This is a genomic window from Roseicyclus mahoneyensis, from assembly GCF_003148775.1.
Taxonomy (GTDB): Bacteria; Pseudomonadota; Alphaproteobacteria; order Rhodobacterales; family Rhodobacteraceae; genus Roseicyclus; species Roseicyclus mahoneyensis.
Map to the genome: position 1 here is coordinate 1 of NZ_QGGW01000009.1, position 57,671 is coordinate 57,671.

Consider the following 57,671-nt stretch of genomic DNA (forward strand, 5'->3'; position numbering starts at 1 on the left):
ATAGCCGCCGTCAGCGTCGTCTTGCCGTGGTCAACGTGCCCAATCGTGCCGATGTTCACATGCGGCTTCGTACGCTCAAACTTTGCCTTTGCCATGATGGCCTCCTTGAAAGATGCGCTGCGCCTTGTAGGCCCAGCTTACGGGTTGGGACGGGCGGTCGGACCGCCCCGCCGTTATGCGTATTTCGACTGGATCTCTTCCGAAATGTTCTGCGGAACCGGCTCGTAATGGTCGAACAGCATCGTGAACTGCGCACGACCCGAGGTCATGGACCGCAGAGTGTTGATGTAGCCGAACATGTTGGCCAACGGCACAAAGGCGCTGATGACATTCGCGTTGCCACGGCCTTCCTGCCCCGTCACCTGACCGCGACGCGAGGTCAGGTCACCGATCACACCGCCGGTGTAATCCTCGGGCGTCACCACCTCGACCTTCATGATCGGCTCCAGCAGCTTTGCGCCGGCCTTCTTCATGCCCTCGCGCATGCCCATGCGGGCTGCGATCTCGAAGGCGAGAACCGAAGAGTCCACGTCGTGGAACTTGCCGTCGATCAGCGCGACCTTGAAGTCGATCACCGGGAAGCCTGCCAAGGGGCCCGAGTCCATGACGGACTTGATGCCCTTTTCGACGCCGGGGATGTATTCCTTGGGCACCGTGCCGCCGACGATGCGGGACTCGAAGGAATAGCCTTCGCCCGGCTCGGTCGGCGAGATTTCCAGCTTGACCTCGGCGAACTGACCAGACCCACCCGATTGCTTCTTGTGGGTGTAGGTATGTTCGATCGAGCGGCTGATCGTCTCACGGTAGGCCACCTGCGGCGCGCCGATATTTGCCTCAACCTTGAATTCGCGCTTGAGGCGGTCGACGAGGATGTCGAGGTGCAGTTCGCCCATGCCGCGCATGATGGTCTGGCCCGACTCGATGTCGGTCTCGACGCGGAAGGACGGGTCTTCGGCGGCAAGCCGCTGCAGGCCCATCGACATCTTTTCCTGGTCGGCCTTGGTCTTGGGCTCGATGGCGATCTCGATCACCGGATCGGGGAAGGTCATCGTTTCCAGAACCACCGGGTGCGCAGGATCACAGAGCGTGTCGCCCGTGGTGGTGTCCTTGAGGCCCGCCAGCGCAATGATGTCGCCCGCGAAAGCCTCGGCGATTTCTTCTTGCTTGTTGGCGTGCATCATCACCATGCGGCCGATGCGTTCCTTCTTGCCCTTGGTCGAGTTCATGAGCTGGTCACCCTTCTTCATCTGGCCCGAATAAATCCGGGTGAAGGTGAGGGTGCCCATGAAGGGGTCGTTCATGATCTTGAACGCAAGGCCCGCGAAGGGCTGGCTGTCTTCGGCCGAGCGCGGAATGTTGCGGGTTTCGGTCTCGTCGTCGGGGGCAAAGCCCATGTAGGCGGGCACGTCGAGCGGACCGGGCAGGTAATCGACCACGGCGTTGAGCAGGGGCTGCACGCCCTTGTTCTTGAAGGCCGAGCCGCCCAGCACGGGCACGAAGGTCATCGACAGGCAGCCCTTGCGGATCAGCTTGCGCAGGGTCGGCACGTCGGGCTCCTGCCCTTCGAGATAGGCCTCCATCGCGGCGTCGTCCATTTCGACGGCAGCCTCGACCAGAGTGGAGCGCCATTCGTCGGCCAGATCCTTGAGCTCGTCGCGGATCGGTTGGCGCACCCAGGACGCGCCCAGATCTTCACCTTCCCAGACCCATTCTTCCATCGTTACCAGATCGACGATGCCTTCCAGCTGATCCTCTGCCCCGATGGGGAAGTTGACCGGAATGGCCGTCGCGCCGGTCCGGTCCTTGATCATCTTGACGCATTTGAAGAAATCGGCGCCGATCTTGTCCATCTTGTTGACGAAGACCATGCGCGGCACCTTGTAGCGGTCAGCCTGACGCCACACGGTTTCGGTCTGCGGCTCCACACCGGCGTTCGCATCGAGCAGCGCGATCGCGCCGTCGAGAACGGCCAGTGAACGCTCGACCTCGATGGTGAAGTCGACGTGGCCGGGAGTGTCGATGATGTTGAAACGCACCTTGGTGTCCGAGGTGCCCTCGGCGGTCGGATCTTCCTGCCACTGCCAGAAGGTCGTGGTGGCGGCCGAGGTGATGGTGATCCCGCGTTCCTGTTCCTGCTCCATCCAGTCCATGGTGGCGGCGCCATCATGCACTTCGCCGATCTTGTGGGACCGGCCGGTGTAATAAAGGATACGCTCGGTCGTCGTCGTCTTGCCGGCGTCGATATGCGCCATGATGCCGAAGTTGCGGTAGCGCGTGAGCGGGTAGTCGCGTGCCATGGGGGAGGTCCTCAGGCTTGGGTTACATGTCGAAAGAGCGGCCCCCGGACGGGACCGCCCGGTCGCTTACCAGCGGTAATGGCTGAACGCGCGGTTGGCGTCGGCCATCTTGTGGGTGTCTTCGCGCTTTTTCACCGCGGAACCGCGGGAATTGGCGGCGTCGATCAGTTCACCGGCCAGACGCTCTTCCATCGTGTTCTCGTTGCGGGCGCGGCTGGCGTTGATCAGCCAACGGATCGCCAGCGCCTCGCGACGCTCGGGGCGGACCTCGACGGGAACCTGGTAGGTGGCACCGCCGACGCGGCGCGAGCGCACCTCGACCGAGGGCTTCACATTGTCGAGCGCTTCGTGGAACACGTCCACCGGGGCGCGCTTGAGCTTGGCCTCGACCCGCTCGAAGGCGTTGTAGACGATGCGTTCTGCGACCGACTTCTTGCCGTCGATCATCAGATTGTTCATGAATTTGGTCAGGACCGTATCGCCGAATTTGGCATCGGGCAGGACCTGGCGCTTCTCAGCGGCGTGACGACGCGACATCGTTGTATCCTCTTACTTGGGGCGCTTCGTGCCGTATTTCGAACGACGCTGGCGACGATCCTTGACGCCCTGCGTGTCGAGAACACCGCGAAGAATATGGTAACGCACGCCGGGAAGGTCTTTCACCCGTCCGCCACGGATCAGGACCACGGAGTGTTCCTGAAGGTTGTGGCTTTCACCCGGAATGTAGCTGATCACCTCGAAACCGTTGGTCAGGCGCACCTTGGCGACTTTCCGCATGGCCGAGTTCGGCTTTTTCGGCGTGGTGGTGTAGACGCGCGTGCATACGCCGCGTTTCTGCGGGCAGGACTCCAGGTGCTGGGACTTGGAGCGTTTCACTTTGGGCTGCCGCGGCTTGCGGATCAGCTGTTGAATCGTCGGCATTCGGTTCCCCGTCTTGCTCTCTCATGTCTGCGGCGCGCCCGTGCGATGCACGAAAACACCAAAACCGCACGCATCCCTTCCCTACCTGGAGGACGCTGCGGTGGAAGTTCCAGAGGATCGGGGCACCTCAAACGGCCCGGATCATGACCACTACAATTCTATGTTGGGCACGGCGCGCACCTTGCGGTCCGCTGGCCAAGTGTCGCGCCGTATAGGGGGAGTCGTCGGGGGTGTCAACCGCGCCACGGGTCCGGCGCGCGGTTGTCGCAGCGCCGGCACGTTGACCGCCCTGACCTGCCGCCCGCAGACCCTCACAGAAAGCCGAAATGATCCTCGGTGAGGTCTTCGAGATCAGTGTCGAGCAGCGCCAGGGACCCCACGCCATAGTTGATGATCACGGCGCTCTTCTCCTGGCTGAGGAAGATGTCGTCGAAGGTGAGATCCGCGAACAAGATCTCTATCCGGTCATCCTCGGGGTTGAAATCATGGATGGGCTCGCGCCAGGCCTGATCGCCGTCATTGATGCGGAACAGGTCGCGCCCGGCCCCGCCCCAGAACATGTCGTGGTTCGCCCCGCCGATCAGCGTGTCATCGCCATCCCCGCCATACAGCCGGTCCCGCAGGGCACCGCCGTCGAGAAGGTCATCGCCGCGACCTCCCTCCAGAACGTCGCTGCCTGCGCCGCCACGCAAGGTATCGTCGCCGTCACCGCCCAGAAGCGTGTCATTGCCGCCATTTCCGCGGATCAGATCGTCATGCAGGCCGCCATCCAGCCGCTCGGAGGCGCGGGACCCCAAGATGATGTCCTCGCCGTTGCCGGTCTCGATCACGGTCTGGACACCATCGCCCACGATCTTGTCCGTCCCGGCATTGAGCGACACCACCGCAACCTCCCATGGGTCGAGGGTCAGCCGCAGGACGCCATCCGCCACGGCCCGGGAAAACGGCACTTCTTCGATGAAGGTCCGCACATTGGGATCGCGCGGGTCCTGACCGTCGAAGGCAGTCAGGATCTGGACCCAGCCGCTGTCGACCGGACCGGTCAACCCCGACAGGTCGATCTCGAGCGTTTGCGTTTCGCCCAGACGCGAGTTGATGAACATCACCTGCCGGTTCGGGTCGGCAAAGGCGTGCAGGTCGAAATCCCGGCTGGGACGGTCCAGTTCGATGGCCTGCATCCCCTGCACGTTGCGCGACAGGATGCCGAAGATCTCACCGCCGGCGCGCAGCCCGGTTGTGGTCCCTTCGCGCAGGGCAAAGGACACGTCGTTCTGGTGCTGCACCGCCCAGAAGGCCGCAAGCTCGACATTCTGGACCGCCATTTCGTGAAACATGGCGACAACGGCGCCCGCATGTTTCAGTCCGGTATCAATATTTGCACGCTCGGCCTCCGTGGCGGTGGCCCAGCGAAATACACCGCCCTGCATGGAGCTGATGTTCCATTCCGTCACGATCAGTTCGAGGTCGCGTCCGGCAAGGGCTTCGGCCTGCTCGGTGCGCAACCACGGCATCTGGAAATTGTCGATCGAGTCGTAATGCCCGCTGACATAGCGGTGGATCGTGATCGCATCGACATTGGCCAGCGCTTCGGGGGTCAGTTGCTCGAACCGCTCCTGCAGCGATTCCTCGAAGGTCGCGATGCCGTCGCCATTGGTATCGGCGGTGAAGAAATAGGGCGTGGTGACGAGGCTGAGCATCGGGGAGATATAGCCGTCAGGCAGATTGGCCACCGCCTCGAAATCCTCGATGGCGTCATGCACGACAAGCGCCATCTCGTTGACGATCTTGCCGTAGTCGGCGTCGTTCACGCCGCACAAACAAGGTTCATTGCCAATTTCAATGGCGTGGATGGGCACGCCGCTTTGCAGCACGGTGGTGATGTAGCCGCGGATCGCCTGCTCATCCTCGGCGGTCAGGATGTTGGGGCGTGCACCATCCGCTGCGCGCCAGGCATTCAGGTAAGGTTGCACCGGCACAACGATGATCGCACCCAGATCATCCTCGAGCGCATATTCGAGGAAATCGCTGAGCGGCACGAGGTCGAGCGTAATCGTCTGCCCGAGGTCGTTGACGAAGGTGACGCTGTCGGCATCGGGATTGGCCGGGTCAAAGAACGCCTCGGTCGTATGGCCACCGGGAAAACGGATGATTTCCAGACCGGCGTCGGCAGCCCGCGTAGGGAAAGTGCCGTCAATCTTGTCCTGGCTGAATACGAAATTGCCGCCGAAAAGCCGCTCGCCGATTTCGTCGCCGCGCAAATACGGATTGGAAAGGGTAATCATGTTCTTTTTCCCCGCTGATCAGAAGGGAGGGAGGAACTTTCGGAAATCGTGAAAGGCCGTACGAACCAGGTGGCCAGGTCACTCACGCACAGACGCAAAGAGACGGAAACAGACGCACCAACTTGAGGCGATGCTGCGATTTGCAGATCGTCTCAATTGCAACGATAGTGAATTATCATGTCTTGTTCAAGGCTTTCCGGGCCACCACTGGTGCGACATGATAGGTGCCGTACCGCAATGTCAGACCTTACCAAGCCCGGAAGCTTCTGAGGCTTTGCGGGCGCGTTCCCGAAACAATGTATAGAGCCCGGCCGTGATTACGATGGAAACACCGCACAAAGCGAGAGTATTGGGAAATTCATTGAAAATGACAAATCCGAGAATCAGCGCAAAAACAAGCGACGTGTAGCGAAACGGCGAGACGAACCCGACTTCACCGATTCGCATGACCATTATGCCGAAGACATAACCGCCGATGATAAAGACCGACGCCGCAAGCGTCAGCGCCACCTCGTAGGCACCCATGGCGGTCCATGGCGTGAACACGGACGCCACGCCCCCAAAGATGCAGACCGCCGCGGCCGTCAGGACCGCCACGGTCATCGAGGGCACCGACGGGCTGAAGGCGCGGGTCAGCAGGTCGCGCCCGGTGATCATGAGAACGGACAAGAGCGCGAGCAGGGACCAGCCGTTGAACCCCTCGGCGCCCGGCTGCACGATCAGCATCACGCCAAAGAACCCGACCCCGATGGCCGTCCAGCGGCGCCAGCCGACCGGATCGCCAAAGATCAGCGCCGCCCCCATGGTCACGAAGAGCGGCAACGCGGACAGGATCGCCGTCGCATTGGCGATGGGCATGTTGGTCAGCGCCAGCAAAAAGGCTACCATCGTCGCCACTTCGGCCACGGTGCGCCAGGCCACCAGCGGCCGGTCGCGGCGCGGGATGGACAGGCGAAGACCCATGGTCATCTGCACCGTGACCGCCAGCAAGATCGTGGTGACCAACCCGCGCAGGAACACGATCTGGAACAGGGGTACGGTTTCGGCCACCAGCTTGACGCAAGCGTCATTCAGGGTGAAGGCGCCCATCGACACCGTCATGTAGAGCGCCCCCTTGAGGTTGGGGCTCAGCGGCGCTCTCATGTTTCGTCGTCCATCAATTGCTGGATCATGGGCAGCAGTTTCCGCGGCGACAGGCCAAAGCGGTCGCGGAAGACCTTTCGCGCCTGCCATGCGGGGATCGCGCGCGCGTCGGGCGGGATAGACCGGTCAGAGTCGTTGTGGCCGTGCAGGGTGCGCACGAACATGTAGTCGATGGGATCGATCCAGCAGCGCACCTGACTGGCCAGCCGACGATGGTTCCAACGGTAAATGTTCGACATGCCCTCGGGCGTGGTGATCATCGCCGAGGCAAGGCCCAAGGGTTCCTTTTCCGAAAAATCCCAGAACTGGTCCTCTTCATCACGGACCATGTCCCAATAGATGCCACGGTGAAAGCAGATCGCGGCGGGCGTGTCCTGATCGGCCCAGCCAAGCGTCAGCAACTGGTCGGCGATGGCGCGGGTTTTTGCGATGTAATCGACCGCCACCGCGTCATCGTCATCGATGCGAAACCCGGTAATATAGGGCGAGCGTTCGTTCCAGCCGCGGCGGAACGCGCGCCGGGTTGAGTTGAGCGGACCCGCCGCCTCCAGCGTGCAGACCTCGAGGAAAGGGTATTGCTCCATCAGTCCCTTGAGACGCTTGCGCCAGCGAAAGGGCATCGTGTCGCCGATCAGCGCCACAAGCTTGAAATCGGGGTCTGTCTGGGCGGCCAGCGAGGGCAGGCAGATATTCTCGAAATAGGCGAAGCGGCGCAGCATCCGGGGGATGGCGTAGAGGATCTCGGCCGCCTTCTCGAAATCCTGTTGCTGCGTCACGAACCCCCCTTCCCCGAGGTAGGAGAAGCGGCAGACGCCGATGATCTGGTTATCGTCCCGCGTGGTCATGGCGTCGCTGTTCTGCCCGATTTTGCCGGAGCCTAGGCGAAAGCCCGAGGGAACGGAACAGGGAAGCGATAGGCGGCAACTGCCGGATCACGAAACGGGTCTGACATCGGCAGGGACGGACCCGGAGCCGAATGAAAGCGGGGCGCCGACGGTCGGGGCCGACTGAAGGCAAACGCCCCGCCGAACCGGCGGGGCGTTTTCTTAATCTTGCGTCAGAGGCAGGCGGGGTTATTCCGCCGGGCCGCCCTCGGTCGCCATGACCTCTTTGGGCGCAGCCTCCACGACCGGAGCGGCCAGAGCGGCGGCCGCTTCGGCCTCGGCGCGGGCGGCCTCGATCACCGTCATGTCGCGCGCCTTGGCGATGCGCTCGACGTTCTGGGTCGCGCCGCCGGTGCCCGCCGGGATCAGGCGGCCGACGATGACGTTTTCCTTCAGGCCCACCAGCTTGTCGCGCTTGCCCTGAACCGAAGCCTCGGTCAGCACGCGGGTGGTTTCCTGGAAGGATGCCGCCGAGATGAAGCTGCGGGTCTGCAACGACGCCTTGGTGATGCCCAGAAGGATCGGCTGCGCATCGGCCGGACGGCGGCCATCGGCCTCCGCCTTGGCGTTCATCGCCTCCAGTTCCGCCTTATCGACGTGTTCGCCCTTGAGCAGCGTGGTTTCCCCGCTGTCGAGGATCTCCCACTTTTGCAGCATCTGACGCACGATCACCTCGATGTGCTTGTCGTTGATCTTCACGCCCTGCAGACGGTAGACCTCCTGCACCTCGTTGATCATGTAGACCGCCAGCGCCTCGACACCCATGATCGCAAGGATGTCATGCGGCGCAGGGTTGCCGTCCATGATGTAATCGCCCTTCTGGACGAAATCGCCCTCGGCCACCGGGATATGCTTGCCCTTGGGCACCATGTATTCCACGGGCTCGAGGCTTTCGTCTGCGGGCACGATGGTGATCCGGCGCTTGTTCTTGAAGTCGCGGCCGAATTTCACATAGCCATCGAGCTCGGCGATGATCGCGTGATCCTTTGGACGACGGGCCTCGAACAATTCCGCCACGCGGGGAAGGCCACCGGTGATGTCCTTGGTCTTGGCACCTTCGCGCGGGATCCGCGCCACGACTTCACCGGCCTGGATGGTCTGGCCATCCTCGACCGACAAGATCGCATCCACCGACATGGGATAGGTGACCGGGTTGCCCGCGTCGTTGCGGACCGGCTCGCCATCCTCGCCCACGATGATGATCTCGGGCTTGAGCTCGTTACCCTTGGGCGCGGCGCGCCAGTCGGACACGATCTTTTGCGTCATGCCGGTGGCGTCGTCCGTCTCCTCGCGCACGGCGAGGCCGTTGACGAGGTCGACATATTTCACCGTCCCGGCCTTTTCCGCGATGATCGGCAGGGTGTAGGGGTCCCATTCGAAGAGGCGATCGCCGCGGCTGACCATCTGGCCTTCCTCGACATGGACCTTGGTGCCATAGCCCAGCTTGAAGCTGGCGCGCTCGGCGCCCTGATCATCGGTCAGGACCAGCTGCATGTTGCGGCCCATCACGACCAGTTCGCCCGCCGGGTTCTTCAGCAGGTTCGGGTTGGCAAACGACACCTTGCCGCCGACATTCGCCTCCTGGAAGGACTGCTGGCCGCCCTGCGCCACGCCGCCGATGTGGAAGGTCCGCATCGTCAGCTGGGTGCCGGGTTCCCCGATCGACTGCGCCGCGATGATGCCGACCGCTTCGCCGGTGTTCACCTTGGTGCCGCGGGCAAGGTCACGCCCGTAGCAGGTCGCGCAGACGCCTTCTTCGGCCTCGCAGGTCAGGGGCGAGCGGATCAGCGTCGATTGCACGCCCGCCGCCTCGACCGCATCGGCGCGACGTTCGTCGATCAGCTCACCCTTGGCGACGATCACCTCGTCGGTGCCGGGCACGCAGATATCCTCGCCCGCGGTGCGGCCCAAGATGCGCTCGGCGAGCGACGCGACCACTTCACCGTCGTTCACGGCCGCCTCGGCGGTGATCGTGTTCTCGGTTCCGCAATCGTCAAGACGCACGATGCAATCCTGCGCCACGTCGACCAGACGGCGGGTCAGGTAACCCGAGTTCGCCGTCTTGAGCGCGGTGTCCGACAGACCCTTGCGGGCGCCGTGGGTGGAGTTGAAGTATTCAAGAACGGTCAGACCTTCCTTGAAGTTCGAGATGATCGGCGTTTCGATGATCTCGCCCGAAGGCTTGGCCATCAGGCCGCGCATGCCGCCCAGCTGCTTCATCTGGGTGACCGAGCCACGGGCGCCCGAGTGGGCCATCATGTAGACCGAGTTCGGTTCCTTTTCGGCGCCCGTCTCGTCGAACTTCTTGGCCGAAATCGTGCCCATCATGGCATCGGTGACCTTGTCGTTCGCCTTGGACCAGGCGTCGATGACCTTGTTGTACTTTTCGCCCTGGGTGATCAGGCCGTCCATGTACTGCTGTTCGAATTCCTTGACCTGATCGCGGGTCTCTTCGACCAGCTCCCACTTGGTGTCGGGCACGACCATGTCGTCCTTGCCGAAGGAAATGCCGGCCTTGAACGCCTCGCGGAAGCCCATGGTCATGATCTGGTCGCAGAAGATCACGGATTCCTTCTGACCGCAGTAGCGGTAGACGTTGTCGATGACCTGCTGCACCTCTTTCTTGCGCAAGAGGCGGTTGACCAGCTCGAAGGGCGCCTTGGCGTTGAGCGGCAACAGATCGCCCAGAAGCACGCGCCCCGGCGTGGTGTCATAGCGCTTCCAGACCTCGTTGCCTTCCTCGTCGATCTGCTTGACCCGCGACTTGACGGTGGCATGCAGATGGACCTCGCCCGCGTCGAGGGCATGCCGCACCTCGTCCACGTTCGAGAAGACCATGCCTTCGCCCTTCATGCCCTCACGCTCCAGCGTGACGTAATAAAGGCCAAGCACCATGTCCTGCGACGGAACGATGATCGGCGCGCCGTTGGCGGGCGAGAGGACGTTGTTGGTCGACATCATCAAGACGCGCGCTTCCAGCTGGGCCTCGAGGCTCAGGGGGACGTGCACGGCCATCTGGTCGCCGTCGAAGTCGGCGTTGAAGGCCGAGCAGACCAGCGGGTGAAGCTGGATCGCCTTGCCCTCGATCAGCACGGGCTCGAACGCCTGAATGCCAAGACGGTGCAGTGTGGGTGCGCGGTTCAGCAGCACCGGGTGTTCGCGGATCACCTCGTCGAGGATATCCCACACCTCGGGGCGTTCCTTTTCCACCAGCTTCTTCGCCTGCTTGACCGTGGAGGACAGGCCCTTGGCCTCAAGCCGCGAGTAGATGAACGGCTTGAACAGCTCGAGCGCCATCTTCTTGGGCAGGCCGCACTGGTGCAGTTTGAGTTCCGGCCCTGTCACGATGACCGAACGGCCCGAGAAGTCGACGCGCTTGCCCAGAAGGTTCTGACGGAAACGGCCCTGCTTGCCCTTGAGCATGTCCGACAGCGATTTCAGCGGGCGCTTGTTGGCCCCCGTGATCACGCGGCCGCGGCGACCGTTGTCGAACAGCGCATCGACCGATTCCTGCAGCATCCGCTTTTCGTTGCGGATGATGATGTCGGGCGCGCGCAATTCGATCAGCCGCTTGAGGCGGTTGTTGCGGTTGATGACGCGACGGTAAAGGTCGTTGAGGTCAGAGGTGGCGAACCGGCCACCATCGAGCGGCACCAGCGGACGCAGTTCCGGCGGGATCACGGGGATCACCGTCAGGACCATCCACTCGGGGCGGTTGCCGGATTCAAGGAAATGCTCGACGATCTTGAGCCGCTTGATGATCTTTTTCGGCTTCAGCTCGCCGGTGGCTTCCTTGAGGTCGGCGCGCAGGGTCGCGGCCTCGGCCTCGAGGTCGATGTTGGCCAGCATCTCGCGGATGGCCTCGGCACCGATGTTGGCGCTGAAGGCGTCGGAGCCATAGGCGTCCTGCGCGTCGAGGAATTCCTCCTCGGTCATCAGCTGGCCATAGCTGAGGTCAGTCAGGCCCGGCTCGATCACGACGTAGTTTTCGAAATAGAGGATGCGTTCCAGATCACGCAGCGTCATGTCGAGCATCAGGCCGATGCGCGACGGCAGCGATTTCAGAAACCAGATGTGGGCGACGGGCGAGGCCAGTTCGATGTGGCCCATGCGCTCGCGGCGGACCTTTTGCAGGGTCACTTCCACGCCGCATTTCTCGCAGACGACGCCGCGATACTTCATCCGCTTGTACTTGCCGCACAGGCACTCGTAATCCTTGATCGGGCCAAAGATGCGCGCGCAGAACAGGCCGTCGCGCTCGGGCTTGAAGGTGCGGTAGTTGATCGTTTCGGGCTTCTTGATCTCGCCGAAGGACCAGCTGAGGATCCGCTCCGGCGAGGCGAGCGAGACCTTGATCTCGTCGAAGGCCTTGGGGGGCGTCAGCGGGTTGAACGGGTTGTTGGTCAGTTCCTGGTTCATCTTGATACCTCGATCTGTGCGGAAAGGATGGGGCCGGCCGGGCGTTTCGCGCCGGCCAACCCGTCAAGCCGAAGGGCGGGGGCTACCCCGCCGGTTGGCTCACTCCTCATCCTCCGCATCCAGGAGTTCCATGTTGAGGCCCAGACCGCGGACCTCCTTGACGAGAACGTTGAACGATTCCGGGACACCGGCCTCGAAATTGTCCTCGCCCTTGACGATCGACTCGTAGACCTTGGTCCGGCCCGCCACGTCGTCCGACTTGACCGTGAGCATTTCCTGCAAGGTGTAGGCGGCGCCGTAAGCTTCAAGCGCCCAGACCTCCATCTCGCCGAAACGCTGGCCCCCGAACTGCGCCTTGCCGCCCAGCGGCTGCTGGGTGACGAGGCTGTACGGCCCGGTCGAACGGGCGTGGATCTTGTCGTCGACAAGGTGGTGCAGCTTGAGCAGGTATTTCACACCCACCGTCACCTGCCGGGCGAATTTCTCGCCCGTCCGCCCGTCGAACAGGTCCGACTGCCCCGAGGTGTCAAAGCCTGCGCGGGTCAGCGCATCGTTAACGTCGGCCTCTTTCGCACCGTCGAAGACCGGCGTCGCGATCGGAACGCCCTTGGTGACGTTGCCCGCCGCTTCCAGCATCTGGTCCTGATCCATGTCGCCGAACGCATCTTCATACGTGTCGTCGCCATAGGCGATCTTGAGCGCATCGCGCACCGGCGTCATGTCGCCCGAGCGGCGATATTCGTCCAGTGCCTCGTCGATCTTGATGCCCAGACCACGCGCAGCCCAGCCCATGTGGGTCTCGAGGATCTGCCCGACGTTCATGCGCGAGGGCACGCCCAGCGGGTTCAGGACGAAATCGACCGGGGTACCATCGGCGAGGAAGGGCATATCCTCCATCGGAACGACCTTGGAGATCACGCCCTTGTTGCCGTGACGGCCGGCCATCTTGTCGCCCGGCTGCAGCTTGCGCTTCACCGCGATGAAGACCTTGACCATCTTCATCACGCCCGGAGGCAGGTCGTCGCCGCGACGCACCTTTTCGACCTTGTCCTCGAACCGGTGGTCGAGCGCGCGCTTTTGCGCCTCGAATTGCTGGTTCAGGGCCTCGACCTCGGCCGCGTCCTTTTCGTCACCCAAGGCAAGCTGCCACCACTGGCCACGCGACAGCGTGTCGAGCAGTTCCTCGGTGATCTCGGAGCCGGACTTGATGCCCTTTGGCCCCTTAACCGCGGATTTGCCCAGGATCATGGTCTTGAGACGCGCGTAGATGTTGCGCTCGAGGATGGTGAGCTCGTCGTCCCGGTCACGGGCAAGACGCTCCACTTCCTCGCGCTCGATCTGCAGCGCGCGCTCGTCCTTTTCGACGCCATGACGGTTGAACACCCGCACCTCGACGACCGTGCCGAAATCGCCCGGCGGCAGGCGCAGCGACGTGTCGCGCACGTCGGAGGCCTTTTCGCCGAAGATCGCGCGCAGCAGCTTTTCCTCGGGCGTCATCGGGCTTTCGCCCTTGGGGGTGATCTTGCCCACAAGGATGTCGCCCGGTCCGACCTCGGCCCCGATATAGACGATGCCCGCCTCGTCGAGGTTGCGCAAAGCTTCCTCGCCGACGTTGGGGATGTCGCGCGTGATCTCTTCCGGCCCCAGCTTGGTGTCGCGGGCCGCAACCTCGAATTCCTCGATGTGGATCGAGGTGAAGACGTCGTCGCGCACGATGCGCTCGGAAATCAGGATCGAGTCTTCGTAGTTGTAGCCGTTCCACGGCATGAAGGCGACGACGACGTTCCGGCCCACGGCCAGTTCGCCCATGTCGGTGCAGGGGCCATCGGCGATAACCTCGCCCTTGGTCACCTTGTCACCCACCTTCACCAGCGGACGCTGGTTGATGCAGGTGTTCTGGTTCGACCGCTGGAACTTGCGCAGGCGGTAGATGTCGACGCCCGCATCGCCAAGCTCAAGGTCTTCGGTCGCCCGGATCACGATCCGCTGCGCGTCGACCTGGTCGATGATGCCGGTGCGGCGGGCCTGGATGGCGGCGCCGCTGTCGATCGCCACCTTGCTTTCCATGCCGGTGCCGACGAAAGGCGCATCCGCCTGCAACAGCGGCACAGCCTGACGCTGCATGTTCGAGCCCATCAGCGCCCGGTTCGCGTCGTCATTTTCGAGGAAGGGGATGAGCGAGGCCGCAACCGAGACCAGCTGCTTGGGCGAGACGTCGATCAGATCGACCTGCTCACGCGGGGCGAGCGTGTATTCGCCCGACTGGCGGGTGTTGACCATCTCGTTGAGGAACTGACCACCTTCGCTGAGGTTGGCGTTGGCCTGCGCCACGGTGTGTCGCATTTCCTCGGTCGCGGACATGTAGACGACCTCGTCGGTCACCTGCGAGTCTTTGACCTTGCGGTAGGGTGTTTCGATGAAGCCGTATTTGTTCACCCGCGCGAAGGTGGCGAGCGAGTTGATCAGGCCGATGTTCGGCCCTTCCGGCGTCTCGATGGGGCACATGCGGCCGTAGTGGGTCGGGTGCACGTCGCGCACCTCGAAACCTGCGCGCTCGCGGGTCAGACCGCCCGGCCCAAGCGCCGACAGACGCCGCTTGTGCGTCACTTCGGACAGCGGGTTGGTCTGGTCCATGAACTGCGACAACTGGCTGGAGCCGAAGAATTCGCGCACCGAGGCAGCCGCCGGTTTGGCGTTGATCAGATCTTGCGGCATCACCGTGTCGATCTCGACCGAGGACATGCGTTCCTTGATCGCGCGCTCCATCCGCAGCAGGCCGACGCGATACTGGTTCTCCATCAACTCGCCCACGGACCGCACGCGACGGTTGCCGAGGTGGTCGATGTCGTCGATGTCGCCCTTGCCGTCGCGCAATTCCGTCAGCGCCTTGATGCAGGCGATGATGTCTTCGCGGCGCAGCGTGCGCTGCGTGTCCTCGGCATCGAGGTCAAGACGCATGTTCATCTTGACCCGGCCGACGGCCGACAGGTCATAGCGCTCGCTGTCGAAAAAGAGCTGGTTGAACAGCGTCGAGGCGGCCTCGACGGTGGGCGGCTCGCCGGGGCGCATGACGCGGTAGATGTCCATCAGCGCGCCATCGCGGCCGATGTTCTTGTCCACCGCCATGGTGTTGCGGATGTAGGCGCCGACATTGATGTTGTCGATGTCGAGCACCGGGATGTCGGTGATGCCGGCATCCAGCAGCTCCTTGAGGGAGCCGCCCGACACTTCGCCGTCCTTGCCGATGTCCCAAGTCAGTTCATCACCGGCCTCGACATAGATCGCGCCGGTTTCCTCGTCGATGATGTCCTTGGCGACATAGCGACCGATGATCTGGTCGAAGGGCATCAGCAGATTATGAACATTGCCCGCGTCGATCAGTTTCTTGACCGTGCGCGGCGTCACCTTTTCGCCCGCCTTGGCGATCACTTCGCCGGTGTCGGCATCGACAAGATCGTAGGTCGGGCGCGTGCCGCGCACACGCTCGGGGAAGAACTTGGTGACCCAGCCGCGGTTCTTTTCCAGCTTGAAGCTGACGGTGTTGTAATAGGCATCCATGATGCCTTCCTGGTCCAGCCCCAGCGCATAGAGCAGGGTCGTAACCGGCAGCTTGCGGCGGCGGTCGATGCGGGCGAACACGATGTCCTTGGCGTCGAATTCGAAATCGAGCCACGACCCGCGGTACGGAATGATCCGGCACGCGAACAGAAGACGGCCCGAGGAATGGGTCTTGCCCTTGTCATGGTCGAAGAACACGCCGGGCGAGCGGTGCATCTGGGACACGATCACGCGCTCGGTGCCGTTCACGATGAACGTGCCGTTCGGAGTCATCAGCGGCATGTCGCCCATGAACACGTCTTGTTCCTTGATGTCCTTGACCGACTTGGCCCCGGTATCCTCGTCGACATCGAACACGATCAGACGCAGGGTGACCTTGAGCGGCGCGGCATAGGTAAGGTCGCGCTGCTGGCACTCTTCCACGTCGAACTTGGGCTGTTCGAGCTCGTATTTCACGAACTCCAGAACGGCGGTCTCGTTGAAATCCTTGATGGGGAACACCGACTGGAAGACACCCATGATGCCGTCGCCGTCCGAGGGCTTGGGGCCATCGCCGGATTTCAGGAACAGGTCATAGGAAGACTTCTGCACCTCGATCAGGTTCGGCATCTCCAGCACTTCGCGGATCTTGCCGTAGAATTTGCGGATACGTTTCTGGCCTGCGTAGGTCTGAGCCATGCTCTCGCGCACCTTTCGATGTGTTTCGCTGTGCCGCCCTCACCGCCGGGGCCTCGGGGGAGCAGCACCATGAAACAAGACGTGACGGATCAATCTGCTTGCCGTCCCACCGGCAAATCCCGATCCCGTTGCCACCGCCTTGGGAAATGCCCCGTGGGGCCCTTTCCAAGACGCGCATGGCTGGACCCGGAGAAGCTCCGGGCCCAGCCTTTCTTGGGTCCCGCCCGGCCACATGGACCGGGGGGATATCTGTTGGCCTCAGGCCAGATCGACCTCGGCGCCAGCTGCGACCAGCTTTGCCTTGATGTCTTCGGCTTCGGCCTTGGAGACCGCTTCTTTGACCTTGCCGCCAGCTTCCACCAGATCCTTGGCTTCTTTCAGGCCCAGACCGGTGATCGCGCGCACTTCCTTGATCACGTTGATCTTCTGTGCGCCGGCGTTCTTGAGAACGACGTCGAATTCGGTCTTTTCCTCTTCGGCGGCAGCTGCCTCGACGGGGCCGGCCATCATGACCGCGCCACCGGCTGCGGGCTCGATGCCGTATTCGTCCTTGAGGATGGTTTTCAGTTCCTGAGCCTGCAGCAGGGTCAGGTTGACGATCTCTTCTGCGAGTTTCTTCAGATCAGCCATTTTTCACATTCCGTATGTATGTATGGGGTTCCAACGCCGCAAGCGACGGGTCTCGATCGGTTGCTTACGCGGCCTTTTCCTCGATGGTCGTGAGGATGGACGCGATATTCGAAGCAGGTGCGCCAATGGCACCGGCGATGTTCGAAGCGGGCGCGCCGATGCAAGACACGATCTGAGCGATAAGCTCCTCACGCGACGGCATCTTCGCGACGGCCTTCACACCGTCGGCAGTCAGAACGGTCCCACCCATCGCGCCGCCAAGAATGACATACTTGTCATTGGCCTTGGCGTACTCGTCCGCGGCCTTGGCGGCTGCGACCGGGTCTTCGGAATAGGCGAGAACGGTCATGCCCGTCAGAAGGTCCGCGATGCCAGCGACATCGGTGCCTTCAAGGGCGATCTTGGCGAGCTTGTTCTTGGCGACACGCACGGCCCCGCCTGCACCGCGAACGCGGGCGCGCAGGTCTTGCATCTCGGCAACCGTGAGGCCCTGGTAGTGTGCCACCACCACGACGCCAGAGCTTTCGAAGATCTGGCCGAGTTCCTCGACCACTTTCTCTTTCTGGGCTCTATCCACAGGTTTACTCCAGTTTGGGGGTCACCCCCCGGCTCAGTTAACCGGATCGCTCCGGCGGTTTTGGTCCGTTAGTCAACGGAACCAGGACCGCCGCGCGCTCGAACGGTCGAGCTCGTGGTTGTCTGATCTGATCCCGCCTCAGGCAGGATTTACGGAGTGCTTGACACCCCACCCACCGTCTCGGACGAAACGCAAAAGAGCGCGTGACGAATCGCGCGCTCCGATGCATCTGCGGTCAATAGAGTCTGCGGCCGGATTTGCCAAGGGCCCGGAGACGTTTTTTCCACCGGGCAGTCCATGACACGCCCGAAGGCGTCCACGCAGCGGCATGACGAGGGGTCCGCAACAAAAAAGCGGGCCGCATGGGCCCGCTTTCGTGATCACCGTTGTTTGAGCGCCCTCAGGCGTTCGACGTCGCGCTGTCGAGGCTGACCGACACGCCCGGCCCCATCGTCGAGCTGAGCGAGATCCGCTTGAGATAGGAACCCTTGGAGCCCGTGGGCTTGGCGCGGCTCACGGCGCCCACAAAGGCGCGGATGTTCTCGACCAGCTGGGCATCGCCAAAGCTGACCTTGCCGACGCCGGCATGGATCACACCGGCCTTTTCGACCTTGAACTGCACCTGACCGCCCTTGGCCGCCTCGACGGCTTCCTTGACGTCCATGGTGACGGTCCCGATCTTGGGGTTCGGCATCAGGTTGCGCGGGCCCAAGATCTTGCCCAGACGACCGACGATCGGCATCATGTCGGGCGTGGCGATACAGCGATCGAAATCGATCTTGCCGCCCTGGATGGCTTCCATCAGATCCTCGGCGCCGACGATGTCTGCCCCTGCCGCCTTGGCCTCATCGGCCTTGGCGCCGCGGGCGAAGACAGCGACGCGGACCGTCTTGCCGGTGCCGTTGGGCAGGTTGACCGTGCCGCGGACCATCTGGTCGGCGTGGCGCGGGTCGACGCCCAGGTTCATCGCGATCTCGACGGTCTCGTCGAACTTGGCCGAGGCGTTCGCCTTGATCAGCGCGACGGCCGCTTCGACGGTGATGTCGGCCTTGCCGTCAAAGGCGGCGCGGGCGGACTGGAGACGTTTTGCAATCTTGCCCATGACTTACCCTTTCACCTCGATACCCATCGACTTTGCAGAGCCGAGGATGATCTTCATTGCCGATTCGACATCATTGGCGCTGAGGTCGACCATCTTGGCCTGTGCGATCTCGCGCAGCTGTGCGGGGGTGATCGTGGCGATGGTTTCGCGGCCGGGCTTGTCGCCACCGCGCGGGCGGTTGCGCTTGCCCTGCGGCTTCAGGCCGGCGGCCTTCTTGAGGAAATAGGACGCCGGCGACGTCTTGATTTCCATCGTGAAGGACTTGTCCTGGTAGTAGCTGATCACGGTCGGGCACGGCGCACCGGGCTCTAGGTCTGCGGTCTTGGCGTTGAACGCCTTGCAGAATTCCATGATGTTGATGCCGCGCTGGCCCAATGCGGGGCCGACCGGCGGCGACGGGGTGGCTTGCCCCGCCTTGATCTGCAGCTTCATCTTGCCAATTAGTTTCTTGGCCATCTCGGCCTCTCCTTTTCTCAACAGCCGCAGGGCGCGCCCTTTGGCCTTTGTCGATGTGGTCCGGTCTGGCGCACGCGTGCGCCTCGCCTCCCACATGGGATGTCGTCGCAAGACGACAGGCTGGGCGCATACGCCGCAAACTTGGCGAATGCAAGAGCAAGAACTGCCCGCGATGCGGTTCGGGGTCGGTCAAGGCAGCATCTTGAGGGTCAGCGCCGCCCCCTGCCCCGCAGGATGGCCGGTCAGCCCTGCTTGGACACCTGGGTGAACTCAAGCTCCACCGGCGTTGCGCGACCGAAGATCGACACCGACACCTTCAGGCGCTGGTTGACCTCGTCCACTTCCTCGACCATGCCGTCGAAATCCTCGAACGGGCCATCGTTGACCTTGACCTTTTCGCCGATGTCGAAGGTGATGGTCGACCGCGGCGCGGCCTCGCCTTCCTCGACGCGGTTGAGGATCGAATTGACCTCCTCGTCGCGCATCGGCATCGGGCGGCCCTGCGGCCCGAGAAATCCCGTCACCCGCGCAATGGAATTGATCGCGTGATAGGCGCGGTCGGTCATCTCCATGCGGACGAGCACATAACCGGGCATGAATCGGCGTGGTACGGTGACCTTCTTGCCGCGGCGGATCTCGATCACTTCCTCTTCGGGGACCAGAACCTCTTCGATCTCGTCTTGCAGGCCCTTTTCGGCCACGGCAGTCCTGATCTGCTCGGCGATCCGCTTTTCGAAATTCGACAGGACGCTGACCGAATACCACCGCTTCGCCATGGTTCTCTTCCTCTAGGTTCTGGCGGCGCGTGCCCTGCGCCGGCATGTCTGACGATGCCCGCCCACCGCGCGCACCCCTCCGTCCGGACATGGCTGGAGAGAGCACTGAGGCGGTCACCAGCGATGTCAGGGGAATTGTCGCCGTCAATACGCCGCAGAACGGCGGATGGCAAGCCCGGACGGGATCAGCCGAAAACGGTGAGGATCGTCTCCAGACCCCAGCGAATCATGAAATCGATGAAGAAGAAAAAGATGGCAAAGACCACGGCCAGCAAGAACACCATGGCAGTGGTCACCAGCACCTCACGGCGCGAGGGCCAGATGACCTTGGCGATTTCGCTGCGGGTCTGCTGGAGGAACTGGAACGGGTTGGCCATGTCTCGTCTCCGCTTTCGGATGCCGGGCATATACGCAAGGCACGTCCCCGGCGCAAGGCGGCCAAGGGTCATGGTCGCACACCGCGGATGCCAAAGCTCGTGCACCCGTGACACGCAGCCGATAGACATGGCCGGGCTGCCGTAGCGACGCGGCCGATGCGGATGGATTGACCGATGCGAGAGACCACGCCACCGACCGCCGCCCAAGGGATCGCCAGATCACTGCGCCTGTATCACCGGGATACGGCGCGCACCGCGCGGATGGACGCGCTGAACGCACGATTTGCGCGGCCGGGCGATCTGGTCTTCGATCTCGGTGCCCATGTCGGCGACAGGGTGGCGAGCTTTCGCCGTCTGGGCGCGCGGGTGGTGGCGGTGGAGCCGCAACCGGCTGCAATGCGCGCGCTTAGGCTGATGTTCCGGCGTGACCCGGATGTGACGCTGGTTCCAGCCGCCATCGGAGCGGCGGCCGGCGTGATCCGGCTCTATCTCAACACCGCCAATCCCACCGTCTCGACCGTGTCGCAGGATTTCATCGCCGCCGCCGATGGCGCCCCCGGATGGGAGGGGCAGACATGGGACCGGGCGGTGGACGTGCCGATGGTGACACTGGACGATCTGATCGCGGCCCATGGCCTGCCCGATTTCATCAAGATCGACGTCGAGGGCCTCGAGCCCGAGGCGCTGGCCGGTCTGAGCCATGCGGTGCCGGCGCTGTCTTTTGAGTTCACCACGATCCAGCGTGACCGGGCCTTGGCGGCGCTGGCGCGGGTCGATGGGCTGGGCGCGTATGGCTTCAACCTGTCTGTGGGCGAAGAACATGCGCTGGAGCTGCCCGAATGGGTCGGTGCCGACCGGGTGGCATCGATCATCACGACTGCGCCCGATGCGCTGAATTCAGGCGACATCTACGCGGTCCGGCGCTGAGGCCCGCGCGCGGCCGCTCAGAACCTCAGTGACGACATCGGAACCCAGCCGATGGAGCGCCCGAAGACCACGCCGACCCAGCCTTGGGTGACGCCTGTTGCCACCGAACCGCCACATGTTCCCTGAGGCAGCGTTGCCAGCCGGCCAAAGCCCAACCCCGGACCCGTGCGCAACGCGGCCCCACCGGTCTGCCCGACACAGACGGAGCCGGTGGCCTGCTGCGGCTGCGGCGCTGGCTGGGGCGTCGGCGGTACCGGGCGCGGCGCGCCGCCCATCGCGGTGAACACCAGCCGCCCGTTCGGGCCATCCATGCTGTTGTCGACGATCCGGCAGGTGGCGTCGCGCACCGGGGCTGCGCCGGTCAGGGTGAAACTCGATCCGGGTATCAGCGGGCCATATACGTAGTAGTCGATATTGCCGCAGCGGCGGCTGAACACCCAAGCCATGCCGCCAACGTAGTTGGGTCCCTCGGTCACACCCTCGAAAAGGACGGTTCCCGGCACAACGCCGACATCGGCAAGGCCCGTGCGCGGCCGGTCATAGGTGACGATGAAGCGCGCCCCGTCGATATCGAGCCGCATCACCGATCCGTTGTGGTCGTAGAACCACGGTTGCGCCATGGCTGGCAGCGCCCCGAATATCAGCGCCAGAAAGGCCGCCCTGACTGACTCAAAAGGTCTCATGTCTTGTCCATTCCCGTTCCGCTCCGCGATCAGGATGGCGGGACGAGGCCGCGCCGGCCTCACCCAAATGGGTGAGGCGGAAGGCCAAGCCGTCCGCCTAAGCAACCGCATCACTTCGGAGGAGCCACGATGCGCATTGCCGCCCTTGCCCTTGTCGCACTGTGTCTGCTCAGCCCTGCTGCTCAAGCGGACGCGTCCCGCGACGGTCTTGCCTGCGCCGCGGGCCTCAGCCGCTGCGAGGGGCTGGCGGTGACGGCAGAGGAAGCCTTGCTCGTGCTGGGGTTCGCCACGCAAGAGGACGCGCGCTTTCACTACGATGCGCTTTACGGGCACGGTGGCGAGGTCCGGCCCATCGCGGATCTGGGCCGCTACGAGGAGGTAGCGCGCCTTTACGACGTGATCTACGACCGCAGCAACTGCCGCGGCAACAGCAGCGTCGAACCCATCGGTCTGGAGAGGGTCTTGTCGCTGGGCGAGGGCGACGTGCTCACCTGGGGACAGAGGCAGCTGTTTCACTACGGCATGACGGCAACCGATGTTTTCCTGACCTTTGGCCATTGCGGCCCGCTGGCGCGGCTGGACGGACTGGCTGCGGTCGATTGGGCCGGACCGGTCGACCATATCCGCTCGGGCGAGGCGCCGGAGGCCTTTGGCGCACATTCCGGCTTTCTGGTCATTGGACAGGATCGGATCGTCAGCCTCGTTGCCGCCGACCATGCGGTGATACCGGTCGACGCCGGCGGGCGCGAGGCGTGGTCGGTCACGTTCTGGCAACGCATAGCGGCGGAGGACGGCAGCGCCGTCACACCGCGACCCCGTGTCGTGACCCCGGGCGGCGGTGGAATGGGCGGCGGCAGCACCCCGGCTGGGGCGGAAGCGGGCGGCACCGGCACATCAGGCCCGGCACCGCAGGGTTTGCCGCCCCTGCCGGTCCCCTTCTCCGAGATCGAGGAGGTCAATCGCAGCTCCGTCTCTGCCTGCCTCACGCTGGCGAATGTGATTGTTGGAATGCGCCCCTTTGGCACGATCGAGATACTGGTGCTGGCCGAGGCCAAGCTGAGGGCCGGCCCCATGGCGGATGAGCAGTGCGAGCAAGTGCTGACCTATCTGCGCGAGGCCTATGATCTTGAGCAAGGAACAGCCCCGCCGCCGGGGTCCACGCGCCCCTTTCCGTAGGCCGGAGGCGCTACCCTGCCCCCGCTAATCCCTGAACGATCAAAGGAGTTTCCATCATGCATCGTCGCCGCTTTGTCATCGGAACCGCCGCCCTTGGGCTTGGGCTGGCGCAAGCCGACCTGAGCTTTGCGCAACGTCTGGCCGGCAACATCTCCGTCCAGTTGGAGGATGCCCGGAGCCTTGCGGGACTGTCCGGCAATGATCTGCGACTTGGGCTGTTGCGCAACCTGCGGCTGGTGGCCGAGACGCGCGGGATGATGCCCGCGCAACTATATGCCATGCGGGTCGTGCAGGGGCGCGTCGCCGACGCCTTCGTCTCGCGCCGCTTTGATGTCGTGCCGGGTCTGGCGGGCCTGCCGGGGGCAAATCATTTCCCGGGCGAGATGGGCTTTCCCGGTGAGATGGGCTTTCCAGGGGAAATGGGTTTTCCGGGTGAAATGGGTCTGCCCGGCAGCGACCCGATGGCGCTGGCGCAGCAAATGGCGGTGCGCACGCTGGCGGAAGCGCGCCAGGAACAGGGGTTCTTCTTCGTTGTCTTCACCCCCGAGCCCGACGTCGCCGGTCAGGGCCTTGGCCTCGGCACAAGGCGGGTCTGAGCCATGCGTCTGTGCATCGCGGGGGCAGGCCCCGCCGGCATGCTGGCCGCGCTGATCGGGCAGGCCGCCGGTTGGCGGATCCTGTGGCAAGGCGATGGCCGCGACAGTCCGCAGGCTGCGCATCTGCATCTGGTGCGTGATGTGATCGGTCCGACCCTGACCAGCATCGACGCCGATCTCGGCGCGCGCATCGCCGCCGCGACCGACCCCGCGCATGACTGGCGCGACGCGGGTGGCAAGACAGGCCGCGCCCCGCGCCTGACGCGCGAGGGGCTGACCGCCGCATTGGCCGCGGCCTGCGCCGCGCGCGGTCTCGCCGCTTTGACCACGCCCCTCCCCGCGCCAGGTGACGGGGCCGAATTGTGGATCGACGCGACGGGTGGCGCGCGTGCGCTGGCGCGTCGGTTCGAGGCGGCGACGCTGGGCAGCCTGACGCTTGATGACATCGGCACCGGCCGGCTATGGCGCAGCGAGCAGTGGCACGATCGGATGCCCTCTGCCCCTTACACTCAGGTCGTGCCGGGCCGCGCCTATCTCGAGTCCGGTCCCGATGGCACGCGGCGCACCGGTCTGGACGGCGCGACCGAGGCGCTCGCCGGGCCTGACAAGACGCCCGTCGTCGTTTCGCGCATGGTGGCCCCACCCGTCCGCCTTGCGCGTTGGAAAGGCGCAGCCGGCGCGCCAGCCCTTATCTTGTTCGGCGATGCGCGCCTGCAGACCCCGCCTGACATGGGGTTTGGCCTGCTGGCCGTGGCGCAACAGGCCGTGATCTTGCACGAGGCGCTGACGTCGCGCAGCGATCCCGAGCGTCCGCTGGCGGGGTGGGCCGAGACGGTTTGGGTGAATGCGGGAATGCAACTGGCCTTCGCCTGCTGATCCGTCACGGCGGCAGTGACCGGTCGCCACCAAACAGGGTCGATCCGACAGGCCCAGCCCCGGCGATTGGAACGGGCTGCCCCGGACCATTCCGACCGAAGTACGGTGTTCGGACAGCCGGGGTGGATCCTGCCCACGCCCGTTATGCCCCTTGCATTCGCGCTCCTGTCGGCGAAACCTGTCGCTGCGCGGGAGGGGCGCACGGGGGGAGGCTTCGGCATGAAGGCATCGACACGGTTGCGCCAGCTGATGGCGGGCAGCGGGCCGGTGGTTGCGCCGGGCGGATATGACGGGATCTCGGCCAAGATGATCGAACGCGCGGGCTTTCCCGCCGTCTATGCCAGCGGCGGCGCCATCGCGCGCTCGACCGGCGTCCCCGATCTGGGCCTGATGAGCATGGCGGAGATCACCGACAGGCTGGCCACCATGGTCGATGCGGTGACCGTGCCCGTGATCGCCGATGCCGACACGGGCTATGGCAATGCGCTGAACGCGCAGCACATGGTGCGCGCCTTTGAACGCGCGGGCGTCGCGGGCTTTCACCTCGAGGACCAGACCTTTCCCAAGCGTTGCGGCCATTACGACGACAAGTCCATCGTGCCCATGCGCGAAATGGTGCAGAAGATCCGCGCGGTGAAGGATGCCGCGACCGACACCGATCTGGTCCTGATCGCGCGCACCGACGGGCTGGCGGTCGAAGGGTTCGAGTCCACGATCGAACGGTCGCATGCCTATATGGAGGCTGGCGCCGACGTGATCTTTGTCGAGGCGCCGACAAGCGTGGAGCAGATCGAGAAGATCGCCGCGCTTCTCCCCTACCCCAAGCTCATCAACATGTTCGCGGGCGGCAAAACTCCGCTGATCCCCTCGGAGCGGCTGGGCGAATTGGGCTATGCCATCGTCATCATCCCCAGCGACCTGCAGCGCGCCGCCCTGTTCGCCATGGAACAGACGCTGGCCGCGATAAGGCGGGATGGCGACAGTCGCGTGATGCAAGACAGAATGGTCAGTTTCGCCGAGCGCGAGGCGATCATCGGGACCAGTGACTGGCTGGACCGCGACCGCATCTATGCCGTGTAACCGCGCTCCGGGATATCTTGTATAAGAAAGACCGCAGGCATGACATACCCCACCAAGATCCGCGTTCCCGCCGTCTTCATGCGTGGCGGCACGAGCAAGGCCATCATGTTCCACGGCCGCGACCTGCCCGAGGACGAGGCCGATCGCCACTGGTTGTTCCTGCGCGCCATGGGCAGCCCCGACCCCGGCAAACGGCAACTCGACGGGATGGGCGGCGGGCTGTCGTCGCTGTCAAAGGTCTGCGTCATCGCCCCGCCCAGCCGCCCCGACGCCGATGTAGACTACACCTTCGTGCAGATCCCGGTGAGCGAGGGCGCGCCGGATTACAGTTCCAATTGCGGGAACATGTCGTCGGCCATCGGCCCTTTCGCGGTCGAGGAAGGTCTGGTGACGCCGCCCGATGGCGAGGCAGTCGTGCGCATCCACAACACCAATACCGGCAAGATCATTGAAAGCCGGTTCGAGGTGCGTGGTGGGCAACCCCTCGACATGGGCGATTTCGTCAACCCCGGCGTTGCGGGAACGGGCGCGCGCATCCAGCTGGATTTTCTCGATCCGGCCGGGGCGGCTACGGGGCGGCTCTTGCCCACGGGGCTGCCGGTCGATGTGCTCGAGGTATCCGGCTTGCCCGCACCCCTAGAAGTATCGCTGATCGACGCCACGAACGCCGTGGTTTTCCTGCGCGCGGAGGCGCTGGGGCTGACCGGCTACGAGACCCCCGCCCAGATCGAGGCGGACGACAAGATCATGGCCAAGCTGGAGGCGATCCGCTGTGCGGCAAGCCTGCGCATGGGCCTGACGCAAACGTTGAGCGAGGCCGGACTGCGCGCAGGCAGCCCCAAGATCGCCATGGTCGCCGCCCCCCGCGCCTACCGTACAACGGTGGGCGACGCGGTGGCCGAAGGAGAGTTCGACCTGTCCGTCCGGATGATCTCGATGGGTCAGGCCCACCGGGCGGTGACGCTGACAGGATCAATGTGCAGCGCGGTCGCGGCGGCATTGCCGGAAACTTGCGTGGCGGCGGTGGCCCGGCCGACGCAAGGCGGCATCCTGCGCATCGGGCATGCCTCGGGCGTGATGCCCGCGATGGCACGGGTGCATGGCGCAGACGATGCGTGGCAAGTGGAGCGTGCGACCGTGTTCCGCACCGCGCGCCGCCTGATGGAGGGGATGATCGTGATCCCGCCGCGGCCCGAGGCGTGATGCTAAGCCGGCGCAAGCCGTCGGGCGGTAAACGTTGAATTGCGGGACCTGATACCGCGCCTTCCCGGAGGGAAGCCAAGGCTTGACACCAACTGTCCAGTCCTGTCCAACGATTGGAATCGTGACCAAGAAGTGTAAGCAATGACCCTCTCGACCAGCGTTGGAACCGTGCTGCTCGCCGGCGGGGAGATTTTCGTTCACGCGGCACCCTCGGCCATAGCATCGGGTCTGAATCTCCTGCACGACGGCCGGATTGTGCCACTTCATCCCATCGACAAGCTGCCTCGTCTGATCGGTGACCGGCCCTTCAACGAGCCATTCAGCTACGGGAGGCCGACCAAATGCCTGAGCGAGGCTCGGCTGGACGGGACATACCTGCCGCAGACCACCGAGGCGATGGTCAACGGCTTGCAGGACTGGGCGGTCGAGCACGGGTCGACGCTTCAATTGCGGGTGGAAGAGTTCCGCGAAAGCCGCCTGATCCGTGTGCTCTCCGAGATCAAGGTGCCGGCATCGAAAGAACGACGCACCTTCCGCGCACTGATCGCCGCACACCGCTGTGACGCCGAACTGGTCGTCACTTTTGATTCCGGCACAGACGGCGAGGTAGAGACGGTCGTCTTCCCGTTTCAACGCAAATTCGGCGGCGGGCGCATGGCCGAGGGCTATCAGGCCGTTTCGGCGCAATGCCCGATCAAGGGTGTCGACGTCACCGTGTCGATGCAGCTTCGTTACATCGGCTACCGCGAGGACGAGCAGGAAAACTATCCCTACATCTTTGTCGCAAACGCCGAAGTCGTAGGCCCGGGTGCGTCGCAATCGCATGTGCAACCGCGCCAGAGGACCGTCGGCAAGGCCGAAGCGGGCCTTTGGCACCATGGGGTGGTACCGCTGTTTCGCGGCGCGGACGACCCGCCGCTGATCTTGCGCAAGGGCCAAGAGGAGATGATCCTGTTCGCCGCCGATACCACTGGCGTGACCCTGATCGATGATTACGGCCATACGCTCATGGTCAAGGCCGACAGCTCCCTGCCGATGATGCTGTTCATCGACGGCGCGCCGACCGCGACGGTGCATCTGGGAACCGCGGAAACCGCCATCCGCCTGCCCGCGTCCTGCCTGCGTGGCGAAATGATCGATGTGTCGATCCGCGACCTGTCGGGCAGCCAGGTATTCTTGTCCCTGCCCGTGCTTGCGCCCCGCGCGCTGACCCCGCAAGACGTGATGGTCCGCGAAAGCCGTGCGCCTTTTCCCACCGACCTGACGGTGCGCGCCAATCACCGCTACAAGGCGCTGCGCGCGCATCTGGACCATCCGGTACCCGGGCTAGACCCGGCCTCTCTGGCATGTGCGGCACGCACACTCGATTTCACCTTCGAGACACTCAAACTCAAGCCGATCGCTTTTCCCGAGGTCGCCGACCCCTTGGTCAGTGTCATTATTCCCGCCCACAACAAGGTGGAAGTGACCTACTACAGCCTCTGCGCACTGCTGGTGGCCCACAACAAGACCAGTTTCGAGGTGATCGTCGTCGATGATGCTTCGACCGATGCGACGGTCGAGCTGGAAACCATCGTCTCGGGCATCCGGGTCATCCACAACACAGAAGCGCAACGCTTCATCCGCGCCTGCAACGCGGGCGTCGCCGAGGCGCGCGGGCAGTATGTCGTGCTTCTCAACAACGACACGGAACCAACGACCGGATGGCTTGACGCGTTGATCGAGAGCTTCGCGCGGTTGGACAATGTCGGCTTGGCCGGGTCCAAGCTGCTGTATCCGGATGGCAAGCTGCAGGACGCCGGCGGGATCATCTGGAACACGGGCAATCCGTGGAATTACGGCAACCGCGCCAACCCGTGGGAGCCGCGCTTTTGCTACGCGCGTCAGGCCGATTACCTGTCGGGCGCAGCGATGATGACGACCCGCAAGATCTGGGACGAGGTCGGCGGCCTGTCGTCCTACCTTGAGCCGATGTATTTCGAGGACACCGATTTCGCCTTCAAGGTGCGCAAAGCGGGCTACAAGACGTGGTTCGTGCCCGCCTCGATCGTCTACCATTTCGAGGGCATGACCAGCGGCACCGATGTCTCGACCGGCTTCAAGCGCTTTCAGGAGGTCAACCGCCCCAAGTTCAAGCGCCGCTGGGCCCGCGACTACGCCGGGTTCGGCAAGGAAGGTCAAAGCCCCGACCTCGAGAAGGATCGCGGCATCGTCGGGCGCGTGCTGTTCATCGACTACACCACCCCGCGCGAAGACCGCGACGCCGGGTCCTATGCCGCGCGCCGCGAGATCGAGCTGGTGCAGTCGCTGGGCTACAAGGTCACCTTCATGCCCCATAACCTCGCCCATCTCGGCAGCTACACCGACGCGCTGCAACACAGCGGTGTCGAGGTGATAACGGCCCCCTTCTACATGTCGCTGGAGGCGTTCCTGAAAGAGCGCGCCGCCGAATTCGATGCCGTCTACATCACGCGCTACTACGTCGCGCAGGACACGATCCGCCACATCCGCGAGCATGCCCCCAAGGCGCGGATCATCCTCAACAACGCCGATCTCCATTTCCTGCGCGAGTTGCGCGCGGCGATGAGCACCGACGACCCCTCGCGCCTTGCCGCCATGCGCGCCATCCGCGACCAGGAGCTGGAGATGATGAAGGCCGCCGACCTTGTGCTGAGCTACAACGACGTCGAACATGCCGTCATCGCGTCGCATACCGACGGGCGGGCCCGCGTGATGACCTGCCCTTGGGTCGTCGACATTCCCGACGTCGTGCCGCCTTTGGCCGCGCGGCGAGGCCTGTCCTTTCTCGGCAGTTTCAACCACCACCCCAACGCCGAAGGCGTGACGTGGTTCTGCGCCTCGGTCCTGCCGCTGCTGGAGGGGTCGGGCGCGCATCTGACGATCTATGGCGCGGGGATGGATGACGCGATCCGGGCGCTGGCCTCCGACAGCGTGGACCCGGTGGGCTTTGTCGAGAATATCGCCGACGCCTATGACCGGCACCGGATCTTTGTCGCGCCGCTGCTGTCGGGAGCGGGGATCAAGGGCAAGGTGCTGAGCGCCATCGCCCATGGCATCCCCACCGTGCTCACGCCCGTCGCGGCCGAGGGGATCGGGCTGCGCCATGGCCACGACTGCCTGATCGCCGAGACGCCCGAGGATTGGGCGCGCGCCATCACGCGCCTGCAAAAAGATGACACGCTCTGGGCGTCGATGTCGGCGGCCGCGCGCAGCTATGCCGCCGAGCGGTTTTCCTTTGCCGAAGGGCGTGCCAAGATCAAGGCTGCCTTCGAGGCGGTGGATCTGTTTGGGGCGGTGTGAACGATGATCATCAACCAGTCGGTGGGGTTCACGTTCATTCATATTCCGAAGTCAGCCGGAACGAGTGTCACGCAGTTCCTGTCGCGGTTGAACGGTCCATTAGACCTGGAAATCGGCGGGACCGTGTTTGGTGAGGAAATACAACGCGCCTACGCCCAGCGTTACAAGCTGCGCAAGCACTCTACTTTGGCCGACGCGCAAAGCACGATCGCCATGGCGCGCCCGCCGCAGGACATGTTTCTCTTCACATTCGTGCGCCACCCATATGCGCGGCTGTCATCGATTTTCTCGTTTCTTCGGAAATGGGAGGCTTATAATCCAGATCTGCTCCGCACGATGAAATCCTTTTCAAACTTTGAAGAGTTCGTCGCCTCGGGAATATTCATGCACCGGCCCGGACCGGACAACATGTTCCGACCGCAATGTGATTGGCTCAAGGTGAACGGAGCACTTGCAGAAAATGTGAAGTGTTTTCATATTGAAGACGGTGTCACCGCTATCGAGTCCATTCGTGAGGAATTGGTGAAACGCGGCGCCGACGCCAAGCTGCTGCCCGAAACCTTTCCCCATGCCAACCGATCGGAAAGCCAGCCTATGGAAAAGCTGGGTCTGTCCGAGGAAATAATTGGCAGGGTAAATGATTTCTACGCCGAAGATTTCGAGGCTTTCGGCTATGAATGAGTGTGTTCTTGACTTTTCGATTGCGCAATTCTCAGAGAATGTGCCCTTAGTGCCTTTTTCGGGCCTGATGGACAGTCCCAGCGGCGGTTCGTTTCATAGAGGGGGGCCAGTGTGGGGAGACTGGGAGATTGCGGGTCGAAAGCGATACCTCAACCGTGGCAACCCTGCGGACGACAAACCTGATCTACTTAGAGAGCCGCAAGATAAATTAGGTGGACTCAGCGCGTGGATTGGGCCTCAATTTCCTCATTTCGGCCACCTCATCGCTGACGCCGCCACTCGTTTTCTTGCAACCAGCAAACAATCCGGCATTGACACCTTTCTTATTGGAGATAAGGAAGATAATCAATATGGTCTCCTGAGACCGACAACGAGATCCGTGCTTGATTGGTTCGATATAGACACATCAAGAGTCCGGGTGGCAAACAGACCAACCACTTCAGAAGTATTAGTTACGCTGCCACAATCCGAACAACGTGATAGGATTGGACCTTGTCCGAAGTATCTCGATCTGCTTACACAGCATCAGCACTCAAAGTTTTGGAACCACAGCGGCGCTATTTTTCAAAAATGTTTTGTCTCACGCGCTGGGATGCCCGCACACATAGCGGGCGAGAGTTATCTCGAAGCGGTGTTCTCGGAGTTGGGTTTTCAAATTATTCGGCCTGAGACAATGAGCCTATCAGACCAGCTCTGGATATACGTGAATGCGAATGAACTAGTATTCACTGAGGGATCAGCCTTACATTCGCTACAATTGCTTGGATCAGTGAGAGCCAGAGTGTGGGTAATAAATCGGCGCCCGAACGGACGACTTGGCGACCATCTATTTTCTCCGCGCGTTTCTGCAATCGACTACCTTGAGGCGGAAATTGGCCTAATACACGGTTGCCGGCTGAGTGGAGAACCCGCGCCCGAGACAGGCCTTGCAATACCAACATCCCACGGACTCAGTAAATGCCTATCCATTATAAGCGGAAAGAATGTAGCCATAAATTCGCAAGAATATGAGAAGGCAATAAAAACCGATGTAGAAATTTGGCTTAAACACGAGACCAAGCAAAAGCGCTATGGGCACTCGAGTTACCTATCAACCCTTATGAAATCCGTAAAAAACGCGGGCTTAGAGGGCCTCAGCTTGAGATTCTAGGAGAATACAATGGAGTGGACCACAAGAAGACTAAATACAATAATTGAAACATGCAAATTCTCTACATATCTCGAGCTAGGAGTTTCGAGCGGCGACACCTACCGAGAAATTGACTGCAATTCAAAAGTTGGAGTTGACCCGTTTTTTCGCTTTGATTGGCGCAACTATGAGGAGGCTGGCGCAGAACTTTATGAGATTACTTCGGACGATTTTTTTTCGCAGGATAGAGACCGTCAATTCGATTGTATTTTTATCGATGGGCTGCATACATTCGAGCAGACACTACGCGACCTAATAAATGCGATGGAGGCACTCAAGCCGGGTGGAGCCATCCTTATTGACGATACCGTTCCAATTGATGCGTTTTCAGCGATGCGTTCGCAAAGCGATGCAGTAATCGAAAGAAAGAAGGCCGGCTTGCAAGGGCAATTTTGGCATGGGGACGTTTACAAGCTTCTTTTTTTCCTGCACGACTTTTATAGAAGTTGGGACTTCACAACGATAATCGGCTCTGACAACCCGCAAACACTTGTCTGGAACCGTGGCGGAGTTTCAAGAAGGTCATCAATTTGCAACCGAATTTCGGAAATTGACGACATGACCTTCGAAACTTTTCGCGACATGCGCGCGAACCTTCCTGAGTGTTCTGAAGCAGAGGCTTTGGCAAGATTTTTCTCATCTTTCCGGTGACGCCCCCTCACCCCCTGCCATACCCATCCTCATACCTCACGATGTCATCCTCGCCCAGATAGGTCCCCGTCTGCACCTCGATCAGCACCATGGGGACCTTGCCGGGGTTCTCCATCCGGTGGGTGGCGCCAAGGGGAATGTAGACCGACTGGTTCTCGGTCACCAGACTGACCTCCCCGCCCACCGTCACCTTTGCCGTGCCCTGCACCACGATCCAGTGTTCCGCCCGGTGGTGGTGGCTTTGCAGGCTCAGCGCCGCGCCGGGGTTGACGTGGATGCGCTTGACCTGAAACCGCTCGCCCAGCACAAGGCTTTCGAACCAGCCCCAGGGGCGGTGATCCTTGGGAAACTCCGTCGCCTGTTTCGCGCCCGCCGATTTCAGCGCGGCGACCGCCAGCCGCAGGTCCTGCGCGCGGTCCATGGGCGCGACCAGAACCGCGTCGGGCATGGCGATGGCGATCATGTTCTCCAGCCCCAGCCCGATCAGCACCTGCCCCTCGCCCTCGGCCCTGAGCAAGGTGCCCGTGCAGTCGATGGCATGGACCGCGCCCGAGGTGGCGACGCCCGAGGCATCGGGCCCCATCTCGCGCCACACCGTCTCCCACCCGCCAAGGTCGGACCAGCCGCCGTCGAAGGGCACGACGCTGAGCGCGGGCGCGCGCTCCATCACCGCGTAATCGATCGAGATATCGGCGGCCTGATCCCATGGCCCCGGCGCCAGCCGCAAAAAGCCAAGGTCGGGCGTGGCCTGATCGACCGCAGCGCGGACGGGCGGCACGAGGTCGGCGGCATGTGTTTCGAAGGCCGCCAGCAGCGTATCGACGCGCGCGAGGAATATCCCGGCGTTCCACAGGTAGCGGCCTTGGGTCAGCATCGCCTCGGCACGCGCGCGGTCGGGTTTCTCGACGAAGCGCTGGAGGGGGGTGGCCGCCTCCGAGGTGACCTCGCCCGCCAGCTCGAGGTAGCCATAGCCGGTCTCGGGCCGGTCGGGCCGGATGCCGAAGGTGACGATGCGCCCGTCGGCTGCCGCCTCGGTCGCGGTGGCAAGGGCGGCGTGAAAGGCAGGCACGTCGCGCACGACATGATCCGAAGGGCTGATCAGCACGGTCGCTTGCGGATCGGTCGCCGCGATATGGATCAGTGCGGCCAGAACGGCCGGAGCGGTGTTGCGGGCCGCAGGCTCGAGCAGAACAGCGCCGGGGTCGACCCCCATCTCGGCCATCTGCTGGGTGACGATAAAACGGAAATCCGACCCGGTGACCACGACAGGTTTGGCAAAGCCCACCCCCGATACGCGCCGGACCGAGGCTTGGAACAGGCTTTCATCCCCGATCAGCGGCGAGAATTGCTTGGGATAGCTGCGCCGGGACAAAGGCCAAAGCCGCGTTCCGGACCCGCCGCAAAGCAGGATCGGGGTGATCTTGAGCTTCGGCGCCATTGGGAGAAAGCCTTGCGTGTTAACAGGATGGGCAAAAATGCGTGGCGTCACACCATCCTGATTCCGTTCCGATGTAAACCCGTCAGACCCTCACGGCACAGCGGTGATCGCCCCCGTGTCGCCGCTCAGGACCCGCCCGACGGCGGTGGCGAAAGTGGACATCTCGGGCGATCCGCGAAGACCCGCGTTCGGGGCTGCCCAGACGCGGTGGGGACTGACGACCGAACGCAAGGCAGAAACCGGCCGCAGCGTCACGTCGCATGGGTCACGGGCAGGGTCCGTCAGGCAGGTGGCCAGCGCGCGGGTCATCAGACCGGGCCCGGTCTTGAACCAGCGGTGGTCATTTTCGCGCGAGAGGCATGAGGCAACCGCCCGCTCCAGCGCCATGGCGATCACAGGATGATCGGGGGCTGCAATGACGACATCCATCGACACAGCCCCCGACCCCTCCAGAAACAGACCAGCGCCGACGACGGTGTCGACCAGACCGTCGACCCCGCCACGCGGCCATTGGTGGGCCGCAGCAGCGACCCCGCCATGGATCAGCAGCGCGCCCAGCAACATGAGATCGACCTTCTGGTCGGGGTCGGACACCATCGACAGCGCGCGCGCCGCATCCACGCCGACGCGCTCCTTGAGCCATCCCGATGCACTACGGGGATCATGCAGTCGCACCTCCCGCCGGGAGTTTGTCCGCCAGGCGGTCAAGATGCGCCCCACCTCTTCGGGCAAGGGCAAGACGCCTGGCCAGATGAGGTGCACCAGATCGGGGGCGACCGGCAAACCCGGCACGTCCGCCCCGGCGCCCAGGGCTTGTCCGGATCGTTCCAGCAGCACGGCGCGGGCCGGAAGAAAGAAATCATGCGCTGCTGCCCTGTTTCCGGCGGTTGCGGCTTCTGCGGTGTCGCCCCCCGCCGCCGCAAGGATGCGCGCCTCATTCAGAAGGCTGCCGACGCGGGTGGCGCGAGGGCGGCAGATCAGCGCTTCCTCCAAGGGGCCGTCCGTGACCGACAGGGCCGACATGCTTGCCTCGGCCGCGGCCAGATTGCCGGACAGGACCTGCAACTCGATCAGCGCGACGCGCGGCACCGCTATGCCGCCCGCAGCCTGTGCCTGCGTGCAGGCCGCGACGGCCGCGTCAATCTGGCCCTGAGCCACAAGGGCCGAAACCTGACTGGCCAGACGATGACCGGCCGGGACAGCGCGACACGGTCCGTCGATCAGGCGCAGCGCGCGGTCGGGCCTGCCGCTGGCAACCAGAGCGTCTGTCGCCAGCGCGAGCATCTGCGCATCCTGCGGCCAGCGGTGACAACAGGCGAACAGATAACGCCCGGCCAATCGGCTGGCGCCGCCGTTGATCAAGACACGGCCCAGCCGCTCGCTGGCCTCGCGGTCGCGCCGCGCGACAGGATGCGCCCGCACCCAATCCAGCGCGGCCCGCGGGCCCCGGCGCAGCAGGAGATCCTCGATCGCAAAGGCTTGTCTGTCGGCTACGGGCCAATGGGCCGCGTCAAAGGCCGCACTCAGCGCCGCTGCCTCGCGTGCGGCCCCGGCTTGCCAGAGGCGCGCCACGAGGCGAAAGGCCAGATACCACGGCAGGTCGGGATGCGTGACAAGGCGGCGCAAGACCGCCTCGGCTGCATCCGGACCTTCGGCCAAGGCTGCTTCAAGTTCCGTATAAAGCGTCGCGGGGTCGGCGTCAGGCAAGACCGGCGCCGCGACCGGCTCACCCTGCATCTGCCCCTCCAGCCGTGCCAAGGCCGCCTGTGCCAACGGGGTCAGGTCAGGCAGGTTCAGGTCGGCAACCTCTGCCCAGAGCAGACGAGCAGCAGCAGACGCACCGATGTCCTCGGCCAACATCGCCCGCAGCACAGCCGCATCGCGTGCAAAGGGCGTATCGGGTGGCACGGCCTCGGCCAGCACGGTGGCCTTTGGGAAATCACCCGCAAGACGGTGGGCCTGCGCGGCGCGCAAGACGATCTCGGGATGGTCGGGCCGGTGGACCAGCGCATCCTCGGCAGCCGCGACGGCCAAAGCGCCATCGCCGGACTGAAGCCCGATCTCGATCCGGGCCAGCAGGGCCAGCCCATCGCCGGGCCGAAGATGGAGCAGCCGCGAGCAGAGATCCCCGGCGCCGATGACGGTGCCCGCAGCGCGGTGCAAGCCGATCGCATAGGCCGCGTCATCCGCGCCCAGATCCTGCGACGCGGTGAGAACATCCAGCGCTGCGGCGGGGCCTTCCGCACGCTCGACCGCCTCGGCTGTCTTGCGCCGCAACAGCACCACGTCCGGCAGATGGCCAAGGGCATCACGCCCGGTTGCAGCCGCCTTGACCACATCGCTTTGCGCAATCAAAACGTCGATCAGGCCGACCCAGGCCCACAGATGGCGTGGAGTGTCCGACAAGATACGCCGGAACCCGGCCTCGGCCAGCTTGTCCTCGCCCGCCTCGGCCAACCCACCCGCCACACCAAAGCGCAGCGATGCAAGCCAACCCTGGTCGCCTTCGATCCGCTCAAGCCTTTTGGCCACGTCGCGCAGCACGGTTGCAAGCTGCACCTTGTCGTCGTGTTTTGTCTCTTGCGTCACGCCGGCGCGGCCCCCCCCTGTCGGTCCCGCATATTCCCAAGCCCGGAACAGATTGCAATCGCGCCCGTCAGTCTTGCAAACCGTAGCCCATCCGCACCGGCACCAGCCGCTCGGGCGGGGCAATCCCCCAAGCCGGGATCTGGGCCCGCGCCCGCGCGACCGCCTCAAGATCGAGATCGAGGACACGGATCATCGGCGCCTCCTCCCCCAGATCGGCCAGCACCACGCCCCATGGATCGACGGCCAGCGCGTGGCCATAGGTCTGCCGCCCGTCAGCATGGTGGCCCGCCTGCGCTGCCGCCAGAACGAAAGCGCCCGTCTCGATCGCGCGGGCGCGCAGCAACACCTCCCAATGGGCGCGGCCGGTGGGCACGGTGAAGGCCGAGGGCGCGACCATCAGCACGGCGCCCGCCTGCGCATAGGCGCGGTAGAGATAGGCGAACCGCATGTCGTAGCAGATGCTCAACCCGATGGGGCCCCATGGCGTCTGCGCCAGCACGGCCTGCGTGCCGGGGGCAAAGCGTTTCGACTCGCCGATGGGCGCCTGCCCGTCCAGCGTCACGTCGAAGAGATGGATCTTGTCGTAGTCCGCCACGATCCCCCCACCCGCGTCGATCAGGCTGGAATGGTTCAGGAACCGCCCGTCGGGGCCGCGCACCGGGGTCGATCCGGTGTGAATCCACAGCCCATGTTGCGCCGCCAGATCGCGGCAGGCGGCGATGAAGGGGTCATCCCCGGCCGCTACCACCTGTTGTTGCGACGTCTCGGGGTTGCGGTTCATCAGCCCCGCCACTTCGGGCAGGGCCAAAAGATCGGCCCCTTCCCCCGCCGCCTGTTCCGCCAGCCGGGCGACGGTGGCAATATTGGCCGCGTGAGTATCGGCCGAACACATCTGCGCCAGCGCGGCGCGCAGGACGGGGGCCGCCGTCACGCTTGCACCCGCGGGTCAGGCCCGGTGTAGCGACCTTGGACTGGTTCGGAAATCATGCTGCCCCTCCCGGTGGTGCTCAGTCTCAGATTAGCGAGGCGCGTGGCGATTTGCCAACACCACGCCAGACCGGTCGGGCAAAGCGATCAACTCTGTGGCAGCAGCGCGATCAACCGCTCCACCTCCGGGCCCAGCACCTCCACGATCAGGGCGACGCCCGCCGCATTGGGGTGGATGCCGTCGCTTTGCATGTAGGCGACCATGGCCGCGCGCGTATCGGCCTCGGCGGCGGCATTCAGCGCATCGAAAAAGCTGCCCGCGTGCAGCACGCCGTAAGCCTCCGCCAGTTCCGGATACATCGCGTCGAAGGCCTGCTTGAATTCGGGCCCGTAATTGCCCGGCGCCTCCATCCCCACCAACAGCACCGCGACCCCCGCCGCCTCCGCTGCCTGCAGGATGCCCTCTAGATTCGCGCGGCTCGCCTCCGGCGGGATGGCGCGCAGCAGATCGTTGCCGCCCAAGGCCACGATCATCGCGTCCACCTCCGGCGTCAGCGTCCAGCCCACGCGCGCCAGCCCCCCCGCCGTGGTGTCACCCGACACGCCTGCATTCACGACCGCCACATCATGGCCCCGCGCCCGCAGCCAATCGTGCAACTGCACGGTGAACCCGTCTTCCTGCAAAAGCCCGTAACCCTGCGTCAGGCTGTCGCCCAATGCCGCGATCGTGATCTCCTGCGCCGCTGCGGGCGCGGCACAGCCCAGCACCAGCGCAATCACCTTGCCCATGCGGGCCACGGCCCCATATGCCAGACACACAAGTAAACCGAGGCGTTCAGTCATGTCCGATCCCGTCCTGTCCCCAGTCCTGTCGCTGGCCGACACCCGCCTGTCGCTCGATGGCAACGCGGGGCGCGTCGATATCCTGCATGGCATCACGCTGCGTGTGGAAAAAGGGGAAACCGTCGCGCTGACGGGGCCATCGGGGTCGGGCAAGTCGTCTCTCCTCATGCTCATGGGCGGGCTGGAACGCGCCACCGGCGGCAGCGTGCACGCCCTTGGCCGCGACCTGACCGCGATGAACGAGGATCAGCTGGCCCGCTTTCGCAGGGACAATATGGGGGTGGTGTTCCAATCCTTCCACCTGATCCCGACGATGACCGCGCTGGAAAACGTGGCCACGCCGCTGGAACTGGCAGGCCACGCCGACGCCTTCGAGCGGGCCGAGGCCGAACTGGCCGCCGTGGGGCTGGCGTCGCGCGCGCATCACTACCCCAGTCAGATGTCGGGCGGCGAACAGCAGCGCGTGGCACTGGCCCGCGCCGCCGCACCGCGCCCGGCGATCCTGCTGGCCGATGAACCCACCGGCAACCTCGATGGCGCGAACGGTCAGGCGATCATGGACATGCTGTTCGGCCTGCGCGACCGCCACGGCGCGACGCTGGTGCTCGTCACCCACGCGCCCGAACTTGCCTCCCGCTGCGACCGCGAAATCCGCCTGCGCGATGGCCGGCTCGAAGGCGACGCCCTGCGCGCGGCAGCCGAATGACCATCGCGATCCGCATCGCAAGGCGGGAACTGCGCGGCGGGCTGAAGGGCTTTCGCATCTTTCTGGCCTGCCTTGCGCTTGGCGTGGCCGCCATCGCCGCCGTCGGCTCCGTGCGCGAGGCGATCCAGTCCGGTCTGACCCGCGAAGGCGCGGTGATCCTTGGCGGCGATGCCGAAATGTCTTTCACCTATCGCTTCGCGGACGAATCCGAACGCGCCTTCATGGACCAGACCGCCACCCGCGTCTCGGAAACCGTCGATTTCCGCTCCATGGTCGTGGTCGACCGTGATGGCGCACCGGACCGCGCACTGACACAGGTGCGCGGCGTCGATGGCACCTACCCGCTCTACGGCAGCGTGGGCCTGTCGCCCGCGATCCCGCTGGCCGATGCGCTGGCCACCACCGATCTGCCCGGCGCGGTGATGGACCAGATCCTGATCGACCGCTTGGCGCTGCAGATCGGCGACAGCTTCCGCCTCGGCACGCAGGATTTCCAACTGCGCGCCGCCTTGACCATTGAGCCCGATGGCGCCTCCGGTGGCTTCGGCCTTGGCCCGCGCACGATCGTCACGCTGGCGGGGCTTTCCGGGTCCGGCCTGCTGACCCCCGGCACGCTCTACGAATCCCAGTACCGCCTTGCGCTGCCGCCCGAAGCCGACCTTGAAGCCACCGCTACGCAAGCCCGTACCCTGTTCGAGGATACCGGCATGCGCTGGCGCGACAGCCGCAACGGCGCGCCCGGCGTGCAGGACTTCGTCGACCGCATCGGTGCCTTTCTTGTGCTGGTCGGGCTTGCCGGGTTGGCCGTGGGCGGTGTCGGCGTCTCCTCGGCAGTGCGCGCCTATCTCGACGGCAAGATCGAAACCATCGCCACGCTCAAGACGCTGGGCGCCGAAAGCCGCACGATCTTTGCCGCCTACCTGATCCAGATCGGCCTGCTCACCGGGCTGGGCCTCTCCCTCGGCCTGATCCTCGGCGCGCTTCTGCCCTTCGTCTTTGCCCCCCTGATCGCGGCACAACTGCCCGTGCCCATCGCCTTCGCGCTCTATCCCGGCCCGCTGGCAGAGGCCGCGGTTTATGGCACGCTGACGGCGCTGATCTTCACGCTCTGGCCGCTGGCCCGCACCGAACAGGTGCGCGCCGCCGCCCTGTTCCGCGACGCCGCTGGCCCGTCGCGCGGCTGGCCCCGGCCCGTTTACCTGATCGTCATTGCGGTCCTGTCGGTCGCGCTGATCGGGCTGGCCACGTGGCTCTCTGGCATCCCCCGGCTGGCGCTTGGGACGGCAGGCGGCATCGTCGGCGCCCTGCTGCTGCTGACCCTCTCTGCGCGCGGCATCCGCGCCCTGTCGCGCCGCCTTGCCCGCGCGCGCGTCTTGCGCGGCCACACCGCGCTGCGCACGGCGCTGGGTTCCGTCGGCGGGCCGGGGTCCGAGGCCACCAGCGTTGTGCTTTCCCTCGGTCTCGGCCTAGCCGTGCTAGCCTCCGTCGGCCAGATCGACAGCAACCTGCGTTCAGCGATCCAGCGCGACCTGCCGACCGTCGCGCCCTCGTATTTCTTCGTCGACATCCAGCCCGACCAGCTGCAACCCTTTCTCGACCGTGTCACCAATGACCCCGCCGTCAGCCGGGTGGAGACCGCGCCGATGCTGCGCGGCGTGATCACCCAGATCAACGGCCAGCGCGCCCGCGATGTGGCGGGCGATCACTGGGTGATCCGGGGCGACCGGGGCGTGACCTATACCACCACCGCACCGCCCGCCGATCAGATCGTTGCGGGCACATGGTGGCCCGACGATTACGCAGGGCCGCCGCTGGTGGCCTTCGCCGCCGAGGAGGCGGGCGAGATCGGCCTGAGCCTTGGTGACACGATCACCGTCAATATCCTTGGCCGCGACATCACCGCCGAAATCTCAGCCTTCCGCGAGGTGAGCTTCGAGAACGCAGGCATCGGCTTTGTGGTGACCATGTCGCAAAACGCGCTGGCGGGTGCGCCCCACACCCATATCGCCACCGTCTACGCCGAGGAAGCGGCCGAGGCCGCGATCCTGCGCGATGTGGCGGGGGCTGCCCCCAACATCACCGCGATCCGCGTGCGCGACGCGCTCGACCGCGTGGCCGATGCGCTGCGCAGCCTTGCCGCCGCCACATCCTACGGCGCGGCGGCCACTTTGGTCACGGGCTTCATCGTCCTGATCGGGGCGGCGGCAGCGGGCGAGCGTGGCCGTGTCTTCGAGGCGGCCGTGATGAAGACAATCGGCGCAAGCCGTGCGGGCATCCTGACCAGTTTCGCGCTTCGCTCCGCCATCCTTGGCGCCGCCGCGGGGATCGTGGCCATCATCGCGGGGGCGCTGGGTGGCTGGGCGGTGATGACCTTCGTGATGGACGCGCCCTATGCGTTCGAGCCGGTCTCGGCCGTGGCTATCATCGTGGGTGGCGCGATGGCCACGCTGCTCTCGGGTCTTGCCTTCGCATGGCGTCCGCTGTCGGCGCGCCCGGCGCGGGTGTTGCGCGCGCGCGACTGATGGCGGCAGCAACGATGCCCCACCCCTTGCCAAGCCGCGTCGCAAGGCGCAGGTGACCACCATGTTGCGCCCGCTTCGGTCCCTTCTGAGCCGCAAACCCGCCGTCTCCGTCAGCCCGGCGCAAACCGCGCCGGACCTGCCCCGCCCGGAGCGGACGACCTATGTGGTCGGTGACCTGCACGGCCGGTCAGACCTGCTGGAACTGATGCTGGAACTGATCGACGCCCATATCGGTGGAACCGGCAGCATCGACCCCAAGCTTGTGTTTGTCGGCGACTACATCGACCACGGCCCCGACAGCGCGGGGGTGGTGGCGCGGATGCGGGAGTTGACGCGGGATTTCCCAGAAAACGTAACCTGTCTGATGGGCAATCACGAACGCATGCTTCTCGATTTCCTTGCGGACCCGGCGCTGCGGGGGCCGCGCTGGCTGCGCGAAGGCGGCGCGGCGACGCTGCGAAGCTACCGGATTGATGCCGCTGATCTTGACCCGACAGCCCCACCCGAGGCTTGGGCCGACGCCGCAAGACGCCTTGCAAAGGCGCTTGGAGAGGATGGGCAAGACTGGCTGGATCAGCTACCGCTCAGCTGGTCGTCGGGCAATCTGTGGGTGGTGCACGCCGGTGCAGACCCCGCACGCGCGATGCCCGACCAGACCGCGCGCGTCCTGTTATGGGGCCACCCCGAGTTCGACAGCGCCCCGCGCGGCGATGACGCATGGGTCGCGCATGGCCATGTCGAACGCGACACGCCCGAGATCCATGACGGTCGGATCGGCGTCGATACCGCCGCATGGTCGACCGGACGGTTGACGGCCGTGGCCATCAAGCCCAATGGCACCCACGCCTTTTTACAGACCTGAGGCGCCTAGCCGCGCAGCTTGTCCTCGGCACCGGCCTCGATCTTGGTGCGCCACAATGGCGTGCCGTCCCGAAAGGCCGCGCGGCCGATCATGTGGGCGGCGACGGGTGCCGTCAGCAGCAGGAACAAGATCGCCGCGATGGCCCGTGTGATCGTGGCCGCATCTCCGAAATAGATGGCAACCGCCACAAGGATCAGACCTGCCCCAAGCGTGCCTGCCTTGGTCGAGGCATGCATCCGGATCAACACATCGGGCAGGCGCAAGACGCCAAGCCCCGCGACAAAGCAGAAAAACCCGCCCAGCACCACCAATCCTGCCATGATCCACTCAGCCATTGGCGTCTTCCTTGCTGTCTGGGGTCTCCATCCGGGGCGGGTCATCGCCTCTCAGGGTGCGGCGCTCGACGAACCGGGCCAGCGCGACCGTGGCAAGAAACCCGACAAGGGCCAGCACGATTGCCACGTCCACAAAGGCCGTATCCTCCGACAAGATCGCGTAGAGACCGCAAAAACTGACGATCAGAACCGTCATCATGTCGAGCGCGACGATCCGGTCGGGCAGGCTTGGCCCCAAGACCAGCCGGATGAAGGCAAAGACAACCCCCAGCATCACCAGAACAAAGGACACGTTGATCGCTGTTCCCAGAATATCCATGGCGTCTACTCCGTTGCCTCGATGACCCAACGTTCGATGCCCTCGGTGATCTGGCGACGGATCTCGTCGGGATCATCGGCGAACATGGCGTGAATGTAGAGGGTGCTGTTGTCCTCTGTCACATCAAGGCTGAGCGTGCCCGGCGTCAACGAGATCAGGTTGGTCACCAGCAAGATATCCATCTCGCGCGTCACCTTCAGCGGCACCGAGATTATGCCGGGCCGCGCCTTTTGGGTGGGCGTCAGCACGTCCCATACCACCTGAAGCGAGGACACCACCAGTTCGCGCAAGAACAGGACGATCAGCTTGGTCCACTTGGCGGCACGGCGGAAATAGCTGTCACAGCCGGGATAGAGAGACCGGGTGAGATACAGGCACACCGACCCCAGCACAAAGCCCACGGCCAATCCGCTCAGCGTGATGTTGCCGGTCAAGGCCGCCCATGCCACCGCCAACGCCATGTTAAGGACAAATATGTTGATCATGGCGCGACCTCCGTCTCGGGTGTCTCGGGCAAGGCGTCGACGCCGTCCGGAACGGGCACGTCAGGGGTGGCGAACCCGGTGCTGCCCGACAGGTCAGGAACGTCAGACGTGCCCAGAACGGCTGCCACATAGTCGGTCGGATCCAGCAACTGGGCTGCCGCGCGTTCGGCGAATTGCACGAAGGGCTCGGGGAAGAACCCGATCACGCAGGTCATCCCAGCCAACACCGCGATGGGCGTCAGAAGCGCTGCACGGTCGGTGCCTGACAATTGCGACAGCCGCGGCTCGGCCCCGTCGGGGTGCGGCTTCCAAAACGCGTTGCCCCAGATCTTGGTCATCGAATAGATCGTGAGCAGCCCCACCGCCAGCGCCACACCAGCCAGAACATAGTGCTCGGCATCGAGCGAGGCCTTGATGAGCACATATTTCGCCCAGAAGCCCGAGAGCGGTGGAAAGCCCGCCAGCGAAAAGGCCGGGATCAGGAACAACAGGCCCAGCAGGGGCGCGTGGCGATAGAGGCCCCCGATCCGATCCAGATCGGTCGACCCCGCGATTCGCTGCGCGACGCCCGCGACAAGGAAGAGGTTCGCCTTCACGATGATGTGGTGGACAAGGTAGAACACCGCCCCCACCAGCGCCAAAGGCGTGTAGAGCGCAAGACCAAGGATCATATAGCCGATCTGGCTGACGATGTGGAACGACAAGATGCGGCGGAAATCGTTCATCGCGGCCGCACCCAGAACGCCCGTCACCATGGTGAAGCCCGCCACCCACAGCAAGATCGTATGGGTATAGGCCACATCGGTGGTGAAGATCAGCGTGAAGGTCCGGATCAGCGCGTAGACGCCCACCTTGGTCAGCAGGCCCGCGAAGATCGCCGAGACCGAAAAGGCGGGCGTGTGGTAGCTCGCCGGCAGCCAGAAGAACAACGGGAACACAGCCGCCTTCACACCGAAGGCGATCATGAACATCACCGCGATGACGACCAGAAGACCGGGGTTCTCGACCCGCTGCACAGCGCCATGCAGGTCCGCCATGTTGAGTGTGCCGGTCATCCCGTAAAGAAGGCCCACACCGGCCAGAAACAGGATCGTGGAGACCAGGTTGAGGGTCACATACTTGATGCCGCCATCCAGCTGCATCTTCTGCCCGCCAAGGATCAGCAGGCCAAAAGACGAGATCAGCATCACCTCGAACCAGACGTAGAGGTTGAAGATGTCGCCGGTCAGGAAGGCACCGCAGACACCGGCCAGCAGCACCTGGAACAAGGCGTGATAGCCCAGCGCCTCCTTGCGCTGGTCGATGTCGGACAGGGCGTAGACCGCGACAGCCAACCCGGTGATGCCGGTGATGACCACCATCACCGCGCTCAGCAGGTCGGCCACCAGCGTGATGCCGAAAGGTGCCGCCCATTGGCCCATCTGGGCCGCGACCACGCCGTCATCCAGCACCTCGATCATCAGCACGATCGAGGCTGCCAGCAGGGCCGCGGACCCGATGACGGACAGCCAGCGCCCTTCGGGTCCGCGCCGGAACAAGAAGGCCAGCACGGCGGTCGCAAAGGGGATGATGATGGGGCTTGCGAGAACCCAGCTCATTTCGTGGGCTCCGCCTTGACGTCGATAGGTTCGGCCAGCCGCATCTCGTCGGAATTGAGCGTGCCAAGATTCTGGTAGGTCCGGTAGACCAGCGTGAGCGCAAAGGCGAAAAGGCCGAAGCCGATCACGATGGCCGTCAGCACCAGCGCCTGTGGCAGCGCATTGGCGACCTCGGCCAGGGGCGCATCGGCGCCTTCGACGATCAGTGGCGGCGCCTCGGGGGTCAGGCGACCCGAGACGAAGATCACGAGATTGGCCGCATTCGAGATCAAGATCAGCCCGAACAGAAACCGAAGCACGCTGCGCGCGAGCATGAGGTAGACAGAGGCCGCGACCAGCACGCCGACCATGATGGCTATCAAGATCTCCATCAGACTTCCTCCTCCAGCGCGAGCACGAGGGTCAGGATCGACCCGAAGACGACAAGGTAGACCCCGATGTCGAAGAACAGCACCGAACTGATCGGCAGGCCCTTGTCGTCGGGATCTGATGGATCGGCGCCCGCAAACCACCATTGGCCGGTGAAGAAGGCTTCGCCAAAGAAGACCGCGAAGACACCCGAGGCAAGCGCGATACCCAGCCCGATCATGGCGATGTCCTGCGGCTCGTGGCGCAGGGTGTCGCGGGTGGCCTGCGCGCCCATGGCGATGGCATGGAGCACGAAGCCCGTGGCGCCGATCAGCCCGCCGATGAAGCCACCGCCGGGCAGGTTGTGGCCCCTGAGCAGCATGAAGACCGAGAAAAGCAGCAACAGCGCCACAAGCAGTCGCGTCGCCGCGTTGAGGATGATGGAATTCATTGTGCCCGATCCTCCAGCTTGGATTCCGGCCGCTCGTAGCGGGTGCCCCGCAGCAGCGCGTATGCTGACAGCGCCGCGATCACGACGACGCCAATCTCACCGAAGGTGTCGATGGCGCGGAAATCGACAAGAATGACGTTGACGATGTTGCGCCCGTAGGCCTCGGTCCAACTTGCTGTCTCGAAGAAGTCGGTCAGTCGGCGGTCCAGCTCGCCCTGCAAGACGCCCACCATCACCATGGTGACCATGGCGCCGATGGTGACCGCCAGCGCCGCATGCACCGGCCGCCGCTTGCGGTCGCGTGCCAGACCCAGCAACGGCAGCTTGAGCATGGCAATGGCCACCAGCACGACGACCAGAACCTCGACCAGCAGTTGCGTGATCGCGACGTCGGGCGCGCTGAAGATGATGAAGATCAGCGCCACACCGATGCCCACGACGCCCAGCGCCACGATGGCGGTCATCCGGCTTGACGTGATGGCGGTCAGGACGGCGCCCGCCGTTACGAAGAGAACGACAGCCCAATGCTTGAACTGAAGCCCGGCCAGCGCGTCATTCCAGTCAACGGTGAAATCCAGCGCATCCTTGAGCCAGATCGTTGCTCCGACGCCGACGGCCAGTGTGGCGAAGACCGTGAAGATGTAACGCTGCAAGACGCCGGATTGCAGGATGTTCGTTTGCCATGCCGCCAGCGCCTTGAGCCCGTCAAGCGTCCGGTCCCATCCGGCATCGAACTTGACCGGGTTGGCCTCGATGATGCGGCCAAGCCGGTCGCGCAAGGGCCGGTGCACCGCATAAAGCAACGCGCCCGTGGCGAAGGTCACCAACGACAGGACGAAGGCCGCGTTCACTTCGCGGAACAGATACAGGTCCACGGCATAGGAATAATCGCCATAGACGGCCCATGTGCCCGGCGCGACGAGCCATGCCTCGATGGTGTCGGGGAACAGGCCGAAACCAAGCGACAGGCAGCCGAGGATCAGCGGTCCGATCCACATCGCCCATGGCCCCTCATGCGGGGCCTGAGGTGTGTTCGACAGCTTGCCGGTGAAGGGTCTCAGCACCGAGATGCCGGCCGCGACGAACATCAGCACCGAAGCGGCAAAGATCGTTCCGGTGACCCAGATCATGCCGCGATCGAGATCGAGACCCGCCTTGTAGAGAAACTCCTTGCCGATGAATCCCACCAGCGGCGGTATGCCCGCCATCGACAGGCCCGCGATGGCACCGCCCAGAAAGGTCAGCGGCATCTTGCGGCCAAGCCCGCGCAACTGGTCCACCTCGCGCGTGCCGGTCTCGTGATCGACGATGCCGATCATCAAGAACAGCGCCGCCTTGTAGAGCGAATGGACGACCAGAAAGGTCATCATGCCGGTGATCGCGGCGGGCGTCCCCGCCCCGATGAACATCGTCAGCGCACCCAACGCCATCAGCGTCGTATAGGCCAGCACCTGCTTGATGTCGGTCTGCCTTATCGCCAGCAGGCTTGCGAAAACCGTGGTGAAGCCGCCCGCGATGACCAGCGTCCAGAACCACAGGTCGGTCGAGCCCAGCGCGGGGTTCATCCGCGCCATCAGATAGACCCCGCCCTTCACCATCGTCGCCGAGTGCAGATAGGCCGACACCGGCGTCGGTGCGGCCATCGCGTTGGGCAGCCAGAAATGGAACGGGAACTGCGCCGATTTGGTGAAGGCCCCGGCAAGGAACAGAATCACAATCGGCACATAATGCGGATGCGCCCGGATCGCGTCGCCCTGCGTCAAGATCACCGACAGCTCGAACGACCCCGCTGCCGTGCCCAGCAAGATGACGCCCGCCAGAAAGGCAAGCCCGCCGGTGCCCGTGACCAAGAGCGCCTGCAGGGCCGAGCGGCGCGATTTCGCCTCGTCCGACGAGAATCCGATCAGCAGGTAGGAAGAGATCGTCGTGATCTCCCAGAACACGAACAACGCAATCAAGTTGTCCGCCAGCACCAGCCCCAGCATGCCGATCATGAACAGCATCAGAAACAGCACGAAGCGCGGGTATTCCGGGTGGTTGCCGAGGTATTTCGTCGAATACAGCGTGACCAATGTGCCGATGCCCGAGATGAGCAACGCGAAGGTCAGGCTCAGCCCGTCGATGAGCACCGACAGGCGCACATCAAGCGATCCAACCCAGTCAAAGCCCAGCGTCACCGGCGTCCCGGCTGCCACGGGTGCGAGGAATTGCAGGAGATAGGCAAAGATCCCCGCAGGGATCGCCACCGAGATCCATCCCGCCGGCCCGCCATAGACCCGCGGCACGACTGCATCTGATTTGGCCACCTCGTTGTCCCTCTCACTTGCATCCGGCCCGGCTTGCCGGCGCCTTTTCTTTTGTCTTGGCCGGGCCGGTCAGATGACCGGGTTCAGCGTCACCGGCGACACGAAGCCGTCGGGCTTGACCGCGATCACCGCACACGACACCCGGCGCAGGATCGTCTCTGCCGTCGTGCCCATCACGAATCCCGACACCCCCGTGCGTCCGACCGTGCCCATGACGATCGCATCCACGCCACTGGCCTCGGCATGTTGGGCGATGACATCGGCCGCGATGCCCTGCTGCATGTGGATGGCGGTTTTCGGCACCTGCGGATGGTCGCTCATGCGCGCCATGACCCGGGCGCGTGCGGCCGTTTCCTCTTGCGCGATGAGGCTGTCGACTGTGCCTTTGCGCGCCTTGCCAAAGCGGCCTTGGCGCAAGGCACGTTCGCCGGGCAGGGACCATGCGTGCAGCACCTGCAGATCGGCGCCATCATGCACTGCAAGATCCGAGGCGATGCCCAGAACCTGATGGTCAAGGCTGTCGCGCGCTGGATCGTCCTGCCCGGGCGGATCGATGGTGGCCAGAACGCGGGCGAACCTCGTGTCGCCCTCGGCCATCAGCAGCCACACCGGGCAAGGACATTTTCGCAAAAGGTGCATGTCGAACCCCTTGAGGGTGCCACGCCCCTCCGCACTGAGGGTCGCGCCCTTGATCACGACATCATGCCCCTCGCGCAGCACCATGCGGATCACCTCAAGAAAGGGACTACCCTGCAGCACCGCTTCGGTCACCTCGATCCCCTGCGCGCGGGCCTTTTTTGCGAAACCGGACAGGCGCGCGCGGTGGAAGGCGATCACATCCTCCTCGATGGCAGAACCGCGTTGTCCAGTCAGCGCCGCCATCAATCGCCCGAGTTCCCCCGGCGCACCGTCGATCACGTCGACCAGAGTTAGCGCCGCCCGGCTCACCTGCGCCAGACTGACAGCGCGCGCGAGCGCGACGTCCGACAGGCTGTCGGCGGTCAGAACGGCCAGAATGGATTTCACGTGTCGCATTGCACCACCCTTCACTGTCGGCAGATAGGGACGGCACCCAGATAGGTCCAATCGAAACGAAACTGGCTTTTCATAGAAATTATCTATAAGGTGGCCAATATGCCAACGCTCCAGCAACTCCGCTATCTCGTCTTGCTGGATGAAACACTGCACTTCGGCCGCGCCGCGGATCGGGCGCATGTGACCCAGCCCACGCTCTCGGCGCAGCTTGCCGCGCTCGAGGCAAAACTCGGCCTGCAGTTGGTCGAACGCTCTCGTTCGCGGGTGCTGATGACACCCGAGGGGCACGAGATCGCCACCCGCGCGCGGCGCATCCTGCGCGAGGTCGACGAGATCGCCGAGCTTTCCAACCGCGGCCGACAACCTTTGGGCGGCACGATCCGAGTGGGCGTCGTGGCCTCGCTCGGGTCCTACTTTCTGCCCTTGGTCATTCCGGACCTGCATGCCTCGCACCCCAGTCTCAGGCTTTATGTCCGCGAGGGGGTTTCCGCAGATCTGATGACGCGGCTGGACGAGGGGACGCTGGATCTGTTGTTCATCCCCTTGCCAGTCCGCGGCAGCGAACTGGAGACCGCAAGGCTGTTTCGCGAGCCGTTGCTGGCGGTCGCGCCCAACGATCATCCGCTGGCGCAACTGGCCATTGTCCCGCGCGAGCGGTTGCGCGGGGAAACGATCTTGTCATTGGAACCGGGGCACAAGCTGCATGAACAGGTCAGCCAGATCTGCGCCGACACCGGCGCTGAGATCAGCCTCGATTACGGGGCGACCTCGCTCGACACGATCCGGCAGATGGTAGGAATGGGTCTGGGCCTGTCGCTCTTGCCGGCACTTTACGTCCGGTCCGAGGTGCAACCCAACCGTCTGGTGACGGCACGGCCGCTTTCTGGCCCGCAACCGTTTCGCACCGTCGGCATGGTCTGGCGCAGGCGCGCGCCGCGGGCTGAAGAATACGCCGAACTGGCGCAGGTCTTGCGGCGAATCCTGCGAGACACAGCACCCGAAGTGACGGTCATCGATTGAAGTGCCGGGTGCACCGCTTCGGTTGACGGCAGGGACCGAAGCGATGCACCCGATTTGGAGACCGACCAGGTCCGTGAGCGCTGGAAGGGACAACCACCAGCAAGGCCGTGTCTCCGGTCGCGGCCCGTGCGTGCCCACGTTCCGCTTCCCCGTTACCGGGCATGCTCCAGATGTAATACGGCTGTTTGATAGTTTGAAGCATGAAATATGTTGATCTCTGATTGGAAAAACCTAACTTGCCCGTCATGCCGATTTCAGTCCCCCCGATCACCCTTCGCCAGATGCGCTACCTGCTCGCTCTCGAGGAAACGCAGCATTTCCGGGAAGCAGCCGAAAGCTGTGGCATCTCGCAACCGTCCTTGTCTGTGCAGATCAAGACCCTGGAGGAGGCTTTGGGGCTGACCCTTGTCGAACGCGGTCACGGGCCGGTACGCCTGACGCTGGCGGGCCGGGAGGTGGCGCGACGCGCGCGTGAGATCCTCGACGCGACGCAAGGCATTCTGGATCTGTCGGTGACATTGAAATCGGGGCTGGGCGGCACCATCCGTCTGGGCACCTCGGTGACACTGGGGCCCTATTTAATGCCGCATGTGGTGGGCGACCTGCGCGCAACGAACCCCGATCTTCGGCTCTATATCCGCGAGGCGACGCCGCGCGACCTGCTGCGCGAGCTGCATGACGGGGTGCATGACCTGATCTTGACGCAGCTTCCGGTGTCGGGGGCCACCCTGTCGACCGCCCGGCTGTTTCGCGAACCCTTGTCCGTGGCCATGCCCAATGGCCATCCGCTGGCAGACCGCGAGATGCTGACGAACGAGGACCTGTCGGGCCAGACCATTCTGGCGCTGTCACCGGCTTATGCGCTTTATGACCTGATCTCGGCGGTCTGCGCCGAAACCGGAGCCGACCTGTCGCGTGACTATGAGGGCACGTCACTGGATGCGCTGCGGCAGATGGTGGCGATGAACATGGGCCTGACCTTCCTGCCCGCGCTCTACGTCGAAAGCGAGATCGAGGGGCGCGCGCGCGACGTGCAGATCCGCCCGTTCCGGGGACGGCGCTTTGCGCGTTCGGTCGGGCTTGTCTGGCGCACGGCGTCGGGGGCGGCCCCTGCCTATGAACGTCTGGCGGGCGCGATGCGCGACACCGCACGGCGTTTTCCGCAACTGGTGATCGAAGGGTGATCTTGCGCCATTGACGCCCCAAGGCACGGCGGCAAGACTGAGCCCATGATCGAGCGCCTGAGCCTGTCCGATGTCTGCGCCCTCGCGCAGGATTGCCTGACCCGCGCCGGGGCACCGGACGCGGTTGCGCAGGCCGTTTCCGCCGAGGTCGCCGCAGCCGAGGCCGCAGGCGAGCGCCAGCACGGCATAGAGGCCCTTTTGCGCGACATCCGCCTGATGCGCTATGGCCGGATCGAGGCCGGCGCTCGACCTCAGGTCAGCCGCCCGCGCCCCGGCCTGATGCATTGCGACGCCGGCCATGGCTTTGCTGCCGCAGCACTCGAAGGCGCGGTGGGCGCCCTGCACGATCTGGCGCGCCAGCAAGGCATCGCGCTGCTCAGGCTCGATCGGGCCAGCGATCCCGGGGCGATGATCGGCGTGTCCGGCGCGCTGGCGCGCTACGGCCTTGCCGTGCTGGCCTTTGGCGCGGTTGGGGCCGGGCGCATCGCCCACCCCGACATCGCGGCCCCGGCCACCTTGCGGCATCCGCCACGCGACGTGCTGGCCATGCTCTTGCCGCAGCCAATGGGCGGGCAACCCGCGGACGGGCCTCTCGACGGCCCGGTTTCCCATGGCGCTTGGATCGTGGCACTGGACCCCGCGGCGGCGGGCGACCGGATGCTGGCCGCCGACATCTGGTCGGTCGTGCCGGCCGCACCCCCTGCGCGCGAAATCGCCTTTTCCTCGGAACTTCTCGAACAGCTGGTGACCGCCTGATGCCCGACACGCTGCTCAAGGGGCTTACGCTGCGCGGTCTCGAGGTGTTCGAGATGCTGGCCCGCACCGGATCGGTGGCCGTGACTGCCGACCGTCTGGGCCTCAGTGCGCCGGCGGTGTCGCAGCAGATGCGCAACCTCAGCCAGACGCTGGGTGTGGACCTGATCGACCATTCGCGGCGCCCCATGGTGCTGACCCCCGCGGGGCGTCTGTTTCTTGGCCGCGCCGAGGCGGCGTTGCAGGCGCTACGCGCGGGCCAGCGCGGGCTGAACATGCTGGATCTTGCCGATCTGTCGGCGCTGTCGATGGGCGTGATCGAAGATTTCGAGAACGAGGTGACGCCGCATCTGGCAACCGATCTGGCCGACGCAATGAGCCAATGCGCCTTTCGCCTCGTGACCGGGGCCAGCCATGCGCTGCATGCCCAGATCGCGCGACGCGACCTTGACATCGCCATCTGCGCCGCGGGCCATCCTGATCCAAGCGGCAGCATGGTCCATCCACTGATCGACGACCCCTACATTCTGGCCGTGCCCAAGGGCATCGACGTATCAGGCGGTCTGGCGGGGCTGACCGGCCTGACCTTTTTGCGCCGAGACCCCGATCAGGTCATGGGCCAGCAGATCGAACGCTACCTCGCCGCTTCGGGGCTGAGCCTGCCCAACCGGTTCGAGATGGACAGCAACCAATCGATCAGCGCGCTGGTGGCGGGTGGGACCGGCTGGACCATCACCACGCCGCTGAGCCTGCTCAGGGCTGGCCGCTTCGCCGGGGCGATCGACGCCCACCCCCTGCCCGGCGCTCCGATGTCGCGGCGCATCGTGCTCTATGCGACAGAGGATTGGACGGGGCCGATTCCGGCTCAGATCGCTGGCCGCGCCCGCGACCTGATCGAGGATCATTTCGCCGCCCCGGGCCGAGCGCGCATGCCGTGGCTGGCAGATTGTTTCAGGGTCAAGACAGACGGCAGTGCCGCCGCACCAGAGGCTTGAGCGCCCCAGTCACTGCGGCCGAAGGGTTTCAAGCCGAAGCCGACGTCGAAGCTTTGGAGAGAAGGCGCTGAAATCCCTGCACAATTCTCGCTTTATGTAAAATTATTCACATTTTCTGCGCTGCACGGACAAATCCTTTTACACAAAAATCGTTGTCCCTCAGACAGATGTTCTGGATTCGTCACCGACCTGTCATCTTTCCGGTACTTTCCGCAACGGCACCCAATGGGCGTTCGCGGCGGATGTAGCGGCCGCAGCAGGTTGCGCCCCGGGGTCGGAGGGACAGAAGGACCACCCGGATCGCGCCACCAGACACAAGGCCGCAAGGTTGGGGGAGGCTGACCATCTGACATCGTCCCGGTCCGGGGCACAGGATAGCGGCGGGGCGCTGATGCGCGTCGCATGATCCTAAAGACCCGCGAAACGGTTCCGTTTCGAGGCCGCCCATCGTGTGTCCGACGTGCGCGCGCGTGCCAGTGCGCAAAAAACCTTGAGGGAGAGAGACCTTGACCACCGATACCCAGACCCATCCCAGCCTGCTGCCCGGCGCCCATGTCGACGCCGCCCTTTACGACAAGATGTATGCCGCGTCGGTCGACGACCCCGATGCGTTCTGGGGAGAGCATGGCAAGCGGATTGACTGGATCAAGCCCTACACCAAGGTCAAGAACACCTCTTTCGGTCCCGGCGCAGTGCATATCAACTGGTACGAGGACGGCACGCTGAACGTTGCCGCCAACTGTATCGACCGCCACCTTGCGACCCGCGGCGACCAGACGGCGATCATCTTCGAACCCGATGAGCCGACCGACCCGGCGCAGCACATCACATATAAAGAGCTTGCCGACCACGTCGGCCGTTTCGCCAATGTGCTCAAGGGGCTCGGCGTGAAAAAGGGTGACCGCGTCGTCATCTACCTGCCGATGATCCCCGAGGCCGCCTATGCCATGCTGGCCTGCGCACGGATCGGCGCGGTTCACTCCATTGTTTTCGCGGGCTTCTCGCCAGATGCCCTGTCAGCCCGGATCAACGGCTGTGGTGCCAAGGTGGTCATAACCTCGGACGGCGCGCCGCGCGGGGGCCGCGTGACCGAGCTCAAGGACAACGTCAACAAGGCGCTGCTCCATTGCGATGACGACGTGCAATGCCTTGTGGTCAAGCGCACCGGCGCGCAGGTCGCCTGGATCGCGGCGCGCGACCACTGGTATGACTCGCTGGCCGCTGAAGCCTCGACCGACTGCCCGCCCGAGGAAATGAACGCCGAAGATCCGCTGTTCATTCTCTACACCTCCGGCTCCACCGGCCAGCCCAAGGGCGTGGTCCACACCACCGGCGGCTATCTTGTCTACGCCTCGATGACCCACGAGATCACCTTTGACTACAAGGAGGGTGATGTCTTCTGGTGCACCGCCGACGTGGGCTGGGTGACGGGCCACAGCTATATCGTCTACGGACCGCTGGCCAATGGCGCCATCACTGTGATGTTCGAGGGCGTGCCGACCTACCCCGACGCAGGCCGGTTCTGGGCCGTGTGCGAAAAGCACAAGGTCACGCAATTCTACACCGCCCCCACCGCGATCCGCGCGCTGATGGGCAAGGGACCGGATTATGTGACGAAATACGACCTCTCCTCGCTGAAACTGCTTGGCTCGGTGGGCGAGCCGATCAACCCCGAGGCGTGGAACTGGTACAATGAGCATGTCGGCAAGGGCAAATGCCCTATCGTCGACACCTGGTGGCAGACCGAGACCGGCGGCCACATGATGACACCCCTGCCCGGCGCGCATGCGCTGAAACCGGGTGCCGCGCAAAAACCCTTCTTCGGGGTGAAGGCGCTGGTGCTGGACCCGACCACCGGACAGGTGATCGAAGGCAATGGCGTCGAGGGCGTGCTGGTTCTGGCCGACAGCTGGCCGGGACAGATGCGCACCTTGTGGGAAGATCACGAGCGGTTCGAAAAGACCTATTTCGGCGATTACGCGGGCTATTATTTCTCGGGCGACGGCTGCCGGCGCGACGATGATGGCGACTACTGGATTACCGGCCGCGTCGATGACGTGATCAACGTTTCCGGCCACCGCATGGGCACCGCCGAGGTAGAGAGCGCGCTGGTCGCCCATGAAACCGTGTCCGAGGCTGCGGTGGTGGGCTACCCGCACCCGATCAAGGGGCAAGGCATCTACTGCTACGTCACCCTGATGGCCGACGAGACCCCTTCGGAAGAGCTGAAGAAAACCCTCGCCGATTGGGTGCGGACCGAGATCGGCCCGATCGCCAAGCCCGACGTGATCCAGTGGGCGCCCGGTCTGCCCAAGACGCGGTCTGGCAAGATCATGCGCCGCATCTTGCGCAAGATCGCCGAGAACGACTTCGGCAGCCTTGGCGATACCTCGACGCTGGCCGACCCGTCGGTGGTGGACGAGCTGATCGCCAACCGGTCCAAGCAGTGAGCGCCGCCATGTCCGACTGCGCCACCAAGACCCGCCCCGTCAACCTGATCCTGCTCGGGCCGCCCGGCGCGGGCAAGGGCACTCAGGCCCGCATGCTGCAAGACGCCTTCGGCCTAGTGCAACTGTCCACGGGCGATCTTCTGCGCGGAGCGGTCGCGGCCGGCACTGAGGCCGGGCTTGCCGCCAAGGCGGTGATGGAGAGCGGGGCGCTCGTCAGTGACGAGATCGTGCTGGCCGTGCTGCGCGAACGCCTGGCCGATAGCGATGTGGCCGCGGGCATCATCCTTGACGGCTTTCCCCGCACCGCGGGTCAGGCCGCCGCACTCGACGAGTTGATGGCCGAGCGCGCGCAGCAGATCGACGCCGTCATCAGCATGGCCGTCGACGACGAGGCCATGGTGGGTCGCGTGTCGGGGCGCTACACCTGCGCCAGCTGTGGCGAAGGCTACCACGACCTGTTCAAGCAGCCGGCCACGGCTGGCGTCTGCGACAAGTGCGGCGGTACGCAGATGAAGCGCCGCGCCGATGACAATGCCGACACCGTGCGCACCCGTCTGGCGGCCTATCACGCCGACACCGCGCCGCTGATCGACTACTACGCCGCCCGCGGCACCCTGACCGAGATCGATGCGATGGCAGAGATCGGACAGGTGCGTGCGGATCTGGCCGCGATCGTGAAAAAGCTCACGACCGCCTGAAAGAATTCGCCGGAGGGGACAGACCCCCTCCGGCGATCACATGTCTGCCGGGCCACGGAGGGGCCGGCCGGCAGGAACCACTCGAAGGGAGTAAGCAATGGCCGAAAAGCCACATAACAACGCGTATTGGGCCGCGAATATCCGCCTGATCACGGTCTGCCTCGTGATCTGGGCACTTGCGTCCTACGGCTTCGCGATCCTGCTGCGTCCGCTGATCAGCGGTATTGCTGTGGGCGGCACGGATCTGGGCTTCTGGTTTGCCCAGCAGGGATCGATCCTCGTGTTTCTTGTCCTGATCTTCTTCTACGCTTGGCGCATGAACAAGATCGACAAGGAACATGGTGTGGACGAATAAGAGGGAACGGACCAGACCATGGATCAGACAACACTCAACTTCATCGTGGTGGGCGCGTCCTTTGCGCTCTACTTCGGGATCGCGATCTGGGCCCGCGCGGGTTCCACATCGGAATTCTATGCCGCTGGCCGGGGTGTGAACCCCGTCGTCAACGGCATGGCCACCGCGGCCGACTGGATGTCGGCGGCCTCCTTCATTTCGATGGCGGGTCTCATCGCCTTCGTCGGCTACAACAACTCGTCCTTCCTGATGGGCTGGACGGGCGGCTACGTGCTTATGGCCATGCTTCTGGCCCCCTACCTGCGCAAGTTCGGCAAGTATACCGTGCCGGAATTCGTCGGTGACCGCTTCTATTCCAACAGCGCCCGCGTGGTCGCCGTGATCTGCCTGATCGTGATCTCGGTGACCTATGTGATCGGCCAGATGACCGGCGCTGGCGTGGCCTTCTCGCGCTTTCTCGAGGTCAGCTCGACAGTGGGTCTGCTGACGGCATCTGCCGTGGTGTTCATCTATGCCGTTCTGGGCGGGATGAAGGGCATCACCTACACGCAGGTGGCGCAGTATGTCGTTCTGATCATCGCCTATACCATCCCGGCCGTGTTCATCTCGCTGCAACTGACCGGCAACCCGATCCCGGGTCTGGGCCTGTTCTCGAACATGTCCGAAGGTCAGGCCGGTGCGGGCACCCCGCTTCTGGTCACCCTCGACGGTCTGCTGACCGATCTGGGCTTCAACCAGTACACCACCGGCAACACGCCGTGGCTGATGGCTCTGTTCACGCTCTCGCTGATGATCGGCACCGCCGGTCTGCCGCATGTGATCATCCGCTTCTTCACCGTTCCCAAGGTGGCCGACGCCCGTTGGTCCGCCGGCTGGGCACTGGTGTTCATCGCGCTTCTGTACCTCACCGCTCCGGCCGTGGGTGCGATGGCGCGCCTGAACATCATGACCACCATGTGGCCCAATGGC

The 57,671-nt window shown here is 64.2% G+C and carries 49 protein-coding genes (1 of these 49 running past the window's edge); 21 read left to right on the forward strand and 28 right to left on the reverse strand.

Annotated elements, in window-relative coordinates:
- The 15 genes from C7455_RS15850 to secE all read right to left on the reverse strand — a co-directional run.
- The coding region (locus C7455_RS15850; RefSeq protein WP_023878051.1) for a GTP-binding protein at positions 1-95 on the reverse strand (95 nt) is incomplete at its 3' end.
- A gap of 78 nt (positions 96-173) precedes the next feature.
- Positions 174-2,297, reverse strand: a complete 2,124-nt coding sequence (gene fusA, locus C7455_RS15855) for an elongation factor G (protein ID WP_109669876.1) — start codon at positions 2,295-2,297, stop codon at positions 174-176.
- A 66-nt stretch (positions 2,298-2,363) separates the two neighbouring features.
- Positions 2,364-2,834 carry a 30S ribosomal protein S7 gene (gene rpsG, locus C7455_RS15860; protein WP_109669877.1) on the reverse strand — a complete coding sequence of 157 codons (471 nt, stop codon included), beginning with the start codon at positions 2,832-2,834 and terminating at the stop codon, positions 2,364-2,366.
- A gap of 12 nt (positions 2,835-2,846) precedes the next feature.
- Positions 2,847-3,218: a 30S ribosomal protein S12 gene (gene rpsL / locus C7455_RS15865; RefSeq protein WP_109669879.1), complete on the reverse strand. Its 372-nt coding sequence runs from the start codon at positions 3,216-3,218 to the stop codon at positions 2,847-2,849.
- A gap of 311 nt (positions 3,219-3,529) precedes the next feature.
- A complete protein-coding gene (locus C7455_RS15870; RefSeq protein WP_170119106.1) occupies positions 3,530-5,500 on the reverse strand; it encodes a calcium-binding protein in 1,971 nt (656 codons plus the stop codon).
- Positions 5,501-5,740: 240 nt separating this feature from the next.
- Positions 5,741-6,643, reverse strand: coding sequence for a DMT family transporter (locus C7455_RS15875; protein ID WP_245904375.1), 903 nt, complete (start codon positions 6,641-6,643; stop codon positions 5,741-5,743).
- Complete coding sequence (locus tag C7455_RS15880; RefSeq protein ID WP_109669881.1) at positions 6,640-7,488, reverse strand: glycosyltransferase; 849 nt, start codon at positions 7,486-7,488, stop codon at positions 6,640-6,642. Before C7455_RS15880 ends, C7455_RS15875 begins: the two co-directional genes overlap by 4 nt.
- Before the next feature lie 228 nt (positions 7,489-7,716).
- Positions 7,717-11,946 (reverse strand): DNA-directed RNA polymerase subunit beta', encoded by a 4,230-nt coding sequence (gene rpoC / locus C7455_RS15885; RefSeq protein ID WP_109669883.1) that lies wholly within the window; start codon positions 11,944-11,946, stop codon positions 7,717-7,719.
- Positions 11,947-12,045: 99 nt separating this feature from the next.
- Positions 12,046-16,182 carry a DNA-directed RNA polymerase subunit beta gene (gene rpoB, locus C7455_RS15890; protein ID WP_109669885.1) on the reverse strand — a complete coding sequence of 1,379 codons (4,137 nt, stop codon included), beginning with the start codon at positions 16,180-16,182 and terminating at the stop codon, positions 12,046-12,048.
- Positions 16,183-16,440: 258 nt separating this feature from the next.
- Positions 16,441-16,812, reverse strand: coding sequence for a 50S ribosomal protein L7/L12 (gene rplL, locus C7455_RS15895; protein ID WP_109669887.1), 372 nt, complete (start codon positions 16,810-16,812; stop codon positions 16,441-16,443).
- Positions 16,813-16,876: 64 nt separating this feature from the next.
- A complete protein-coding gene (rplJ, locus tag C7455_RS15900) occupies positions 16,877-17,389 on the reverse strand; it encodes a 50S ribosomal protein L10 (RefSeq protein ID WP_109669889.1) in 513 nt (170 codons plus the stop codon).
- A 400-nt stretch (positions 17,390-17,789) separates the two neighbouring features.
- Entirely contained in the window at positions 17,790-18,491 is a 702-nt protein-coding gene (gene rplA, locus C7455_RS15905; protein ID WP_109669891.1) for a 50S ribosomal protein L1, read from the reverse strand.
- Between the two features lie 3 nt (positions 18,492-18,494).
- Positions 18,495-18,947 carry a 50S ribosomal protein L11 gene (gene rplK, locus C7455_RS15910; protein ID WP_109670120.1) on the reverse strand — a complete coding sequence of 151 codons (453 nt, stop codon included), beginning with the start codon at positions 18,945-18,947 and terminating at the stop codon, positions 18,495-18,497.
- 242 nt (positions 18,948-19,189) lie between these two features.
- Positions 19,190-19,723, reverse strand: a complete 534-nt coding sequence (gene nusG / locus C7455_RS15915) for a transcription termination/antitermination protein NusG (protein WP_109669893.1) — start codon at positions 19,721-19,723, stop codon at positions 19,190-19,192.
- 185 nt (positions 19,724-19,908) lie between these two features.
- A complete protein-coding gene (gene secE / locus C7455_RS15920; protein WP_109669895.1) occupies positions 19,909-20,100 on the reverse strand; it encodes a preprotein translocase subunit SecE in 192 nt (63 codons plus the stop codon).
- Between the two features lie 174 nt (positions 20,101-20,274).
- Between secE and C7455_RS15925 the strand changes: the two genes are divergently transcribed.
- Positions 20,275-21,027: an FkbM family methyltransferase gene (locus C7455_RS15925; protein ID WP_109669897.1), complete on the forward strand. Its 753-nt coding sequence runs from the start codon at positions 20,275-20,277 to the stop codon at positions 21,025-21,027.
- Positions 21,028-21,044: 17 nt separating this feature from the next.
- On the opposite strand, the gene C7455_RS15930 is transcribed toward C7455_RS15925, so the two are convergent.
- Positions 21,045-21,710, reverse strand: coding sequence for an SH3 domain-containing protein (locus C7455_RS15930; RefSeq protein ID WP_146200028.1), 666 nt, complete (start codon positions 21,708-21,710; stop codon positions 21,045-21,047).
- A 129-nt stretch (positions 21,711-21,839) separates the two neighbouring features.
- Between C7455_RS15930 and C7455_RS15935 the strand changes: the two genes are divergently transcribed.
- The 9 genes from C7455_RS15935 (at position 21,840) to C7455_RS15975 (ending at position 32,483) form a co-directional block, all read left to right on the forward strand.
- Positions 21,840-22,886, forward strand: coding sequence for a hypothetical protein (locus C7455_RS15935; RefSeq protein ID WP_109669901.1), 1,047 nt, complete (start codon positions 21,840-21,842; stop codon positions 22,884-22,886).
- Between the two features lie 56 nt (positions 22,887-22,942).
- Positions 22,943-23,482 carry a collagen-like triple helix repeat-containing protein gene (locus tag C7455_RS15940; protein ID WP_109669902.1) on the forward strand — a complete coding sequence of 180 codons (540 nt, stop codon included), beginning with the start codon at positions 22,943-22,945 and terminating at the stop codon, positions 23,480-23,482.
- Between the two features lie 3 nt (positions 23,483-23,485).
- Positions 23,486-24,358: a hypothetical protein gene (locus C7455_RS15945; protein ID WP_109669904.1), complete on the forward strand. Its 873-nt coding sequence runs from the start codon at positions 23,486-23,488 to the stop codon at positions 24,356-24,358.
- Positions 24,359-24,577: 219 nt separating this feature from the next.
- Positions 24,578-25,438 (forward strand): isocitrate lyase/PEP mutase family protein, encoded by an 861-nt coding sequence (locus C7455_RS15950; protein ID WP_109670122.1) that lies wholly within the window; start codon positions 24,578-24,580, stop codon positions 25,436-25,438.
- A 39-nt stretch (positions 25,439-25,477) separates the two neighbouring features.
- The gene (locus C7455_RS15955; RefSeq protein ID WP_109669906.1) at positions 25,478-26,641 is read left to right on the forward strand and encodes a 2-methylaconitate cis-trans isomerase PrpF family protein; all 1,164 of its coding nucleotides are present in this window, start codon (positions 25,478-25,480) and stop codon (positions 26,639-26,641) included.
- A gap of 141 nt (positions 26,642-26,782) precedes the next feature.
- A complete protein-coding gene (locus C7455_RS15960; protein ID WP_109669908.1) occupies positions 26,783-29,962 on the forward strand; it encodes a glycosyltransferase in 3,180 nt (1,059 codons plus the stop codon).
- Positions 29,963-29,965: 3 nt separating this feature from the next.
- On the forward strand, positions 29,966-30,643 hold the full coding sequence (locus C7455_RS15965; RefSeq protein ID WP_109669910.1) for a sulfotransferase family 2 domain-containing protein: 678 nt from the start codon (positions 29,966-29,968) through the stop codon (positions 30,641-30,643).
- 67 nt (positions 30,644-30,710) lie between these two features.
- Positions 30,711-31,793 carry a glycosyltransferase 61 family protein gene (locus C7455_RS20690; RefSeq protein WP_425450654.1) on the forward strand — a complete coding sequence of 361 codons (1,083 nt, stop codon included), beginning with the start codon at positions 30,711-30,713 and terminating at the stop codon, positions 31,791-31,793.
- Between the two features lie 9 nt (positions 31,794-31,802).
- Entirely contained in the window at positions 31,803-32,483 is a 681-nt protein-coding gene (locus C7455_RS15975) for a class I SAM-dependent methyltransferase (RefSeq protein ID WP_109669914.1), read from the forward strand.
- 7 nt (positions 32,484-32,490) lie between these two features.
- Here the strand turns inward: C7455_RS15975 and C7455_RS15980 are convergent, their stop codons facing one another.
- From C7455_RS15980 to C7455_RS15995, 4 genes are all read right to left on the reverse strand, one after another.
- Positions 32,491-33,921: a mannose-1-phosphate guanylyltransferase/mannose-6-phosphate isomerase gene (locus C7455_RS15980; RefSeq protein WP_109669916.1), complete on the reverse strand. Its 1,431-nt coding sequence runs from the start codon at positions 33,919-33,921 to the stop codon at positions 32,491-32,493.
- 90 nt (positions 33,922-34,011) lie between these two features.
- Entirely contained in the window at positions 34,012-36,510 is a 2,499-nt protein-coding gene (locus C7455_RS15985) for a tetratricopeptide repeat protein (RefSeq protein WP_109669918.1), read from the reverse strand.
- A gap of 67 nt (positions 36,511-36,577) precedes the next feature.
- Positions 36,578-37,441 (reverse strand): carbon-nitrogen hydrolase family protein, encoded by an 864-nt coding sequence (locus tag C7455_RS15990; RefSeq protein ID WP_245904376.1) that lies wholly within the window; start codon positions 37,439-37,441, stop codon positions 36,578-36,580.
- Between the two features lie 143 nt (positions 37,442-37,584).
- A complete protein-coding gene (locus tag C7455_RS15995; RefSeq protein WP_245904377.1) occupies positions 37,585-38,226 on the reverse strand; it encodes an arylesterase in 642 nt (213 codons plus the stop codon).
- Positions 38,227-38,278: 52 nt separating this feature from the next.
- Here C7455_RS15995 and C7455_RS16000 point away from each other — a divergent pair, with 52 nt between their 5' ends.
- From C7455_RS16000 to C7455_RS16010, 3 genes are all read left to right on the forward strand, one after another.
- On the forward strand, positions 38,279-38,986 hold the full coding sequence (locus C7455_RS16000) for an ABC transporter ATP-binding protein (RefSeq protein ID WP_109669922.1): 708 nt from the start codon (positions 38,279-38,281) through the stop codon (positions 38,984-38,986).
- A complete protein-coding gene (locus C7455_RS16005; protein ID WP_109669924.1) occupies positions 38,983-41,508 on the forward strand; it encodes an ABC transporter permease in 2,526 nt (841 codons plus the stop codon). Before C7455_RS16000 ends, C7455_RS16005 begins: the two co-directional genes overlap by 4 nt.
- A 61-nt stretch (positions 41,509-41,569) precedes the next feature.
- Positions 41,570-42,370 (forward strand): metallophosphoesterase family protein, encoded by an 801-nt coding sequence (locus C7455_RS16010; protein ID WP_146200029.1) that lies wholly within the window; start codon positions 41,570-41,572, stop codon positions 42,368-42,370.
- A gap of 5 nt (positions 42,371-42,375) precedes the next feature.
- On the opposite strand, the gene mnhG is transcribed toward C7455_RS16010, so the two are convergent.
- From mnhG to C7455_RS16050, 8 genes are all read right to left on the reverse strand, one after another.
- A complete protein-coding gene (mnhG, locus tag C7455_RS16015) occupies positions 42,376-42,705 on the reverse strand; it encodes a monovalent cation/H(+) antiporter subunit G (protein WP_109669927.1) in 330 nt (109 codons plus the stop codon).
- Positions 42,698-43,024: an MrpF/PhaF family protein gene (locus C7455_RS16020; protein ID WP_211315504.1), complete on the reverse strand. Its 327-nt coding sequence runs from the start codon at positions 43,022-43,024 to the stop codon at positions 42,698-42,700. The genes mnhG and C7455_RS16020 overlap by 8 nt, the downstream gene beginning before the upstream one ends.
- 5 nt (positions 43,025-43,029) lie before the next feature.
- Positions 43,030-43,509 (reverse strand): Na+/H+ antiporter subunit E, encoded by a 480-nt coding sequence (locus tag C7455_RS16025; RefSeq protein ID WP_245904378.1) that lies wholly within the window; start codon positions 43,507-43,509, stop codon positions 43,030-43,032.
- On the reverse strand, positions 43,506-45,107 hold the full coding sequence (locus tag C7455_RS16030; protein ID WP_109669929.1) for a Na+/H+ antiporter subunit D: 1,602 nt from the start codon (positions 45,105-45,107) through the stop codon (positions 43,506-43,508). Before C7455_RS16030 ends, C7455_RS16025 begins: the two co-directional genes overlap by 4 nt.
- The gene (locus C7455_RS16035) at positions 45,104-45,478 is read right to left on the reverse strand and encodes a Na+/H+ antiporter subunit C (RefSeq protein WP_109669931.1); all 375 of its coding nucleotides are present in this window, start codon (positions 45,476-45,478) and stop codon (positions 45,104-45,106) included. Before C7455_RS16035 ends, C7455_RS16030 begins: the two co-directional genes overlap by 4 nt.
- Complete coding sequence (locus C7455_RS16040) at positions 45,478-45,906, reverse strand: Na+/H+ antiporter subunit B (RefSeq protein WP_109669932.1); 429 nt, start codon at positions 45,904-45,906, stop codon at positions 45,478-45,480. The genes C7455_RS16035 and C7455_RS16040 overlap by 1 nt, the downstream gene beginning before the upstream one ends.
- Entirely contained in the window at positions 45,903-48,212 is a 2,310-nt protein-coding gene (locus C7455_RS16045) for a putative monovalent cation/H+ antiporter subunit A (protein ID WP_109669934.1), read from the reverse strand. Before C7455_RS16045 ends, C7455_RS16040 begins: the two co-directional genes overlap by 4 nt.
- Before the next feature lie 69 nt (positions 48,213-48,281).
- The gene (locus tag C7455_RS16050) at positions 48,282-49,247 is read right to left on the reverse strand and encodes a universal stress protein (RefSeq protein WP_170119108.1); all 966 of its coding nucleotides are present in this window, start codon (positions 49,245-49,247) and stop codon (positions 48,282-48,284) included.
- Positions 49,248-49,346: 99 nt separating this feature from the next.
- Between C7455_RS16050 and C7455_RS16055 the strand changes: the two genes are divergently transcribed.
- The 8 genes from C7455_RS16055 to C7455_RS16090 form a co-directional block, all read left to right on the forward strand.
- Complete coding sequence (locus C7455_RS16055) at positions 49,347-50,267, forward strand: hydrogen peroxide-inducible genes activator (RefSeq protein ID WP_109669938.1); 921 nt, start codon at positions 49,347-49,349, stop codon at positions 50,265-50,267.
- Between the two features lie 245 nt (positions 50,268-50,512).
- Positions 50,513-51,451: a hydrogen peroxide-inducible genes activator gene (locus tag C7455_RS16060; RefSeq protein ID WP_109669940.1), complete on the forward strand. Its 939-nt coding sequence runs from the start codon at positions 50,513-50,515 to the stop codon at positions 51,449-51,451.
- Between the two features lie 45 nt (positions 51,452-51,496).
- Positions 51,497-52,207, forward strand: coding sequence for an Ldh family oxidoreductase (locus C7455_RS16065; protein WP_109669941.1), 711 nt, complete (start codon positions 51,497-51,499; stop codon positions 52,205-52,207).
- Positions 52,207-53,199, forward strand: a complete 993-nt coding sequence (locus C7455_RS16070) for a LysR family transcriptional regulator (RefSeq protein WP_109669943.1) — start codon at positions 52,207-52,209, stop codon at positions 53,197-53,199. Before C7455_RS16065 ends, C7455_RS16070 begins: the two co-directional genes overlap by 1 nt.
- 506 nt (positions 53,200-53,705) lie before the next feature.
- Positions 53,706-55,649, forward strand: a complete 1,944-nt coding sequence (acs, locus tag C7455_RS16075; protein ID WP_109669945.1) for an acetate--CoA ligase — start codon at positions 53,706-53,708, stop codon at positions 55,647-55,649.
- A gap of 8 nt (positions 55,650-55,657) precedes the next feature.
- Positions 55,658-56,347 carry an adenylate kinase gene (locus C7455_RS16080; protein ID WP_109669947.1) on the forward strand — a complete coding sequence of 230 codons (690 nt, stop codon included), beginning with the start codon at positions 55,658-55,660 and terminating at the stop codon, positions 56,345-56,347.
- Between the two features lie 97 nt (positions 56,348-56,444).
- Positions 56,445-56,702 (forward strand): DUF4212 domain-containing protein, encoded by a 258-nt coding sequence (locus C7455_RS16085; RefSeq protein ID WP_109669949.1) that lies wholly within the window; start codon positions 56,445-56,447, stop codon positions 56,700-56,702.
- Positions 56,703-56,720: 18 nt separating this feature from the next.
- A protein-coding gene (locus C7455_RS16090; RefSeq protein WP_109669951.1) for a sodium:solute symporter family protein crosses the window boundary here: on the forward strand, positions 56,721-57,671 show its 5' portion. The gene runs 831 nt beyond the window's last position; the window shows 951 of its 1,782 coding nt (coding positions 1-951); its start codon is at positions 56,721-56,723; its stop codon lies off the right edge, out of view.

What these genes read in the sequence shown, in the direction of transcription:
- rplL (WP_109669887.1), bottom strand. Translation starts at nt 16,812, where the DNA reads ATGGCTGATCTGAAGAAACTCGCAGAAGAGATCGTCAACCTGACCCTG.
- C7455_RS15980 (WP_109669916.1), bottom strand. Translation starts at nt 33,921, where the DNA reads ATGGCGCCGAAGCTCAAGATCACCCCGATCCTGCTTTGCGGCGGGTCC.
- C7455_RS15955 (WP_109669906.1), top strand. Translation starts at nt 25,478, where the DNA reads ATGACATACCCCACCAAGATCCGCGTTCCCGCCGTCTTCATGCGTGGC.
- C7455_RS16085 (WP_109669949.1), top strand. Translation starts at nt 56,445, where the DNA reads ATGGCCGAAAAGCCACATAACAACGCGTATTGGGCCGCGAATATCCGC.
- nusG (WP_109669893.1), bottom strand. Translation starts at nt 19,723, where the DNA reads ATGGCGAAGCGGTGGTATTCGGTCAGCGTCCTGTCGAATTTCGAAAAG.
- rpsG (WP_109669877.1), bottom strand. Translation starts at nt 2,834, where the DNA reads ATGTCGCGTCGTCACGCCGCTGAGAAGCGCCAGGTCCTGCCCGATGCC.
- C7455_RS16050 (WP_170119108.1), bottom strand. Translation starts at nt 49,247, where the DNA reads ATGCGACACGTGAAATCCATTCTGGCCGTTCTGACCGCCGACAGCCTG.
- C7455_RS15935 (WP_109669901.1), top strand. Translation starts at nt 21,840, where the DNA reads ATGCGCATTGCCGCCCTTGCCCTTGTCGCACTGTGTCTGCTCAGCCCT.
- C7455_RS15960 (WP_109669908.1), top strand. Translation starts at nt 26,783, where the DNA reads ATGACCCTCTCGACCAGCGTTGGAACCGTGCTGCTCGCCGGCGGGGAG.
- secE (WP_109669895.1), bottom strand. Translation starts at nt 20,100, where the DNA reads ATGGCCAACCCGTTCCAGTTCCTCCAGCAGACCCGCAGCGAAATCGCC.
- rpoC (WP_109669883.1), bottom strand. Translation starts at nt 11,946, where the DNA reads ATGAACCAGGAACTGACCAACAACCCGTTCAACCCGCTGACGCCCCCC.
- C7455_RS15880 (WP_109669881.1), bottom strand. Translation starts at nt 7,488, where the DNA reads ATGACCACGCGGGACGATAACCAGATCATCGGCGTCTGCCGCTTCTCC.
- C7455_RS15945 (WP_109669904.1), top strand. Translation starts at nt 23,486, where the DNA reads ATGCGTCTGTGCATCGCGGGGGCAGGCCCCGCCGGCATGCTGGCCGCG.
- mnhG (WP_109669927.1), bottom strand. Translation starts at nt 42,705, where the DNA reads ATGGCTGAGTGGATCATGGCAGGATTGGTGGTGCTGGGCGGGTTTTTC.
- C7455_RS16020 (WP_211315504.1), bottom strand. Translation starts at nt 43,024, where the DNA reads ATGGATATTCTGGGAACAGCGATCAACGTGTCCTTTGTTCTGGTGATG.
- C7455_RS15965 (WP_109669910.1), top strand. Translation starts at nt 29,966, where the DNA reads ATGATCATCAACCAGTCGGTGGGGTTCACGTTCATTCATATTCCGAAG.
- rpsL (WP_109669879.1), bottom strand. Translation starts at nt 3,218, where the DNA reads ATGCCGACGATTCAACAGCTGATCCGCAAGCCGCGGCAGCCCAAAGTG.
- C7455_RS16025 (WP_245904378.1), bottom strand. Translation starts at nt 43,509, where the DNA reads ATGATCAACATATTTGTCCTTAACATGGCGTTGGCGGTGGCATGGGCG.
- C7455_RS15995 (WP_245904377.1), bottom strand. Translation starts at nt 38,226, where the DNA reads ATGGGCAAGGTGATTGCGCTGGTGCTGGGCTGTGCCGCGCCCGCAGCG.
- C7455_RS16040 (WP_109669932.1), bottom strand. Translation starts at nt 45,906, where the DNA reads ATGAATTCCATCATCCTCAACGCGGCGACGCGACTGCTTGTGGCGCTG.
- rpoB (WP_109669885.1), bottom strand. Translation starts at nt 16,182, where the DNA reads ATGGCTCAGACCTACGCAGGCCAGAAACGTATCCGCAAATTCTACGGC.
- C7455_RS16070 (WP_109669943.1), top strand. Translation starts at nt 52,207, where the DNA reads ATGCCCGACACGCTGCTCAAGGGGCTTACGCTGCGCGGTCTCGAGGTG.
- C7455_RS15870 (WP_170119106.1), bottom strand. Translation starts at nt 5,500, where the DNA reads ATGATTACCCTTTCCAATCCGTATTTGCGCGGCGACGAAATCGGCGAG.
- fusA (WP_109669876.1), bottom strand. Translation starts at nt 2,297, where the DNA reads ATGGCACGCGACTACCCGCTCACGCGCTACCGCAACTTCGGCATCATG.
- C7455_RS16030 (WP_109669929.1), bottom strand. Translation starts at nt 45,107, where the DNA reads ATGAGCTGGGTTCTCGCAAGCCCCATCATCATCCCCTTTGCGACCGCC.
- C7455_RS16035 (WP_109669931.1), bottom strand. Translation starts at nt 45,478, where the DNA reads ATGGAGATCTTGATAGCCATCATGGTCGGCGTGCTGGTCGCGGCCTCT.
- C7455_RS16080 (WP_109669947.1), top strand. Translation starts at nt 55,658, where the DNA reads ATGTCCGACTGCGCCACCAAGACCCGCCCCGTCAACCTGATCCTGCTC.
- C7455_RS20690 (WP_425450654.1), top strand. Translation starts at nt 30,711, where the DNA reads ATGGACAGTCCCAGCGGCGGTTCGTTTCATAGAGGGGGGCCAGTGTGG.
- C7455_RS15875 (WP_245904375.1), bottom strand. Translation starts at nt 6,643, where the DNA reads ATGAGAGCGCCGCTGAGCCCCAACCTCAAGGGGGCGCTCTACATGACG.
- C7455_RS15930 (WP_146200028.1), bottom strand. Translation starts at nt 21,710, where the DNA reads ATGAGACCTTTTGAGTCAGTCAGGGCGGCCTTTCTGGCGCTGATATTC.
- C7455_RS15925 (WP_109669897.1), top strand. Translation starts at nt 20,275, where the DNA reads ATGCGAGAGACCACGCCACCGACCGCCGCCCAAGGGATCGCCAGATCA.
- C7455_RS16055 (WP_109669938.1), top strand. Translation starts at nt 49,347, where the DNA reads ATGCCAACGCTCCAGCAACTCCGCTATCTCGTCTTGCTGGATGAAACA.
- C7455_RS16065 (WP_109669941.1), top strand. Translation starts at nt 51,497, where the DNA reads ATGATCGAGCGCCTGAGCCTGTCCGATGTCTGCGCCCTCGCGCAGGAT.
- C7455_RS16010 (WP_146200029.1), top strand. Translation starts at nt 41,570, where the DNA reads ATGTTGCGCCCGCTTCGGTCCCTTCTGAGCCGCAAACCCGCCGTCTCC.
- rplK (WP_109670120.1), bottom strand. Translation starts at nt 18,947, where the DNA reads ATGGCCAAGAAACTAATTGGCAAGATGAAGCTGCAGATCAAGGCGGGG.
- C7455_RS16005 (WP_109669924.1), top strand. Translation starts at nt 38,983, where the DNA reads ATGACCATCGCGATCCGCATCGCAAGGCGGGAACTGCGCGGCGGGCTG.
- C7455_RS16060 (WP_109669940.1), top strand. Translation starts at nt 50,513, where the DNA reads ATGCCGATTTCAGTCCCCCCGATCACCCTTCGCCAGATGCGCTACCTG.
- rplA (WP_109669891.1), bottom strand. Translation starts at nt 18,491, where the DNA reads ATGGGCAAGATTGCAAAACGTCTCCAGTCCGCCCGCGCCGCCTTTGAC.
- C7455_RS15940 (WP_109669902.1), top strand. Translation starts at nt 22,943, where the DNA reads ATGCATCGTCGCCGCTTTGTCATCGGAACCGCCGCCCTTGGGCTTGGG.
- C7455_RS15975 (WP_109669914.1), top strand. Translation starts at nt 31,803, where the DNA reads ATGGAGTGGACCACAAGAAGACTAAATACAATAATTGAAACATGCAAA.
- C7455_RS15950 (WP_109670122.1), top strand. Translation starts at nt 24,578, where the DNA reads ATGAAGGCATCGACACGGTTGCGCCAGCTGATGGCGGGCAGCGGGCCG.
- C7455_RS16000 (WP_109669922.1), top strand. Translation starts at nt 38,279, where the DNA reads ATGTCCGATCCCGTCCTGTCCCCAGTCCTGTCGCTGGCCGACACCCGC.